The sequence below is a fragment of the Marinobacter sp. 1-3A genome, assembly GCF_016597775.1.
Classification (GTDB): Bacteria; Pseudomonadota; Gammaproteobacteria; order Pseudomonadales; family Oleiphilaceae; genus Marinobacter; species Marinobacter xiaoshiensis.
Map to the genome: position 1 here is coordinate 115,344 of NZ_VCGZ01000009.1, position 57,671 is coordinate 173,014.

The following is a 57,671-nucleotide window of genomic DNA, read 5'->3' on the forward strand; positions in this document are numbered from 1 at the left end:
TGCAGCAGATGCCATTCTTACTGATGTGGGCAGTACCAAGTCTGGCTTTGTAAAAGATGTAGAGGCGGTATTTGGTGAGTTTTCGCCTCGCGTTATTCCCGGGCACCCGATTGCGGGATCAGAGCGAAGCGGCATTCGTGCGGCCAATCCGGATCTGTTCAGCAATCACAAGGTAATACTGACGCCTCCGGATAACGTCAGCGCCCCTCATCTGGAAAGGCTCCAGGCCTTGTGGGAAGCCTGCGGTGCCACTGTGCTCACCATGTCTGTGGCGTATCACGATGAAGTGTTGGCGGCGACGAGCCACTTGCCCCATCTGATTGCCTTCTCGCTGGTGGATACACTGGCTGGAGAAGACGAGAACATGGATATTTTCCGGTATGCTGCAGGCGGGTTCCGTGATTTTACCCGCATAGCCGCGAGTGATCCGGTTATGTGGCACGATATTTTTCTTTCCAACCGCGATGCCGTTCTCCGGGTTATTGACCACTTTACCCAGGATCTGGATCAGCTGCGCACAGCAATAGCGGATCAGGACGGCGCCACATTGCTGCGAGTGTTCGGCCGCGCCAAAGCAGCACGCGAACACTTTTCAAAAATGCTTTCAGGACAGGCTTACGTGACAAATAACAGTGAAAATCAGGTGACGTTCCGTCTTCAGCCCGGCGGCTCAGTAAATGGCGACATTCGGGTGCCCGGCGATAAATCCATTTCTCATCGCTCGATTATGCTCGGAGCGCTTGCAGAGGGCATAACTGAGGTAAAAGGTTTCCTCGAAGGAGAGGACAGTCTTGCAACGCTGCAGGCTTTCCGTGACATGGGTGTTGCCATCGAAGGGCCGGATAACGGCTTTGTGCGCATTCACGGCGTCGGAATGAACGGCTTGCAGGCGCCTCGTGGGCCAATATACCTCGGCAATTCAGGCACCGGCATGCGCTTGTTTGCGGGACTGTTGGCGGCGCAGCCATTTGCGTCCGAACTGACGGGTGATACCAGTCTTTCCGGACGGCCCATGAATCGTGTTGCCGATCCGTTAAGAGCCATGGGTGCTGTTATTGATACCGCCGAGGGCGGTCGCCCGCCTCTAAAAATTCACGGTACTCAGGATAAGAAGTTGACCGGTATTCATTACGATATGCCGGTTGCCAGTGCTCAGGTTAAATCCTGCCTGTTGCTTGCCGGCTTGTATGCCGATGGCACTACGTCTGTTACTGAGCCTGCACCAACGCGGGATCACACCGAGCGTATGCTGGCGGGCTTTGGCTACAAGGTAGAGCGTGAAGGTCCCACAGCCAGCGTTAAAGGTGGTGGCAAGCTGAAAGCCGGCGTGATTGATGTCCCGGCAGATATTTCATCAGCGGCCTTCTTTATGGTTGCCGCGAGCATTGCTCCGAATTCTGATCTGTTACTGCGCCATGTGGGCATGAACCCGACACGGGTAGGGGTAATTAATATTCTGCGCCAGATGGGTGCCAATATTGAAGTTATGGCCGAGCGTGAAATTGGTGGCGAGCCAGTGGCCGATTTGCGCGTTCGCTCAGCAGAGCTCAAAGGCATTGATATACCGGTAGACCAGGTGCCCCTGGCCATCGACGAATTCCCGGTGTTGTTTATTGCGGCTGTCTGCGCAACTGGCCGTACGGTTCTGACCGGCGCTGAGGAACTTCGGGTAAAGGAAAGTGATCGCATTCAGGTGATGGCTGATGGCCTTGCAACACTTGGGGTGGAAACCACGGTTACGGAAGATGGCATTATTATCGAGGGCGGGCAAACCATTAAAGGCGGCTCTGTTTACAGCCATGACGACCATCGCATTGCTATGTCTTTTGCAGTGGCCTCGTTGCGCGCCACCGAAGAGATCGAAATTAACGGCTGCGCGGTTGTGGCAACATCCTTCCCGGGCTTTGTGGAGCTTGCGAAGGAAACGGGTATCCAGATATCCGCCGAGGGGGCCGAAGGCGGCGCTGAACAGGGAGCACATTAATGTCGAAAGGCAAGGCACCAGTCATCGCAGTGGATGGCCCGGGCGGATCGGGTAAGGGCACAGTTACTCAAATGCTGGCCAAAAAACTGGGCTGGCATCTGCTCGACAGTGGCGCGCTATATCGGCTGACCGCGCTTGCTGCCATTCGCCAGAACGTGGCCCTGGATGATGAGGCACAACTGGTGCGCGTAGCGGCTTCGCTGGACGTTGCTTTCGAGCCCACCCCTGAAGGTGAGCCTGCGAAAGTGATTCTTGCAGGAGAGGATGTTACCTCGGAAATTCGTACCGAAACCTGCGGGGATAATGCATCGCGCATTGCTGTAATGCAGCCGGTTCGGGATGCACTTTTGCAGCGTCAGCGGGATTTTCAGCAAAGCCCCGGGCTGGTTGCTGACGGTCGCGACATGGGCACAGTGGTGTTCCCGGATGCCACCGTTAAAATTTTCCTGACGGCCAGCGCAGAGGAGCGCGCACGCCGGCGTTTCGGCCAGTTGAAGGCAGCGGGTGTCGATGTTAGTATTGACGCCCTTTTAGAGGAGATACGGGTTCGTGATGAACGGGATATGAACCGTTCCGCAGCCCCTCTCAAGCCCGCAGACGATGCGCAAGTCATTGATTCTACGGGGTTGAGTATACAGGAGGTGCTAGACAGGTGTATGGCCGCAGCAGGTCAGACCTGACTACACCTTTTTGTCGTTGAAATACCGGGAGCAGCGTAATCTGCCAGCCGCTGGCTGATTCCGGAATTTATTAACAGACCGTGTTGCTGGCGACACGGAGCATACTTGCATTGAACCTATAGGACTCATAATGAGCGAGAGCTTTGCGGATCTTTTTGAAGAAAGCCTAAAAGAAATTGACATGAAACCAGGTTCCATCGTCCAGGGAACCGTAGTTGATGTTGATAGCGACTGGGTCACAGTTAACGCCGGGCTGAAGTCCGAAGGTGTTATCCCCGCCTCCCAGTTCCTGAATGAAAAAGGCGAGTTGGAAGTAGCTATTGGCGACGTAGTCGACGTAGCACTGGATGCAGTGGAAGATGGTTTCGGTGAAACCCGTCTTTCCCGTGAAAAGGCCAAGCGTGCTGAATCCTGGAAGGTACTCGAGAAGTCCTTCGAAGCGGAAGAAGTCGTCAAAGGTATTATTAACGGCAAGGTTAAGGGTGGTTTCACCGTTGATCTGGCTGGTATTCGTGCGTTCCTGCCAGGTTCCCTGGTAGATGTTCGTCCGGTTCGCGACACTGCGCACCTGGAGAACAAGGAGCTCGAATTCAAAGTTATCAAGCTGGACCAGAAGCGTAACAACGTGGTTGTTTCTCGCCGCGCCGTTCTGGAAGCTGAAAACAGCGCCGAGCGTGAAGCTCTGCTCGAAACCCTGACAGAAGGTCTGTCAATTCAGGGTATCGTCAAGAACCTGACCGACTACGGCGCGTTCGTAGATCTGGGCGGTGTTGACGGCCTGTTGCACATTACCGATATGGCTTGGAAGCGCATCAAGCACCCGAGCGAAATCGTAAACGTTGGTGACGAGATCAACGTTAAAGTACTGAAGTTCGATCGTGAGCGTAACCGTGTATCTCTGGGTCTGAAGCAGCTGGGTGAAGATCCCTGGGTTGATATCAAAGGCCGTTACCCTGAAGGTACCAAGGTTACTGCACGTGTAACCAACCTGACCGATTACGGCTGCTTTGCCGAGCTGGAAGAGGGCGTTGAAGGTCTGGTTCACGTATCTGAAATGGATTGGACCAACAAGAACATCCACCCATCCAAAGTCGTTAATGTTGGCGACGAAGTGGGCGTGATGATTCTGGACATCGATGAAGAGCGTCGTCGTATCTCCCTGGGTATCAAGCAGTGCGTATCCAACCCATGGGAAGATTTCTCCGGCAACTTCAACAAGGGCGACCGCATCTCCGGTAAGATCAAGTCAATCACTGACTTCGGTATCTTCATCGGTCTGGACGGTGGCATCGATGGTCTGGTTCACCTGTCAGACATCAGCTGGAACGAAACAGGCGAAGAAGCCGTTCGTGAATACAAGAAGGGCGACGATGTTGACACCGTTATCCTGTCTGTAGATCCCGAGCGTGAGCGTATTTCCCTGGGTATCAAGCAACTCGAAAGCGATCCGTTCGCCGAGTTTGTTCAGCTGAACGATAAAGGCTCTATCGTCAAGGGCACTGTTTCCGCCATTGATGCCAAGCAAGCTACTATCGCTCTGAACGACGAAGTTGAAGCGATTCTGAAAGCTTCCGAAATCAGCCGTGACCGCGTTGAAGATGCGCGTAACGCTCTGAAGGAAGGCGAAGAAGTCGAAGCCAAGATCATCAGCATCGACCGCAAGAACCGCATCATCAACCTGTCTGTCAAGTCCAAGGACGTTGAAGACGACAAGCAGGCTATTGATACAGTGCGCAGCAAAACTGCAGAAACTTCCTCCGGTGCGACCACCATTGGTGATCTCATCAAGGAGCAAATGCAGCAGCAGAACGCCAACAAGGACTAATTATCCGGTTGGTAAGAAAAAAACGGGCTCTAAGAGCCCGTTTTTTTTGTGTTTTTTTCTGATTTAGCTAAACTGAGGGAGTGGGAATTCGGCAATCATTGGCCGAATAAATAAGAAAAGAGGGAAGTGCCTCATGACGAAGTCAGAACTGGTCGAATTAATTGCCTCGAAACAAACGCAGCTCTCGGTTAAAGATGTTGAGTTGGCGGTAAAAACAATTATTGAGCATATGTCCCAGTCGCTTGCTAACGGACAAAGAATCGAGATCCGGGGGTTTGGTAGCTTCTCCCTTCACCATCGCGCCGCCCGTACCGGTCGGAATCCGAAAACCGGAGAGGCTGTGCAGTTGCCAGCAAAGTATGTTCCTCACTTCAAGCCCGGCAAGGAACTTCGTGAGCAGGTGAATGACAGTTTGAAGCAGGGTTTTTAGGCTTTTCATCTCTGAATTGAAACACCTATAATTCGGACACTTATCAGCGTTTGGGAGAGCTAAAGCTATGGCAGGATTACAGAAGATCCTTTTGATTCTGTTGGTACTGGTCCTGGTATTGCTGGCGCTTGTGTTCTCCCTGAATAACCAGATGGCGGTTGCTCTTAACTTTCTGGTATTTGAGACCAAGCCCCATGGTGTCGCCGTCTGGATTATCATGTCGTTTGTTATCGGTGCGCTGGTTGGAATACTGATCACCATTCTCGCCACATTCCGCACATCGATTTCCCGCAAGACTCTTCAGAAACGACTTGGTCGCGCCGAACAGGCATTGGAAAAATCCAAGGCCCAGAACGACCAGGCTATTTAATGGACATAGTGTTTCAGTGGCTACTGTTGACTGTTGCAGTTGCCGTTGGCTGGTTTGTTGGCCGGCTGGGTAATGGTCGTAGCCGGGCCCGAACAAAGATTGCCGATGAAGACTCTGTCAAAGATCGGTTGCAGTTTCTATTCACGAATTATTCAGATCAAGCCGTCGATAATTTTGTGCAATCGTTGGCTGTAAACAAGGATACCGTAAGTCTCCACCTCTCTATTGGCAGGCACTTTCGCAACAAAGGCGAAACGGATCGAGCCATTCTCGTGCACCAGAATTTGCTCGCAAGGCCTGAACTGCACCCCCGGTTCTCCCCCCAGGTAACGCTTGAGCTTGCAATGGATTTCCTGAATGCCGGCTTGTTGGACCGAGCTGAAGCGCTATTGCAGCAGTTGATGGGAGATCGGGAGTACGGCCGAAAAGCTGCACAGCAACTCATCGAGCTTTATCAGCAAGAGCGGGAGTGGGGCAAGGCTGCAGATGTAGCTCGAGCCCTGACCAAAAATGATGCAGATCCCGGGATGTTCAAGGACCTTGCTTATCTTACCTGTGAGTTGGCGGAAAAGGCCCTTGTGAAGGATGACCGCTGGGGCGCTCAGAAGCTTGCCAAAGAGGCGCTGGATTACGACCGCTCCTGTGTTCGCGCTACATTGATTTTGATGAAGATTCTGATCCGGCAGGGCAGCTATCGAGATGCGGGGAATCAGGGGTTGAAAGTCTTTGATCAAAACCCGGATTTTGGGCCAGAAGCCATTGATCGCCTTATGAAACTTGAACACGAGCATGGAGATATTGGCAGGCTGGTCAAAAAATTACGTAAATTATACGAGGCCTACCCGAGTACCAGCTTGCTATTGGCTCTGGTAGAGTCGGTAGAGCGAGTTGCAGGCCGCCCTGCCGCAATCGAGCTGCTGCGCATGGAACTGGAAATACGCCCGAGCATGAGAGGTCTGTTACGGCTTGTTGAGATGGCAGGCTATGAAAAGGGTATGACCACTGACGAAGGGCGCCTCGTTAGTCGTATCGGTCTCATGATTCTTGCCAACAGGCCGGTTTACCGTTGTGTAAGCTGCGGCTTCTCGGGGCAGCAGCTGCACTGGCTGTGCCCCAGCTGTAAACAATGGGAGACAGTTCGTCCCATACAGGGCGTTGAGGCTGAGTAGCTTTGTTCCCTGTTTTCAGTTTTTAACATCTACCTTCATTCTTTATCAAAACCCCGCAGGACATACCAACGTGCAAACTTCGAACGACCCCAATATCATCGTTGCTCTGGACTTCCCCTCTGCAAACCCGGCGCTGGAGCTGGCAGATAGGCTGGATCCGGCAAAGTGCCGGTTAAAGGTTGGCAAAGAACTTTTTACGCGCTCCGGCCCTCAGCTGGTTGAAAGCTTGCAGAAGCGCGGTTTTGATGTGTTTCTGGATCTGAAATTCCACGATATCCCTAACACGGCCTCGTCAGCTGTCGCTGCTGCTGCAGATCTTGGCGTGTGGATGGTAAATGTGCATGCGTCTGGTGGTGAGAAAATGATGTTGGCTTGCCGCGAACGTCTGGAGTCGTTTGGTAAGGATAAGCCGCTGCTGATCGCTGTAACGGTTCTTACCAGTATGGGCGCTGATGATCTTGCCGGTATCGGGATAAGCAGTTCTCCCGAAATCCAGGTTTCCCGCCTGGCAACCCTGACCCGTAACTGTGGTCTTGATGGTGTTGTCTGTTCTGCGCAGGAAGCAAGCAAGTTGAAAGCAGAGCAGGGTATCGACTTCAAGTTGATTACCCCGGGTATTCGGCCCTTAACCGCCGATAAGGGCGATCAGCAGCGCATCATGACTCCCCGGGATGCCCTGGCGGCTGGTTCTGATTATCTCGTTATAGGCCGGCCAATTACGCAGGCTGCCGAGCCATTTGCTGCACTAGAGGCGATTTACGCAGATGTGGCCGGAATCTGACCCGTCTAACCTGTTGTAACTCTGGTGGTTATTCGATCTGAGTAAAAGTCATTCATTTTAGGCCAATCATATTGGGTCAGCACTGGTCAACCCCTTAACCCCGATATTAGTCGGGGTTTTTTTTTGATTTATGACAAGTGTCACACTTCCTGCTTGGATCTGCTGATAGAGTCAATTGTAAGAATTAACAAAAAGCAAAAACTAACGGCGCCGAAGTGAATTAGTTCGGCGCAGCGCGAGCACCACTCACCCTTTGATGAGCCGTCAAAAATAACAAAGCGGCCGCAGTGGGATTCCAAAATGACCAGATTTTTTTCAATGGCTGTTCTGTCAGTGTTTCCCATGGTTGCCCATTCAGAGTTAAGTCCAATTTCTGACGAGGCGCTTTCAGAAGTCACGGGGCAGGCATTCGTATCCGTTGATCGGCAGTACCATCCGGATGCAAACGACTCCACCGCCTATACGCGCGTGAACCTTGGAATGGATATAGAGGTCCAGACCAACGTTGATGTGCTTGAGTTGGGGCGTTATGAGCGAGCTGGTGAAAAGCCGGGGTCTTCGGATGTCTATATTGAGGACTTTGCGCTTGGGTATATCAACAATCAAGCGTATTACAGTGCAAACCCTGCTATGCCCAGGCAACGAAAGGCTGATGGAAGCGCCTATGCGCAGGGTGAAATTGTTCCTTTTACTATCAGTGACCCGTTTTTCGAGCTCGCCCAGGATGAGGTTACCCGCGAAATTTTGGGTTTTAGAATTGGTTTTGGTGATGCGATGGGTGTGCTTTCAGGATCGATTAAGAGCCTGACGGGTAACGTGAACATTGAGATTCTGGATCGCGGTGAGGGGCTCAAAAATGCGGAATCCGATGGCAGTTTCGGTGACTCCCTTATCGTTGCGCTCGCCCCTTACCTGACAAGTGGTGACCCTCTGTACGCGAAAGCCCAGCTTGTTCATGGTGAAGGTCCGGATATTGGTTCGCTGGACCCGCTGCGAGCTGAGTATGCAGGTATTCCGGATGGGGAAAAGATTGTTATCAAGGATGTGGCAGGTATCACTCGCGGACTTCTGAGGCTTGTAGGTGGTACGGCGAGCTCCACTATTGATTTTGTGAACCCGGGCTGCGGCTTGTTCTGTGGAAAAGGCGATGTTGAGGTTACTGTTCAGGATTGTAAGGCGCTAGGTATCGGCGTCTGTTTCAGGCTTGATAGCTACAACAGCTTTCCTATAGGTGAGATTAGTGAGGTGGGTGGAGAACCCCGTTTAACGGGGCCGGTGGATGGTGTATTCATGTCTTTCCAGACAAAGGATCTGGAGTGGCTTAAAGATGTGAAGAAGGGAAACATTACTCCCCAGGATTTTATTCGCACAACCCAGGGTGCGTTCTTCAATATTCCTAACGGTGCAACAGTTGTAAATCTGGAACAGGCGCTGCACGGCATTCCCCGTTTGCGTACTGAGCATATTGATCGCGGTTTGGGGTTATTCTAGGTAGCGGGCTTTGCTGTGCGGCAGGGCAGCTTGGCTCGGAACGAAGCGCCAAGCGATAATAAGAAAAAACCCGCTAACTCATAGAATTAGCGGGTTTTCAAATAGTGGCTCCCCGAGCTGGGCTCGAACCAGCGACAAACGGATTAACAGTCCGTTGCTCTACCAACTGAGCTATCGGGGAACGTCGTCATGTGACGAGGCGCGTATATTAAGATTACGCCACGGCCTCGTCAACCCCTTACCGAAGTTTTTAGCCCAAAGCCTTCTGCAACCGCTCAATGGCCTTTTCCAGATTATCCATGCTCGTCGCAAAACTCAGGCGCATGTGGCCAGGGCAACCAAATGCAGAGCCCGGAACCAGCGCAACACCCGCTTCGCTCAGCAGCTTCTCTGCGAACTCCACATCGTTGCTGACACCTTCGGTGGCATCAATTGCTGCCTGGAAGCTTGGGAACACGTAGAAGGTGCCGTCGCCTTTCAGGCATTCAACACCCGGCAACTTGTTCAAAGCAGCTACCAGCCAGTCATGACGCTTTTCGAACGCCTTGACCATCTCACCCACGCATTCTTGCGGGCCATCCAGAGCGGCCTGTGCTGCGGCCTGGGAAATGGAGCAAGGGTTTGAGGTGCTTTGAGACTGAATTTTCTTCATTGCCCCAATGATTTTAGCGGGGCCTGCAGCATAACCGATACGCCAGCCCGTCATGGAATAAGCCTTGGATACACCGTTGAGAACAAAGGTGCGATCGTAAAGCTCGGGGCAAGCATTGAGAATGTTGCAAAATGGCTGACCCGTCCAGAGGATAGGCTCGTACATATCATCAGTAGCGATCATGATGTTCGGGTGCTTTTTCAGCACCTCGGCAATGGCCTTCAGCTCTTCCATGGTGTAAGCCATGCCACTGGGGTTGGAAGGGCTGTTGATCACGAATAAGCGTGTACGCTCGGTGATGGCACCTTCCAGTTGTTCCGCAGTGATCTTGAATCGGGTGTCTGCTCCGGTTTCGATGATAACCGGCTTGCCTTCAGCAACCAGAACCATATCCGGGTAGGATACCCAGTAAGGCGCGGGAATAATGGCCTCGTCGCCAGCATTCAGAGTCGCCAGGGCAAGGTTGAAAAAGCTCTGTTTGCCACCACTTGATACGAGTATCTGGTTGGCTTCGTATTCCAGGCCGTTGTCCCGTTTGAATTTCGCAATGATTGCTTTCTTTAAGGCTGGCGTACCATCAACAGCTGTGTACTTTGTCTGGCCACTTTTGATGGCCTCAATGGCTGCCTGCTTGATGTGCTCCGGGGTATCGAAATCCGGCTCGCCTGCACCAAGGCCGATGATATCCTGGCCCGCTGCGCGCAATTCGGCAGCTTTGTTGGTGACCGCGAGGGTGGGGGATGGCTTGATTGCCTGTACTCGGCTGGAAAGTTGAAGGTCCAAACTTGCGCTCCTTAAAGCTGCATCTGATAGGTCCGTGACCGGCGGGGTGTCTGAATCCTTGCCTTATGGCGGCTGATTTTCGCCCAGCCGTCGATCGCGTTGATGGTACCATGAAGCTGGCGTAACAATAAATTTCTCTCTTGGGCCAAGTCTTGCAACCGTAAGATATGGCTGGGATTCGTAGTTTGTATGAGTGGAGGTTGTGTGCCGATTATGGGCAGTAATGATTCCAGCAATTCAGGTAAAGAAGGCGTCTTCATTGTTGACTCGCCATTTGAGCCCGCAGGCGACCAGCCAAAGGCTATAGAAGGCCTGATTGACGGCATTCATTCGGGATTGGCAAGCCAGACATTGTTGGGCGTTACCGGCTCGGGCAAGACGTTTACCGTAGCCAAGGTGATTGAATCGGTACAACGTCCGACCATTGTCATGGCTCATAACAAAACCCTGGCTGCGCAGCTCTACGGCGAATTTCGCGAATTTTTCCCCGATAACGCCGTGGAATATTTCGTGTCTTACTACGATTATTACCAGCCAGAGGCCTACGTTCCGTCATCTGATACATTTATTGAGAAAGATGCCTCTATTAACGAGCACATCGAGCAGATGCGGTTGTCCGCCACAAAAGCACTGCTTGAGCGTCCGGATGCGATTATCGTGGCAACGGTATCTGCAATCTATGGTTTGGGTGATCCCAAGTCCTACCTGAAAATGATGTTGCATCTGGATAGGGGCGACAAGATAGACCAGCGGCATATTCTGCGCCGGCTGGCTGAGTTGCAGTACACCCGCAACGACATCGAATTCCATCGGGCCAATTACCGGGTGCGGGGTGATGTTATCGATGTGTTTCCGGCGGAATCGGAAAAGGAAGCTGTGCGCATCGAGTTGTTTGATGAAGAGGTGGAAAACCTCAGTTATTTCGACCCGCTTACCGGCGAAGTGCTCCGACGGGTTCCCAGGGTTACGATTTATCCCAAGTCGCACTATGTCACACCGCGGCAGACGATTCTGGATGCCGCGGAGCGAATCAAGGTGGAGCTGGACGAGCGCCTGCAGCAGCTCCGGGACAACAACCGCCTTGTGGAAGCCCAGCGGCTTGAAGAGCGAACCCGCTACGATATGGAGATGATGAACGAGCTGGGCTATTGCAACGGCATCGAGAACTACTCTCGCTACCTTTCAGGCAGGGAGCCCGGCGAAGCCCCTCCAACACTGTTTGATTACCTGCCGCCGAATGCGCTGCTGGTTGTTGATGAATCCCACGTGACCATTCCGCAAATCGGTGCCATGTACAAAGGCGACCGCTCCCGGAAAGAAACCCTGGTGGAGTATGGGTTCCGCTTGCCGTCTGCGTTAGATAACCGGCCCATGCGGTTTGACGAATGGGAGCGCATCGCGCCCCAGATGATCTTTGTGTCAGCCACACCCGGCAATTATGAAGCCGAACATGCGGGGCAGGTGGTAGAGCAGGTTGTGAGGCCTACTGGCTTGTTGGATCCGGTGATAGAAGTTCGCCCGGCATCAACACAAGTGGACGACCTGCTTTCTGAAATACACTCCCGGGTAAAGGTAGACGAGCGGGTTCTGGTCACCACGCTGACCAAACGTATGGCAGAAGATCTGACGGACTTCCTGATGGAGCACGATATTCGTGTGCGTTATCTGCACTCGGACATAGACACGGTGGAGCGCGTAGAAATTATTCGTGACCTGCGCCGGGGTGAGTTTGATGTGCTAGTGGGCATCAACCTTCTGCGTGAAGGGCTGGATATGCCGGAAGTATCGCTGGTGACCATTCTGGATGCCGATAAAGAAGGCTTTCTGCGCTCTGAGCGAGCATTGATCCAGACCATCGGCCGGGCCGCCAGAAACCTCAATGGTAAAGCCATTTTGTACGGCGACCGCATTACCGGTTCCATGCAGCGTGCTATTGATGAAACGGATCGCCGGCGTGCCAAACAGCAAGAGCATAACGAGGCCCACGGCATCACACCTCAGGGTCTTAACAAGAAGGTTGCGGACATCATGGAGGGTGCCGGCGGCGGAGGTCGTGGCCGGCGTAAATCCAGCCGGCCCGGTGATATGGCGGCTGAAGAGGCTGAACAGTATCGAACCCGTGTTGGCAGCCGTTCGCCACAGGATTTGCTCAAGGAGGTGACACGCCTTGAGGACGAGATGTACAAAGCTGCTGCCGAACTCGATTTTGAGGCTGCCGCCCGCTTGCGGGATGAAATATCCGGCCTTAAAGAGGCAGCTCTGAGAACCGGTTAAACCGGTTCTCAGATAATATCAGCGCTTGGGGCCAACAATAACGGCGGCCCGAAGTGGCTGAACGCTGCCGTAGCGTGAAATTTGGCTGAATACCCGTTTATCCACCGGTAAATACTGTTTGTCTGCCACGGTTTCGCCGTCGTCTGCGTCTATTTCCGGATCGTGTAAATACACAAACTGGTCATCTATGGCGCATACCGTAACCCAGTGGGGCACGCGGCTGCGGTTCAGTTGCCAGGTACTGATCAATATGACTGGTATCTGGCCATTTAGCAGGGCCTGTTCCATGGCTTCCAGCGTCAGCGGATCGTGGTGTAACTGTATATCAGTTTGGCCAATATCGTGCAGGAAGCCTTCATGTACCAATTCCAGAACCCGCTTTTTGTCATCGTTGCGAACGGTGTCCCGGAATAGCGGGCCTTCCGTACTGATCCAGATACTGGCTTCAAAGCCGCGTTTCCATGCCGACAGCGCAAGACCATGGGGGCCGCAGCCGCCATGGCCGGCCAGCATGAAGATTGTGGTGGCCTCACGCCAGATTCTGAGTTCTTCCAGGGTGGTGAGTGATTGCTCCTCATCTAGCGCTGCCATGGCCATAATCAATGCGGCCGGGCCACAGGAAAAGTCAGTGGTTTGCGGATAATAGGGTACGGGCAGGAATTCCTGCGTGGGCTCATAAAACAGGATGCGGCGTTCAAAGCGCAGGGCCGTGCCCTGATCTTCGTAATAGTCCCGATAGGTACCAAACTGCCGATAGCCAAGGCGCTTGTACAGGGCAATGGCGCCGCTGTTGTCTTCCCGAACTTCCAGACGCATGAGAATGCGGCCTGCTTCTGCTGCCTCTCGTTCTGCTGCCTTTACAAGCTTTTCACCAACACCACGGCCGCGCGCTGCTGGCAGCACTGCAATAGAATAGATGCGGGCCATTCGGGTAGCTGCGCTCATCAGCACCAGGCAATAGCCCAGAAGCTCGCTCACGCCCTCATTTTTTGTTTCTGCAACAATCAATCTGTCCCGGGGCATGTCCAGAAAACGCCGAAAGCTTCGGCGGGATAACCTGTCTTCCGTAAAACAGCGATGCTCAAGCTGCAAAAGTGCATTCAGGTCATCACTTGTGGCTTGCCGGAGTTGCAAATCGGACATGTATAAAGCGGCCTTGAGAATATAGGCATGGGGCATGCTGGTAGGCTTCCCGTATGCAGCTATTATGATTGAGAGTAACGAATTGGAAAATACGCTTATTATGAGTAAAAGCACTCATTATCCGTGGATTGTTCCAGCGCCACTGGCGGCGTATTGTTGCGACTTGTTTTCCAGGCAATTATCTCCGGGGAGGAGCGCCTTTAATGTCTCGTTTGCTTATCGTTGTAGACCGCACCAAGGACTGGGCTCCATATTACCCCAGTGAGGATGTACTGACGTTTGATCAGTACCTGCAGTTTTCTGCGCCGGCGAATAGCCGCGTGCGTGTAATAAACCTGTGCCAAAGCGCAAAATACCTGAGCCGTGGTTACTACTGTTCTCTGCTGGCTGAAGCCCGTGGACACCATGTGGTTCCGTCAGTGATGACGTTGAACGATCTGAGCCGAAAGGGGTTGTTCTCTCTTGAGTTGGAAGAACTTGATGCCAGTGTCGTCAATTGGCTGGAAGCTGCTGGCTCAGCCATTGACCCGGCCAGCGACGAACGTAACGCTACCCATGAGGTCCGGATTCGCACCTACTTCGGGCAAACCGAACATCCGGATCTCAAGCCGGTGGCGCGGGCCTTGTTTGAGCGGTTTCCTTGTCCAATCCTTGAGATTGTGTTCCGGCGCAGGAAAACATGGCAGATAGAATCCATGAAGCCCGCCGCCCCTGCAGATCTTAATGAGGCTGATCAGGATGTTTTTGCCACTGCATTCGATCGCTTCAGCAGCATGGTTTGGCGAAAGCCCAGAACCCGCCGCCGCTATCGCTTTGACCTGGCGATTCTGGTGAATCCGGACGAAGAAATGCCGCCCAGTGATGCGGTGGCGCTGAAACGCTTTGAAAAAGCCGGGCGCAAGCTGGGTATTAATGTGGAGCTGATTACGCGTCGGGATTATATGCGCTTGCCTGAGTACGATGGCCTGTTCATCCGTGAAACCACTGCCATAGATCACCACACCTATCGCTTTGCCCGTAAGGCAGAAGCGGAAGGCTTGGTAGTGATTGACGATCCCGCATCGATCCTGAAATGTACCAACAAAGTTTTTCTGGCTGATTTGCTGAAGAACAATAAAATACCTACACCGAAAACTCTGATTCTCTCAAAAGATCAGAAAGATGCAGTGGAGCAGGTGGTTAAGGAGTTGGGCTTTCCGGCCGTTATCAAAATACCGGATGGCGCGTTCTCCAGGGGGGTGACCAAGGCCGAAGATGAGGCATCCCTAAGGGCAGGGTTGAAAGACTTGTTCCGTCAGTCAGCGTTGGTGTTGGCGCAAGAGTACCTGTACACAGATTACGACTGGCGTATCGGCGTACTGGGCGGGCGGGCTATCTATGCATGTAAATACATGATGGTGAAAGGTCACTGGCAGATCTATCAACATGGCGAATCAGCAAGTGAGAGCGGCGGGTTTGAAACCATGCCCACCTATGAAGTGCCGAGAAATGTTATTCAGGCGGCGTTGAACTCCACCCGACTGATCGGTAACGGGCTCTACGGTGTGGATATCAAACAGTCTGGAAACCGGGTTGCCGTTATTGAAGTTAACGATAACCCGAGTATTGATGCGGGTGTTGAAGACCTGTTTCTCGGCGGCGAACTTTACACGCTGATCATGCAGGAATTCCTTTCCCGAATGGAAGAGAATCGCCGCCGTTAATGGCCTTTAAAGTGAAGGATGCCGGGTGGCCCGTTTACAGGCCGGCCACCCAGATTCTTACACTGCCAAACCAGGGATAAGCTTCCAGATGCTGCCGGACGTTTTCAGGTGTGAAGACCGCCTCCGGGTCCTGCTCATCCAGAAAAATCTCCATATGCAGCTTGTTTCTCAGGTAATGAAGTCTTAGCCGACTACGCTGTGGGATTTCCCCAAGGTGTTCCGCAATGATGCTTGCCACTTCTGCACGGGAGGGCAGTTGTTCTGTGGTTGCAAACTCATGATCTTCGTCGTTCTCGGCATCAATATGAAAGTTGATGTCGAGAATGTTATCCAGAGCGTTGCGCATTCCGGCGACCACTTGCATGCCTATCTGATGGCCTTCGGACACGCTGATTTCAGGGCGCACCACCAAGTGAATATCCAGAAGAATATCCTGCCCCATGCGTCGACTGCGAAGTTCATGTACGTTCAGAACGCCGTCAGTCTCCCGCGCTATGGTTTTCAGCATTTCGGTATCGTCGGGCGATAATCCTGTGTCTACAAGCTCCTGAACGCTGTCCCAGGTAAACTTCCAGCCAATGTGAATAATGATTACCGCAATTGCCACGGCCGCGAGCATATCTAGCCATACAAATCCAAGCATGGCACCGGCGGTTGAAGCCAGAACCACCAGGGAAGAAAGGGCGTCGGTGCGGCTGTGCCAGGCATTGGCGATAATCAAATCCGAGCGGATGGCCAGGCCGACATGCTTGGTGTAGCGGAAAATCCACTCCTTTCCCACTACAGAAATAGCTGCGGCGACCAGCACCGGCCATTCGGGAATGTGGTCAACATCGCCTTCAATCAGCCTGAGGGTGTTTTCCCAGGCAAGGGCTGCACCCACTGCAATCAGGATGCTGCCGAGTACCAGGGTGCCAAAGGTCTCTATGCGCTGATGGCCGTAAGGGTGACAGTCATCGGGTTCCTGGCGGGAGACTTTCATTACGCCCAGCACAACAACGTCGGATGCTACATCCGTAAACGAGTGAATGCCGTCAACCAGAAGAGCTTGGGAATGAAAAAGGGTACCGCCGATGACCTTGATGATTCCAAGGAAGGCATCAAGGATCATTCCTATAATCGTAACCCGGGAAGCTGCTTTCACTTCAACCGCCAGGTTGTCGCGGTTGCGTTGGGCTGGTGAAACGGGCTGTTGCATTGAAAAAAACTCCGAAAATTTCTGCATTCCTGCTTGATTTATACACATCATAGCAGTAGTGCCTTTGAATGACAGTTTGTTCAGAATCTTTTCTATTTTAAGTGAAAATTAAATAACATGTTGAAAATAAAAGAAAAATAAACTGGTTAAAAAATGATCAATCTGTAGATGGGCGCAGGTTGCAAGGGGTAGGCAAGGATGCTCCGCAATTTTCAACAGGGTTATCCACAGATTCCGTGGAAAAGCTCCCAAGAGCCTAAGTATACAGATGTTTAGCACTGTTGTTTTATGTTACCGGGCCGCTGTGGAAAACTTCCGGTATACTCGCGAGCACGTTTTATTGAGGAGCTTTCAGATGTACGGCGTTATCCGCAACCTGCTTTTCCGGTTACCACCCGAACAGGCTCATGCTGTTGCATTAAATGGCCTGGATCTGGCGCATCGCCTGCACCTGCTGGGTGCTTTTGCACCGAAAACAGAGGCGCTGCCAGTCAATGTGATGGGGCTTGATTTCCCCAACCCGGTGGGGCTTGCAGCAGGGCTGGACAAAAACGCAGATCATCTGGACTCTCTGGGCGCCCTGGGGTTTGGCTTTATTGAAGTTGGAACTGTTACGCCACTGGCACAACCGGGTAACCCGAAACCCCGTATGTTCCGCCTGCCAGAGCACCAGGCCATTATTAACCGCATGGGTTTCAATAACGAAGGTCTGGCCCACATGCTGGAGCGAATAGACAGGCGCAGCTATCGGGGCATTCTCGGGATTAATGTTGGTAAAAACAAAGATACGCCAAATGACGAATCCGAGTCGGATTATCGGAAGGGCATAGCAGCAGTTTATAACCGGGCAGACTACATCACGGTAAACGTATCATCACCGAACACGCCGGGTTTACGGGATCTTCAATTTGGTGATTCACTGAAAGGTCTGCTTCATGCTATTAAGGATGAGCAGCTAAAGTGTCAGAGCCAGCTCGGCCGTTACGTGCCAATTGCCGTTAAAATTGCTCCGGACATGGATGATGCAGGCATAAGGTTTGTGGCCTCCGCTCTGAAAGAAGCCGGGCTGGACGGTGTTATTGCTACAAATACCACCATAAGTCGCGACGCAGTGGCAGGTCATGTCTATGGGGCCGAAGCCGGTGGTCTTAGTGGTGCTCCGGTCAGAGAGGCATCTTTAAGAGTTATCAAGGGGCTGTATGCAGAGCTTGGTGATGACTTACCCATTATTGGTGTGGGTGGTATTACAGATGGTGAGAGTGCAGCTGAAAAGATCCGTGCGGGCGCTAAACTGGTTCAGTTATACACCGGCTTTATCTACCGGGGGCCTGATCTGATCGGAGAGGCTGTTGAGGCGATTCGAAAGCTCAAATAGATAGGCGGGTGTAGAAACGACAGGCGGAAAACAAGGAAGGGCCCGCAATGCGGGCCCTCACGGGGAGTTAACCCCGTTGCGCTCATCAGCGCATGAGACGGGGCGGGAGGCCCCGTATTGGTTGTGCTGAATACTGCGTCAAATTGTGTGACAAAAGATCAGATTAAGAAGTCGGGGTTTAGCAAATATCACGCGGTGGTGACGTTTGCCATTTTGTGGATACCAGAGACGCCAGTCATGCCATCCCATTGATCTGTGCGGCCTTCTCGCCACCCATTCAACCATTCCTGGCGGACTTCTGCCTGGTCGAGCGGACAGCTGTCTTTGGACTTTCCGGACACGCCAGCGAGGTAACCCCGCTTGAATGCACGAGCGTACATATCTCTTTTCTGTCTTTTCATGCCGTTCCTCACTAATGGATTAACAGAACAAGCGTGTACACTTCTGCAGTGGCTTTGGCATGTGGAATCCACTCCGGGATAACCCACTATTGCCAGCTCCAGCCAGAGCAGTCAGGATCCTGTTAACGAAAGGGAGTTACCCTTTCCGAACGACGCGTCACCTACAAGGTAAGCCGAAGTTCGAGCATAAGTACACTATCGTTTTGATCTAACGGTTCGCTTTTTTTGATCTAAATTGAATAAGCGATTATCTGAAACCTATGAACGCTGCAATTCCCGTGACTTAGCGAGAGTTGCCTAAAGAACCTGGAGTTGAACTTGTCCAAATCTGTATTTTTTGTAAGTTGCCCAAAGGGTGTTGAGTACCTTCTGGCGGACGAGCTCGGCACATTAGGTCTCGGGCTGGTGAGAAACGCACCCGCTGGCGCATGGGTAGAGGGTACGCTTGAGGCCGGATACCGGGCCTGCCTGTGGTCGCGTTTGGCGAACCGGGTGATTCTCCATATTGATGAGGTAGCAGCTACCAGCGCTGACGAACTTTACGATGGCGTTGTCCACCTTGACTGGCAGCAGCACATCCCTGTGGATGGCAGCTTTCGAGTCAACTTCATTGGCGAAAACGAGGAAATCCGTAATACCCAGTTTGGTGCTCAGCGTGTCAAAGACGGAATCGTAGACAGATTTACTATGGGCGGCGGGAAACGCCCTGGCGTTGAAGCAAAAACACCGGATGTAGCCGTGTCTGCCCGGTTGCATCGAGGTAAATTGGCATTGGGTATAGACATCAGCGGCCACAGCCTGCACCAGCGCGGCTACCGGACAGAGCAAGGCCTCGCGCCCCTCAAGGAAAACCTTGCTGCTGCTTTGCTGTTGCGTGCGGGCTGGCCTGAAATCGCTGCTGCAGGTGGCGATTTTGTTGATCCAATGTGTGGTTCCGGCACCTTGGTTATTGAAGCCGCCATGATGGCGCTGGATATTGCCCCTGGTCGCCGCCAGGAGCGTTTTGGTTTTGAAAAGTGGTTGGGTCACGAACCCGAAACCTGGCTTTCCCTTCGCCAGGAAGCTGAAAGGCGAACCTATGAAGGAAAGCAGGGCAGAATACCGAAATTTTCAGGCTTTGATCAGGATGGCAGGGTCATCACGACCGCACGCAATAATGCTCAACGGGCAGGCCTTGATGGGTTACTTGAGTTTCAGGTGCAGCCGATTGAAGAGCTCTCGCTGGGTGAAGATCGGGCAGAAACCGGCCTCTTACTTGTAAACCCTCCTTATGGTGAGCGCTTGAGCGACAGGCAGGCACTGGCCGGTTTATACGAGTCATTAGGTGATGCAGTTAAAGCGGCCGCATCAGGATGGCGTCTGGGCGTGTTTACGGGTGCTCCGGAGTTCGGCAAGTCCATCGGCCTGCGCAGTTTCAAGCAGTACAAGTTGTTTAACGGCAAACTGCCAGCACAACTGCTTCTGTTCGCCATTGACGAGGCGAGTGTACGCACGCCTCGTGAGCCCGGATTACCGGGTGAAGTTCTGCCACGCATCGCGAATGAAGAGCGTGCAGCCATGCTGAGAAACCGCCTGAAGAAAAATATGAAGACCATTGGGCAGTGGGCTCGTAAGCAAAATATTGGCTGTTACCGCCTGTACGATGCGGATATGCCAGAGTATGCGCTGGCGATCGATATGTATGAGGGCAGGGTGCATGTGCAGGAATACGTTGCACCCAAATCCATTGATGAGCGTTCTGCGCGGGAACGCCTGGCTGAAGCACTGGCAGTGATTCCGGAGGCTCTGGGTATTGAGCGGGATCAAATGGTGTGCAAGCAGCGGCAGCGTCAGGCTGGCGTTAGCCAGTACGAAAAGCAGGATGCCAGCGGCGAGTTCTTTCAGGTGCAGGAACACGGTGTCACCCTCAAGGTGAACCTCAAGGATTATCTTGATACCGGGCTATTCCTCGATCATCGCCCTGTGCGCCATTGGATCCAGCAGAATGCTCAGGGTAAGCGTTTCCTGAACCTGTTCTGTTATACCGGTGCTGCGACTGTTCATGCGGTTGCTGGCGGTGCCAGTCGCTCCCTGAGCCTGGATTTGTCTAATACGTATGTTGGCTGGGCTCAGGACAATCTGAGGTTGAACGCGGCAGACCCAAGGAAGCACAAGGTAGAACAGACTGATTGTCTGGCGTGGTTGGCTGCAAAACCCAGACCCGATCAGGTTTACGATTTGATCTTTATGGACCCGCCAACCTTTTCCAACTCCGCCCGTATGGCGGGTGTATTGGATGTTCAGAAGGATCACGGAAAATTGATCCGGCAGGCCATGGCAAGGTTGAGTTCAGACGGCTTACTGATTTTTTCCAATAACTTCCGACGCTTCAAGCTTGATGAAAATCTGGCCAAAGAATTTGAGGTTGAAGAGGTGAGTGCCAGCACTCTGGATAAGGATTTCCAGAGAAATGCACGGATTCACCGGTGCTGGCATATTCGCCAAAGTGCTTAGTGTTTGCGGCCGGTCACGCTCTTACGCTTTAGAACTCGTATTTGAGGCCGGTAGAGAACTGGAAGATATTGGCATCGGTGCCAGTATCTTTTGACAGCTTTCCGCCTTCAAAAACAAGATAGGTATCGCTGAGTACTTCGACATCCAGGCCTACTACCCAGCCTATGCCAAAACTGCTGTCCGGGAAATCGCCCTCCAGTTCACGGAATTGGGCGTTGCGGGGATCGCCCGGATTGCGAAGCTCTGCGGTTCCTTGAATATACGAGAATCCCGCCTGGCCATAGATATTGGCGTAGCTGGTAACGGGGTAGTGCAGGCCAATATACCAACTGGCAAAGTAATCGATTGAAAGGCTCAGGTCACTGCCTGGCACCTCAGCATCCCGAAAGCCGCTCCCTGCCCGAACCTCTGCGTGAAACAAATCGCTGAGGTGGCCCCCGACTACCAGCGTTCCGCCGCTACCTGTGGCTTCCTCTTTGGATGTCGTGCCAATGGAACGATGATTGAACGCAGTTACCAGAAGGCCAACGTAATGTTTGTCCTCACGGGGCGTTTCCTGCGCCAGGGTAGCCTGGGTGTAGAGCATGCAAGCAGGCACCAGTGAGAGGATCAGGTGCGATCGAACAACATTATTCATTAGTAACGGATTTCCTGACGTGAGCGGTTAGGGGCTGAGTTTGCCTTGTGTAACCGATTGTTACGTCGACCCGTGTCACAGTTTAGTCTTCCTCAAACAGGCCATGTTCCTGAGCCATCAATAACAGGGCGTACACGCCGTTTTCCGGCAGTTGTGGCTCCAGACTTTCTTCAAACAGCAACTGGCGCCGGCGATCTTCCAGAGCGTCGCTGTCCATGCCAGTAATCAGGTCTGTAATCGGTGCGATCTCGAACGGGGCTTCTTGCTCCATCGCGGTAAAAATAAGATCAATCAGGATTTCGTCCGGATCCAGGCCGTCTACGTATACGGTCTGATCGGGTAAGTCTTGGTGCAGTTCATGAACAAGCTCGATTAATGGCACGCCCTGTTCTGCCAGGTAGTCCAGATCGATGTCGCCCAGGTCGCCGTCTTCCGGTAGCCATTCATCCACAGGAGCTATTACCACGGTCTTCATCTGGCCATCTTCCAGCGACCAGGCCATTGCAATTGGAAACAGGGCATCTTCGGTCTGGCAGTACTCGATATCGAGAAATCTTGGTGTCGACATGGCAGGCTCCTTTTAGTGGCTGGCAATCAGTGGGTTCAAGGTTCTAGCGCAGGCGATTAATGTCTGTTGGTCAGGTATGAGGTATCAAGGCTTCATGCCATACTATTGCAATCCATATCATTCTATCAGGGACACCATGGAACAAGCTGAATTCAACAAAGATTTACTGAAATTTCTGAACGCCTCGCCCACGCCTTGGCATGCTGTGGCAACCATGAAATCAAGGCTGGATGCCGCCGGCTTCAAAGAGCTGGATGAAAAAGAAGACTGGTCTCTTGGCAGGAATTGCAGTTATTACGTTATCCGCAACGGGTCTTCTATTGTCGCTTTCCGCACCGGGGCAAACGATGCGGTAACATCGGGTATCCGCATGGTTGGAGCTCATACCGACAGCCCGTGCCTGAAAGTTAAACCCAACCCCGAGCTGCGCCGAAAAGGCTATTATCAGCTGGGTGTAGAGGTTTACGGAGGCGTTCTGATGAATCCCTGGTTTGACCGCGATTTGTCGTTGGCCGGCAGGGTGACGTTTCTCGATGGCCAGGGCAAGGTCGTGGATACGCTGGTAGATTTCCGCAAACCGGTGGCCTTTATTCCCAGTCTCGCAATTCACCTGGATAGAGAAGCCAACACCAAGCGCACGGTGAATGCTCAGACGGATCTTCCGCCGGTACTGATGCAGGTGGCTGAAGACGATGCTACCAGCTTTAACGAGCTGTTGGGGCAGCAGATAGCCAGTGAGTCCGGACTCAAGGTACGCAAGGTTCTTGGCTATGAGTTGGGCTTTTATGATGCCCAGGAAGCAGGTTTTGTGGGCCTCCGTGAGGATTTTATTGCATCCGCCCGGCTGGATAACCTGCTGAGTTGTTACATTGGCTTGCAATCGTTGTTGAGCACCTCGGGTGATGAGGCTGCACTGCTAGTGTGTAACGATCACGAAGAGGTGGGCAGCGTATCCTCCGAAGGTGCTCAAGGGCCATTTTTGACTGCGGTTCTTGATCGCTGGTGTGGCGCCGGCAAGGCAAAGGCCATTGCACACTCCATGATGATTTCAGCCGACAATGCCCATGGTGTTCACCCCAACTTCATCGACAAGCACGACGAAAACCATGGCCCCATTCTGAACCAGGGCCCGGTCATCAAGGTGAACCACAACCAGCGCTACGCAACCAACAGTCGTTCAGCCGCCGTTTACCGGCATATCAGTGATGAGCTGGGTTTGCCGCACCAGAGCTTTGTGGTGCGCAGTGATATGGGCTGTGGCAGCACTATTGGCCCGCTGACGGCTGCAAACCTGGGCGTAACCACGCTGGATATTGGCGTGCCGCAGTTTGGCATGCACTCGATTCGTGAGCTGATTGGTACTGAGGATGGCTTTACGCTATTTCGGGTATTGACCGAGTTCATGCAGCGCAAGCAGGTTTTCTAAGGCTCTTTTTGCCAGCCCAAAACGAAAAATGCCGCTGCTTCATACGAAGCAGCGGCATTTCGGAATAAGTGGCTCCCCGAGCTGGGCTCGAACCAGCGACAAACGGATTAACAGTCCGTTGCTCTACCAACTGAGCTATCGGGGAACAGCATCAAGTCGGGCGGCATAGTAGTCGCTTTGAATTACCGGGTCAACCCCCTGATATAAAAGGTCAAAATTTGTACCGCAGTATGGCTCACCAATACCGCCCTCCAGCCTGGCTTCGCAGTGGCCATGTTCAATCCGTGTGGCCGGCGTTGTTTCGCAAGGTACACCTGCAGGATCCGGTAGCGGAAGTGCTCGCAACGGATGACAAAGATGAGTTGCATCTGGACTGGTACCGACAGGGCAGCGGGCGCTTGGCTGTCATTTCACATGGCCTGGAAGGGCACAGCCGAAGGCCATATGTGAGAGGGCTGGCCAGGGCGCTTTTGGCCGAAGGCTGGGATGTTTTAGCCTGGAACTTCCGCTCCTGTGGCGGCGTGATGAATCATCAGCCAAGGTTTTATCACAGTGGTGCCACCGAAGACCTGCGACGGGTTGTCGATCATGGTCTGGCACAAGGTTATCAAACAGTGTTTCTTTCCGGTTTCAGTATGGGAGGTAACCTTACGCTGTTGTATCTGGGTGATCAGAGTGAGCGCGTTGACAGCAGAATCTGTGGCGCAGTGGCGTACTCAGTTCCCTGTGATTTGGCGGGCAGTGCAGACAAACTGGCATTGCCCAGTCGGAAGATCTATATGCAGCGGTTTTTGAAGGATCTTCGCGTAAAAATGGCTGAAAAAGCGCAAAAGTTCCCCGATCTTATTGATGTGTCCGGTTTTGAATCAATCCGGAGTTTTCATGACTTTGATGAGCGCTATACCGCACCACTGCACGGATTCAAGAGCGCTGAGGATTATTGGGAGCAGTGCTCTGCATTGGGCAAGCTGAGGCATATCCGGGTGCCGGCGCTGATGATTAATGCCGCTGACGATCCGTTTTTATCACCCGCGTGTTTCCCGGAGTCGCCATCCGTACTTGGTGCCCACGTGAGCATGGACGCACCCAAGTGGGGCGGTCATGTGGGGTTCGTGGAGCATGGACATGGCGGCTTCTATTGGTCTGAGCGCCGGGCACTGGCATTTTTGCAAGGTGTGGTGTGAGCTGCGTTACTGAAGCAAAGGTTTGAGCACCGGCCATACGTTGTCAAGGAGTATGGGTTGGGCTTCGGCGGTGGGGTGAATGCCATCGCGCTGCATCAGGTTCTTTTGATCGTAGATATTGTCGAGAAAAAAGGGAACCAGAGCGGTGTTGTAGCTGTCTGACAGCGCTGGAAAGATGTCAGCAAACATTTGTGTGTAGCGCTGGCCGTAGTTGGGAGGTATTTGTATTCCTATCAGAATGGCGCGGGCGCCAGCGTTCTGAACATGCCCAACCATGGTTGCGAGGTTGGATTTGATTACATTGGGTGGAAAACCCCGCAGGCCATCGTTACCACCCAGCTCGATAATCACCACGGAGGGGCTATTCTTTTCCAGCAGCTCAGGCAGGCGGCGAACACCGCCATCGGTTGTTTCGCCGCTGATGCTGGCATTTATTACGCGCCAGTTGCCAAGGCCGTTGTTTTGTAAGCGCTCACGCAAGAGTTGTACCCAGGCGGTTTCTGTTGGCACGCCGTAGGCAGCGCTGAGGCTGTCACCCACAATCAGAAGCGTTTGCTGGCTGGCCATCACAGGCACGGCAATGAATGCCAGCAGAATGAATACGATCGATCTTGAATACAGCAGCACTTTATACATAAACAATCCGTATACCTTGATAAATTAACGTGCTTTTTCCGGGAGCCCCGTAAACAAAATGCAGACTACAAACTCCGATAGCCAGCGCCCGATGTTGCGTGTTGAAAACCTGACTCACCGCGTAAGCCTGGAAACAGATACGCTGACGATATTGAAGGCGGTCAGCTTTGAAATCAATCGGGGAGAATCCGTAGCCATTGTCGGCCGCTCCGGTTCCGGAAAAACAACCCTCCTTGGACTACTTGCCGGCCTTGATACACCTACCGAAGGTACTGTGGAGCTCGATGGCGCCATTATAAGCCGGTTAAGTGAAGATGAGCGGGCCCAATTGCGTGCTCATCGGGTGGGATTCGTATTTCAGTCATTCCAGTTGCTGCCGGCGTTGACCGCTTTGGAAAACGTGATGCTGCCACTGGAGTTGGCAGGTATGGACGCGCCGGAAAAGCGTGCTCGTGAATTGCTTGAGCGGGTTGGGCTTGGTGAGCGGCTTACCCATACCCCTCGGCAGCTATCTGGCGGTGAACAGCAACGGGTGGCCATTGCCAGGGCCTTTGCCTCTGACCCGGCCATCCTGTTTGCCGATGAGCCGACTGGCAACCTGGATAACCGCACGGGGCAGGAAATCTCTGATTTGCTGATGGCGTTGAATCAGGAGCAGGGCACCACACTGGTGATGGTTACCCACGATGAACAGCTGGCGGCGCGCTGCTCCCGGCAATTTCATATTGAGGCGGGCGAGTTGACTGAGCCAGTTGCTCAGGTGGAGCTTGCACACTGATGGCTGCTGCAAAAAAACTCATGTCGGTGCGCCGCGACTGGCGAGAAAGAGATGTGCGAGTGGTGCTTGCGGCGCTTATTATCGCCGTCGCTACGGTAGCCACCATTGCCCTGTTTGCCAGCCAGTTGCAACGCACCCTGGTGTCTTCTGCCAGCTCATTCCTGGCAGCAGACAGGCAGCTGGAGGCCGAAAATGGCCGGCCGGTTCCAGAGCCATGGATAAACGAAGCAATCGAGCGAGGGCTGGAAACCGGTCGCATGGTGGAGTTCTCCACCATGGTGTTTGGCAGCGATGCCTTTCAGCTTGTTTCGGTAAAGGCGGTCAGCAACGAGTACCCGTTGCGTGGCGAGCTCGAGATCCAGGGGCCGTCAGAAGGTTCGCGGGTTCAAGTGCAAAATGGCCCGGCGCCGGGCGAAGTGTGGATCAACCCCAGGCTTTTGAGGCTGTTGGATATTCAGGTTGGCGATACCCTCGAAGTCGGTAGCCGCAAGCTGACAGTGTCGGGCCTGGTGCTGCGGGAGCCGGACGGCGGGTTTAGCCTCTCTGCACTGGCACCCCGAGTGATGATGCACGTGGACGACGTGGCGTCGACCGGCGTTCTGCAGGAAGGTAGCCGGGTAAAATACGTTTACCTCTTTGCCGGCGAAGAAGCCTCTCTCGAACGCTATTATCAATGGCTGCAACCTCAACTGGAGCCCAGTCATGAGTGGGAAGGCGTGCGCGACGGTGAAACCTTTTCACGCTCGCTTGATCGCGCTGAGAGCTTCCTGCTGTTAGGCGGTAGCCTTGCGGTCTTATTGGCCGCTGTGGCGGTGGCTGTTGCCAGCCGACAGTACGCACTTTCCCAACGCGACACCGTGGCACTACTCAAAACCCTGGGCCTTGGCAGTTCCGGAATCGGCCGGCTTTACCTCAAGCGGCTTGGGCTCTGGGGTGTGACTGGTATGGTCGGCGGCCTTCTGGTGGCCTTGCCGCTGTTCTGGATACTCACCCGATTACTCAGTGAAGCATTGGAAAGGCCGGTGCCGTTTCAGCTGGATTCAGCGGCACTCACGCCAGCGCTTTTAACGGCGGTCGTTTCATTGTTTGCCTTTGCATACCCACCTATCAGGCGGCTCAGAAACGTGCCGGCCATGCGCGTATTGCGCAGCCAGCCGGGCGAAACAGGGCGCGAAGCACTGCCCGACATGCTGATTGCTATTGTGGCCGTGTTTGGCTTGGTGTGGCTGTATGCGGGTGAAGTGTCTTTGGTGATTTCCCTTCTGGGAGGCCTTGCCTTGCTGTTGGGCGCTTTGGGCGTACTGGGTTGGGTGCTTGTGGCAACCCTTAGAAAGGTTCGAGGTGGCGGGCATGCCTGGCGCCTGGCGTTGGTTGGATTGTACCGGCATCGCCGTGCCAGCTTGTCGCAAATTGCCGTATTTGCCATGACGCTCATGCTGGCAACAACACTGATTCTGGTGCGCACCTCCTTGCTGGACGACTGGCAAGCTCAGCTTCCAGACGATGCGCCAAATCACTTTCTGATCAACATTGCTCCAGAGGCAGTGGATGAGGTTGCCGCCTACTGGGAAGAGCGTGGTCAGCCTCTGGACCAGCTATACCCCATGGTGCGTGGGCGGTTTACCGAACTGAACGGTCAGCCGGTAAAAGAAGTTGTGAGCAAGGACCAGCGGGTAGGGGCCCTTAACAGGGAACTGAACCTTACCTGGATGCCCTCGCTACCGGCTGACAACGTTATTGTGGAAGGCAGTTGGTTCGAGGAAGGCCAAACCGACGGTGTCTCTGTGGAGGCAGATCTGGCGGCCGCGCTTGATTTGGCGCTGGGTGATGAACTCACGTTCACCATTGGCTCCGACAAGGTCAACGCAGCGGTCACCAGCATTCGCACGGTTCAGTGGGACAGCATGAAGCCCAACTTCTATATGGCGTTTCCTCCGGGCGGGGCTCTCACCAATATGCCCGCCACCTGGATAACCAGCTTTCATCTGCCAAGAGACCGTAAAAGCGAGCTGAATGAGTTTTCCCGGCGTTTCCCGACAGTGTCGCTGCTGGAAATCGACAATATTATTGAACGCATACAGGAAATTGTGCGGCAGGTTACCCAGGCCATAGAGGCGATTCTGGTGTTGATACTGGCAGCAGCCCTGGTGGTGATGGCTGCGGTAGTCAGCGCTACGCTTCAGGATCGGCAACGGGAAGGCGCACTTTTGCGCACCCTTGGCGGTCGTCAGAGCCTGTTGGTGCGCAGCACTATGCTGGAGTTTGCCTTGCTTGGTGGCTTTGCAGGCATTCTTGGGGTGGCAGCGGCAGAAGCGGCGGTATGGGCGTTACAGTTCCGGATGTTTGAGGGCGCCTTCAGCTGGCACTGGCAAGTTGTTCTACCTATACCGATAATCAGTGCAGTGGTGCTTTCACTGTTTGGGCGCTGGCAACTTCGGCCAGTGTTGAGTGTTTCGCCTATGCTACTGCTAAGGCGCCTCGAGTGAGGTGATGCCTCCTGTACATGGATCTTTTGTTTCAGGGGGCGCACACAGGGAAAATAAATGCCTAAAAGACAAGGTTGGTATCGGCAGCCACCGCGGCTAAAAATAGCGGGGATGGTTGCAGGACTTTTTTCCCTGGTATTGATCGCTATGATCTGTGCCGTTTCCATTGTTCAGATTCAGGCTGCGATCACGGCCTATGCGGGTGGCGAAAGTATCTGGTCCAGATCCCAGCTTGCTGCAGTGATCTATTTTGATCGCTACGCCCTTTCTGGTGACCCTCAGGAATTGGAACAGGCCAGAAACAGGCTTTCTGTCCCGCTTGCCGATCGCGAGGCACGTTTGGCCATGGAGGCCGAATCGTTTGATAGAGGTGCGGCCAGAGCCGGACTTATTGCCGGCAATAATCACCCGGCTGATGTTGATGGCATGATCTGGCTCGTGCGCAACCTGTCTGATTTCGATGACTTCAAGAAAGCGATATTTGCATGGCAAGAGACAGATCCCGGATTACTTGAACTTCGCGAAATTGGTAATGAACTGGAATTGGAATGGTCCCGAGCGCAGCCTGACCGGGAGAAACTGGCATTGCTGCGGCAACAGCTGGCGGAGGCAAACGACAAGCTGCAGATACATGCGGTGCGATTTCGCGAAGCTATGGCCAGTGCAACCAGAAGGTCAGCAAGCGTACTGTCTATTGTAAGCACAGTCTTTTTGTTGATCCTTGCGCTTGTGGCCTGGCAACTTAGTTCCCGCCTGACACGCTCGGTTCGGCACTCGGCACAGAATTTCCGCGCTATTTTTGAACAGGCAGCAGTTGGTATAGCTCAGCTCAGGAGCGACGGCCGTGTGCTTGATGTCAATGAAGCGCTCAGCGGAATTACCGGGTATTCCAAACCCGAGTTACTTGCCATGCGGTACGAAGACCTGTTGTTTCCCGAAGACTGGGAGTCCGGTCGCTTACAGCAGCAGGCAGTGATGCTTGGGGAATCTGCCAGCTATTCCTTTCAGCAACGCCTGAAGAATTCCAGCGGAGACGCACTCTGGGGAAGGCTCACTGTGTCTATGAGCGACTTCCCCAAAGATCGCACAAGCAATTATATCGTTGTACTGGAAGATATTTCCGACTCCTACCGCATGTCAGAGGAGTTGAGCTACCAGGCGAATCACGATGCCCTAACCGGGCTGATAAACCGTCGGGCATTCGAGCGTCATCTGGAGACAGTACTGAGAGAGGCGCGCTCAGAACACAGTAATCATGCCTTGTGCTTCCTTGATCTGGACCAGTTCAAAGTTGTTAACGATACATCCGGCCATTTGGCGGGTGATGAGTTGCTTCGGCAAGTTGCTGCCATTGCCCGCCACTCACTGCGGGAGAGTGACATTCTTGCACGACTGGGTGGCGATGAGTTTGGCATTATTCTGCGCAACCTCTCGGCAGATGCAGCGTCCGACATAGCGGAAAAACTCCGTGCGGCAATTGAGGATATGACGTTCACATGGGAAGGCCGAAGCCACAGTGTGGGTGGCAGTATTGGTGTTGTGCCAATAACCCCCGGGGTTACCGATGCCAGTTCGCTGATGCGTGCAGTGGATATTGCTTGCTACGTGGCCAAAAGCCGTGGACGTAACCGGACTTACCTTTCCGTTAAAGATGACCTTCAGATCACCGAGCAACGTACGGAAATGGAGTGGGTGAATCGTATTCATGAAGCTTTGCAGGAAAACCGCTTCTTTCTCGACGCCCAGTTTATCCTGCCTCCGGCGAATACAGACGGTCGGATAAGGTACGAGGTTCTGGTCCGGATGAAAGGCGAAGACGGGAAAACTGTTCCCCCGGGCGCCTTTCTTCCTGCTGCTGAGAGGTTTGGAATCGCCCCCAAGATCGATCGCTGGGTGATCGACGAAGCTTTCCGCCAGTTAGTGGCTCATCCAACGCACCTGAATGAACTTGATGCCTGTCATATTAACCTGTCTGGTCGCTCATTTGACCAGCCTGATTTTGCTGACTTCGTGATCGAACGGTTACAGCATTACGGGCTATCGGGCAGCAAAATCTGCTTTGAACTTACTGAAACAGCGGCCATGCATAACCTTGCAGATGCTCAGAGTTTCATGGAACGCCTGAAAGGCTCGGAGTGCAGGTTTGCACTGGATGATTTTGGAACCGGATTGTCGTCGTTCAGCTACCTTCGACGGCTGCCGGTCGACTATCTGAAAATTGATGGTGTATTCGTGCGGGACATAGTCACTGACCAAACGGATTTGGCGATGGTTCGGGCAATAAACGATATTGGTAAAACCCTGAGGAAAAAAACCATCGCCGAGTTTGTCGAGAATGACGACACACTGGAACTGCTCAAAGAAATGGGCGTGGACTATGTGCAGGGATACGGGCTACATCGCCCGTGTTTGTTCCAGGATATCCTTACCGGTAGTTTGCGAGGATAGCGGCCAGTTCGCCGCTCTTGCGGATACGTGCCAACTCAGCGTTGAATTGATCGGCAAAAGGCCGGGCTTCCTTGCGCAGCATTATCCGGAATCCGTAGGAACTGATATCCCCTGAAGAAACTGCAAATTGATCCTGCAAACCTTCGTTTTTCAGTATCCACTTGCCCACAAGCAAATCCACTACCGCAGCGTCAAAACGGTCCCCGTGAAGTAAAAAGTTAAACATGTCCCTGTCCTGGGACACATCAAAACGCTTGATAGCACCAGACTCAAAATGCGGTTCCAGTACAGGGTAGATGTAGCCTAGATGGGCAACGACCGTTTTTGAGAAAAGGTCTTCGGGGGAATGATAGGTCTCGCCAGTGCTTTTGGGTGTAAAGAAAACCTCTTGCACATCCACTACAGGCTCTGTGAACAGAAAGTCGTCGGGGTTTTGTGTCCATTCAATTGCTCGGGAGGTGCCATCGATATAGCCATCCAGCAGCATCTGGTCCACGCGTTTGCGAGGGATCTTTTTAGCGACTATTTCATAGCCCAGGCGCTCGGTAATCAGCGAAACCACGTCCCACATGATGCCGGAGGGCGCGTCCTGATCAACGATCATATAGGGCGGGTAGCCGTTTGGTGAAATATTGAAGCGAAACACCTTTGCATCGTTCGCAGAAGCGGTGTTTATGGCCAAGGCAAACATAAGCAGGAAGGGCAGGCAGACAAAGCGTCTTGTAAAAACTGTAATCCAGCCGAGTGTCGGGTGCTTCATCAAAAGGGGCTCTCTGGGGGTGGTGCTGTCCGTGAAAGAACTGACCCGGCTAAATCCCTGCCAGAAAGGAAGCAATTGTTACTCGTCTGTCTCCTTATTTCAATGCTGTTGGGTAATCTTGTGTTAACCGGAAACGGGGCCAGTATGCAGGCCCCGTTTCTGTGTGGCTGTTGTATCAGGCCCAAGCGCGTTGCAGCACGGCTCGCGCGTCCTTCAGAGTAACCTCTTTAGGATTGAACATGATAGAACCGTCGTCGAGCGCCATTTCTGCAATCTGGTCGAGCTGATCTTCAGTAACCTTGCCTGTTTCTTTAAGAGTGCGTGGCAACTTGCAGCGCTTGTAAAGCGCATCTCTGAGCTTGCGCAGCGCTGAAATACTGGCTTCTGCACGGCGGCTGGCAGGAGTGGCAGCGTAGACCTCCGGGCCTTCCAGGTGCAGTAGCAGTTCACTCAGTGGCTCGCGAATGGTTTCAAGGTTGTATTCAAGCACATAAGGCAGGTACAGGCTCATGCACAGGCCGTGGGGCAGGTGGCAGATAGCACCAGTAGCGTGGCCAAGAGAATGTACAAGCCCGACCATGGAGTTGGAAAACGCTATGCCAGCCATTGTGGACGCCTGCGCCAGCTCAAGCCTGCCATCGCTGTCTTTAGGGTTGTCCATTACCTGCAGCAGAGAGCGGCTGACCTTTTTGATGGCCGCTGTAGCATAGGCATCACTCAGCGGGTTTTTCGCCATACAAGTGAAGGACTCAACCGCATGGGTCATAGCGTCCATAGCCGTGGCGGCCGTAATGTGCGGCGGCAGCGTCAGGGTCATACGTGGGTCAATCACCGCTGCGTTGGGCAGCAGGTAAGAAGAGGTGAACGGCAGTTTTACGCCTTTTTTCTCGTCGGTGATTACAGCAATGGAGGTCACTTCGGAGCCGGTTCCCGCAGTGGTAGGCACCACCAGGAAGGGTTTGAGCGGGCGTTTCAGCACGCCGGCACCGGAGTACTTGGCAATGTCATCACCGCCTTCTGACACCAGAATGTTTACAGCTTTGCCAGTGTCGATGGCCGAGCCGCCACCAATGGCAATAATGGAGTCGCATTTCTCCTTCCGGTAAACCGCGGCAATATCACGAACGACGGTGGTGGATGAATCTGGTGGCACATCGTCGTAAATGTTAACGATTTCTAGACCGCTTTCTTCGCAAGCTGCAATCACAGGGTCCAGTAATCCTGCGGCACGAACGCCCTTGTCTGTCACAACCATAGGGCGCTTGGCACCCAAGGCGCTTAGCTCGTAAGGGATATGCTCAAGGGCGGCTTTGCCGGCAATGACTTTTACCGGGCAGAAGAACTCATAGTAAGTGTTAGACATTTAGGCTCTCACTGTCTGGACAAAATGGGTGGCGACTTTCAGGTAAATCTGTGCGGCACTGATCAGCTTTTCCGGGAGGTGCAAGTTTGCCGGGTATTCTTTTACAGCACGCTCGGCAATGATCTTGGGCAGAATGAATGCCTCCAACCGGTTCAGTACCCGTGTCATGCGCACGGCGTAGCTCACATCGCCATCCACCAGCATGCGGTCATTGGCGAACGCGACCGAGGTTTTTTCCTGGAATGACAGCACCAGAAAGGCATGGGTAAGGTGCTTGAACTTGATGGACACGTCCACCGGGCGGGGGGCGGAGTCACCATGGTAATGGAAACGGCCGTTACCAATGTGCTCCACGATAAGCCTGGAACCCTCGGGCATTACCATCATTTCAAACAAGAACCCTTCAGGCAGTACTCGCGCCTCTCCCTGAACCTCGCTATCAACCTCACTGACCGCCTGTAGAGCCCGTCCCATAACCTGGAACATCAGCTCTACATAAAGGCGTTTAGCCTGCGAAGCCATCGGCTGGATACGTTTCGCTAACATGTCCGTCACCTGAATCTGGTTATTGATGACTAATTTTTAGAGTTATTGCTCTAGAAGTCAATGATCATGATGACAGTAAAATTGCGCATCCCCGGCAAACCCGGATTCAGAAACAAAAAAAGGCCGACATTCCAGGGAAGTCGACCTTTAGAAGCGTGATTTGCAGAGATGTTACTGGGTAAGCGCGGCCAGCTTTCGCCTGGCTTCTTCTGCAATTTCACCGCTGGACTCCGCCGCTTTGCTGTAATAAGCGATAGCTTCCTTGCGGTTGTTTTCTTTCACGGCGATATCTCCAAGTCGCAGAAAGGCTATAGACGTTGGCACTACCTCGTTAGCGCGGGTCAGGTTCTCCCGCGCTTTGCTCAGATTATTAAGCTGCAGTGCGGTCAGACCATTGTGGATTCGATACATGAACATTTCGGGGTACATGGACACCGCTTTATCAAAATCAGCCTGGGCTTTTTCGGGCTGCTTTTGCTCCTGATAGATACGGCCACGCAAAGAATAGAACATGGCTTCGCGGGGTAGCAGGTTAATGGCCTCATTGACCTTTTTAAGCGCTGCATCCATATCGCCATTGGAGGCAAGTTTCATGGCTTCGTCGTGGGCGTCGTAAGCCGGTTGAGCCTTGCGCAGGAAAGCTGTTTTCTTCCTGTAAACATCTTCCCCACGGTAGCCACCGCCACCTATCCTGGCGACCAGTTTACTGTTCTCCTGCACGCGCTTGGCGGAAGGTGGGTGGGTCGCAAAAAGGCCGTCTACAAATCCTGCCTGCTGCCCCTTCGAAAGCTGAAGAAAAATCTCTTGCAGCTCAACAGCAGCCTGCGGGTCGTAGCCAGCTTTTTTCATATAAACGATGCCGTAGTAATCCGATTCCAGCTCATCCCCCTGGCCGTATTGCGCCAGAGCAAGCTGCGCGCCGACAGCCGCACCACCCATAAGCAGACCAGCCCACTCATTATCAGACAGCGCAAACCCCAAACCGGCCACGCCCGCGCTGATCAGCATCCCCTTTTGCATACGTTGAACACTGTGGCGCGCCGCCGCATGCACAATCTCATGGCCCAGCACAGACGCAAGCTGGGCTTCATCACTAAGCTGAGTCAACAGGCCGCGGTTAATAGCAATCTTTCCACCAGGCAACGCCCAGGCATTTGGCACGCCGCTGTTAAGAACCACGAACTCGTAGGGCAGGTCAGGGCGGTCACTCACTCGCGCCATCTTCTCACCAACCTCCCTCACGTAGAGCGTAAGCTCGGGATCAACGTAAAACTGCCCGCCTTGAGTCTGCTGGGTGGGCGTATATTGCTCAGCACCCATGGCGAATTCCCGGCTCTCACCAATCAGCGAAAGCTGGTTCTCCCCGGTAACCGGGTTTACAGAGCACCCGGAAAGCACCAGCACAAGTGCCATAATTGGCGCACAACGTTGCAAGACGGCGTTTTTCACTCTCGACTCCTGTAATTGAATTCCTGAAACATATGATTACACGGCGGCTGCCTGCTTTACATACTTGAAAATTAAAACCGCTCCACTCCGGGGCTTGAAAACCCTCTGAACGACCCCATTTTCCTGCTAGACGAACTCACAAGCTGGATAACACGGGAGCAAGGGGCTTCTCCAAAACCGTGCGGAGCCATGGATGGCGGAGCCGAGCGTACAGGGATGTATCCACAGCGTGTTTTGGAGAAGCCCCTTGCTCCCGTGTTCACCTCAAATGTCGATTGCAGGAGAGATCAAAGAATGACAGTTGAATCGCAAAAAGAAACTCTAGGTTTTCAGACGGAAGTAAAACAACTACTTCACCTGATGATCCATTCCCTGTACTCAAACAAGGAAATTTTCCTCCGCGAACTGATTTCCAACGCCTCCGATGCCGCAGACAAAATGCGCTTCGCCGCCGTTAAAGATGACGGCCTTTACGAAGGCGACTCAGAGCTGCAGATCCGCCTGGATTTCGACAAAGAAGCCAACACCATCACCCTGAGTGACAACGGCATCGGCATGAGCCGTGAAGACGTTATCCAGAACCTTGGCACCATTGCCCGTTCAGGCACCGCAGAATTCCTCAAACAGCTCTCCGGTGATGAAAAGAAAGACAGCAAGCTCATCGGCCAGTTTGGTGTGGGCTTCTATTCTGCCTTCATCGTTGCCGACAAAGTTGATGTATTCACCCGCCGTGCAGGCACGCCAGCAGAAGAGGGCGTACATTGGCAATCAGCAGGTGACGGTGAATTTACCATCGAGCAAGTTACCCGCGAAAAGCGCGGAACCGAAATTGTTATACACCTGAAGCCAGACGCCACCGAATTTGCCGATGGCTTCCGCCTGCGCAACCTGGTGAAGAAGTATTCCGATCACATCTCCTTCCCGGTGGTTATGAAATCTGAGCCGACCGAAGAAGGCGAAGAGCCAAAAGACGAGACGATTAACGACGCAACCGCGCTGTGGACCCTGCCTCGTACCGAAATCAAAGACGAGGAATACAAAGAGTTCTACAAGCACATTGCCCACGACTTTGAAGACCCGCTCACCTGGTCCCACAACAAGGTTGAGGGCAAGCTCGACTACACAAGCCTGCTGTACATTCCGGCCCGTGCGCCATTTGACATGTACAACCGCGAAGCGCCTCGTGGTCTGAAACTGTATGTTCAGCGCGTATTCATCATGGACGACGCAGAACAGTTCCTGCCGTTGTACCTGCGCTTTGCCAAGGGGGTAGTGGACTCCAACGACCTGTCCCTGAACGTGTCCCGTGAAATTCTGCAGAACGACTCCACGGTAGACAGCATCCGCACAGCGCTTACCAAACGTGTGCTGGACATGCTAGGTAAGTTGTCCAAGAAAGATGCCGGTGAATACCAGAAGTTCTGGGATGAGTTTGGCACCGTTCTTAAAGAAGGCCCGGCGGAAGACTTCAGCAACCGCGAGAAAATCGCCGGCCTGCTGCGCTTTGCCTCCACCCACACAGGTGAGAGCACCCAGAATGTATCTCTGGACCAGTACATTGAGCGCATGAAAGACGGTCAGAACAAGATCTACTACATCACCGCTGACAACTTCATGGCCGCCAAGAGCAGCCCCCACCTGGAGGTCTTCCGCAAGAAAGGCATCGAAGTGCTTATCCTCTCCGACCGTATCGACGAGTGGATGATGGGTTACCTGAACGAGTATGACGGCAAATCCTTCCAGGACGTTGCCCGTGGTGATCTTGACCTTGGTGATGTGGAAACCGAAGAAGACAAGAAACACAAAGAAGAAGCTGCTGAAGAACACAAAGAGCTTCTGGAGCGTATCAAAACAGCACTTACCGACCGGGTTCAGGAAGTGCGTGTCACCAACCGCCTGACAGATTCACCGGCGTGTTTGGTAACGGGCGATTTTGATATGGGAGCCCAGATGAAGAAGATCATGGAAGCGGCGGGCCAGAAGGTTCCCGACAGCAAGCCAATCTTTGAAATCAATGTAGATCACCCACTGGTTCAGCGCCTGGAAAGCGAGAAAGGTGATGAGCGCTTCAATGAGCTCTCAGCCGTTCTGCTGGATCAGGCTACACTGGCCAGCGGCGAGCAGTTGCAAGACCCGGGTGCTTACGTATCCCGCCTGAACCGTCTGTTGCTGGAACTGGCTAACTAAGCCCATGCACCAGATTATTGTGGACATAAGCATTAGCCCTGATGAGTGGATTAAATTTTATCAGGGCATTGCTACTGATGTTCACACCACGGCCCGGGACGGACGCTCCGTCCGTTTCCCGGCCCGTATCCTCTCCCGTTTCTATCTACGCGACGGCGTTCGTGGGTCCTTCCGAATTGTGTTCAATGAACAAGGTAAGTTTGAGTTCATTGAGCGTATTTAATGCCTCCTATTTATTGATAGTTAAAAGCTTTCGCAGTCTTTTCCGGAATTGATTATCCAGAAGGGCGTTGTAGTGCTTGAATGGTGGTTGAGGCTTACACCGAAACAAGGGATTGAGGAAAAGTTGCGAGGCACGAGTTTTGGCTCATCTATCCTCCAAAGCTTTAGTATCTCCAAGCCCGGGTATAAGCTGCTTAATTGTGTTTGGAACTTCAGAGGAATTGACCATGGCCGATGAAAAATCGAATAAGAGCAAATGTCCGGTATCACACCTTACAACTGCCTTTGGTGCCCCGGTAGTCGACAATCAGAACTCGATGACCGCTGGCAAGCGTGGGCCTGTGTTGGTCCAGGATGTGTGGCTGAACGAAAAACTCGCCAATTTCGTGCGTGAGGTCATCCCTGAGCGTCGCATGCATGCCAAAGGCTCTGGAGCGTTCGGAACATTCACCGTAACCAACGATATCACCCGGTATACACGCGCCAAAATCTTCAGTGAAGTGGGTAAAAAGACTGAAATGTTTGCCCGCTTCAGCACCGTGGCAGGGGAGCGGGGCGCGGCTGATGCTGAGCGTGATATTCGCGGCTTCGCGCTCAAGTTCTATACCGAAGAAGGCAACTGGGACATGGTGGGCAACAACACACCTGTGTTCTTTTTGCGGGATGCCAAAAAATTCCCAGACCTGAATAAAGCAGTAAAACGCGATCCAAAAACCAACATGCGTTCGCCGACGAACAACTGGGATTTCTGGACGCTTCTGCCAGAAGCCCTGCATCAGGTGACTGTAGTCATGTCGGATCGTGGCATTCCCAAGAGTTACCGGCACATGCATGGTTTTGGCAGCCACACCTATAGCTTCTGGAACGAAGCAGGTGAGCGTTACTGGGTGAAGTTCCACTTCAGAACGCAGCAGGGCATTGAGAATCTGACCGACGCCGAGGCTGCAGCGATTGTTGCTGATGACCGCGAAAGCCACCAGCGGGATCTCTTTGACGCTATCGAACGTAGCGATTTCCCACGCTGGAAAATGTATGTGCAGGTGATGCCGGAAGCCGATGCGGAAACCTACCACGTTCATCCGTTTGACCTGACCAAGGTTTGGCCAAAAGGGGACTACCCGCTTATCGAGGTCGGCGAATTTGAGCTGAACCGAAATCCTGAAAACTATCACATGGATGTTGAGCAGGCGGCCTTCTCGCCATCAAATCTCGTTCCTGGTATAAGCGTGTCCCCGGACAAGATGCTTCAGACACGACTAATCAATTACCCGGATTCGCAAAGGTACCGCTTGGGCGTAAACTATCAGCAGGTGCCGGTGAATGCTGCCAAATGTCCGGTTATGAGCAACCACCGCGATGGTCTTGGCCGGATGGACGGCAATTACGGTAGTTTGCCCCATTACCAACCAAACAGTTTCGGCCAGTGGAAAGATCAGCCCGAGTACGCAGAGCCGCCGCTCAAGATTGACGGCAATGCGGCCATGTTCGATTTCCGCGAAGATGATGACGATTATTACAGTCAGCCGCGCGCACTGTTTCAACTGATGACACCTGCCCAGCAGCAGGTACTGTTTGAAAACACCGGGCGGAATATGGGGGATGCTCCAGACTTCATCAAACAGCGCCACATCGACAACTGCACCCGTTGTGACCGCGCCTATGGCGAAGGGGTTGCCAAGGCTCTGGGTATGTCGGTCAAGTCGCCGGATGAATTATCTGCAGACCCTGAACTGGCAGAGTAATATCGGCTTGAATAAAAGCCCTCACGAGAAGTGAGGCAGTTGCCGAACTGCGCGGTTGCTTTTAGGGCTTCCGCGCATTTTTAATTTTGAATATATGGAGACCCTATGCGGATCATTCTTGCCCCGATGGAAGGGCTGGTTGACGCACCTATTCGAGAAACGCTCACAAAAGTTGGCGGGATAGACCGGTGCGTGACGGAGTTTATCCGTGTGACCCACAGCATGTTGCCGCCAAGGGTCTTCTACAAGTTTGCACCGGAGCTGCACAACCAGTCACTCACGCAAGTGGGTACCCCCGTGGCCATTCAGCTTCTGGGTTCAGACCCCGAACAAATGGGCTGGCATGGCCGTAAGGCGGCGGAACTGGGCGCGACTCAGGTTGATATTAACTTTGGTTGCCCAGCGAAAACGGTGAACAAGCACAAGGGTGGCTGTGTGCTGATGCGTGAACCGGAATTGATGTATGAGATTGCAGCGGCGGTTCGCAAGGCCGTGCCCGCAGGTGTTCCGGTAACCGCTAAAATGCGCCTGGGGTATGACGATCGCTCAATGGGCGTAGCCTGTGCTCAGGCATTAGACGCTGCGGGCGCTCAAGAGATTGTTATTCATGCTCGCAGCAAAGTGGATGGCTACAAACCGCCTGCTTACTGGGAGGAAATTGCCAAGGCACGGGAGGCGGTGAAGGCCAAAGTCATTGCTAACGGCGAGATCTGGAGCGTGGCGGATTACTGGCGTTGCCGTGAGGTGTCCGGTTGTGAGGATGTAATGATTGGTCGGGGCCTGATTGCAAGGCCAGATCTGGCTCTCAAGATCAAAGCCAGCCAGCAGGGTGTTCAGGTTGACGATATGACCTGGCCAGAAGCAGTGGTATTAGTGAAAGAATACGCCAGCGTGCTTCAGGGGTGGCTGGAAGACAAGTACGTAACCGGTCGCATCAAACAGTGGCTGAACTTTCTTCGCCAGGGGTTTGCTGAGGCTGAAGCACTGTGGCCTCACGCCCGCAAGATCCGCGAGGTTGCGCCTATGCTGGCGTGCCTTGAGCAGGTTGACCCTGCCAAATCCAAGGCTGCCGTGCAGGCAGCCTGATCTACCTTCAACTTTCCATATCGGGTGTGTACGAGCCTTGGGTCGCGGCTCCGTTCAGCCGTGCGCGTTTAAGCATGGCAGCCTGGGTGCGCGACCCGTTGTTCAAGTCTCCGGCCCAGGCTTTCTGTGCAGGCTCTTGTAGCGCACGACCGTAGGAAAAGCTCAGGTACCAAGGCTGTCGGCCAAGGCTGTTCATCGCGCTCAGGTTGAGAGTGGCTTCTTCCGGGGTTTGCCCTCCGGAGAGGAAGTTAATACCCGGAACGGCCGCCGGAACTACTCTGCGGAATACCCGCAAGGTGGCTTCTGCCACATCTTCCGGGAGCGCCTTCGCGCACTCTTTGCCCGGCGTTACCATGCTTGGTTTAAGAATGATGGTTTCCAGTTGCACACGGTGGCGGCGAAGTGCATTGAAAACCTCTGCAATCACGATTTCGTTTACTTCCGCAGACCGCCCGATGGTGTGATCACCATCAATCAGAACCTCGGGTTCCACAATGGGCACAACGCCTATGGCCTGGCAGAGCGCGGCATAGCGTGCCAGCATTTCGGCGTTGGCCTCCACCGCCTGTCGTGAAGGCAGGGTGTCGGAAATGTTGTACACGGCGCGCCATTTGGCAAAGCGGGCCCCCTGATTTTTGTAGATTTCCAACCGGTCGTCCAAGCCGTCCAGGCCGTAGGTTATTTCATCTCCCAAGGCATTAACCAGTGGCTTCTTACCCTTGTCTACCTTAATGCCCGGCACAATTCCCTGGCTTTTCAGCAGGTCTGGAATGGTTACTCTCTCAAGGCTGTTTTGGCCAAGGGTTTCCTCAAAAAGAATCACGCCACTTATGAACTCACCAAGCCCGGGTGTGGAGAAAATAAGGCTGCGATATTCCTGGCGTTTGTCCTCAGTGGATTCAACACCAACGGCCTTGAACCGTTTGGCAATCGTGGGGTGGCTTTCATCGGCAGCGAGAATGCCTTTGCCAGGCTGAACAAGCGCCTGAACGGTTGCGTGCAATTCGGCTTGAATGCTCATGTTGGCTCCTGTTGAAGGGGAAGGTATGTCGGGGCAGATATCCGTTGTGATATATCTTCAGTGTAGCCTGTTCATTTGGGGGCGGTTGGTATGACGCAGGATAAACTTGACCTGTGCTAAAACAATAATGGGTACATAGTCCTACTCTGTACATAACAAGGTTTCGGCAAGAACAAGGATTGGGTATGAAAACTGTTATCAGCGTAAGCCAAGGTTCATCCGAATACGATTACGATCTGGAAACCGAGTTTCTGGGACAAGCCTTCCGGGTGATCCGTGCCGGGACCGACGGAGATCTTTCTCGCGCGGTCGCGCTTCTGAAAACCTATCATGAGCGGGCCGACGCTTTTGGCCTCAGTATGGTATCCGATCATTATCAGGTTGGCTCTGTGAAGCTGGAACACCCGGACACCGCAAAGCTTGAAGCCTGTATTCCAGACAAACCGATAACCAGTGGCGCAGGGCTTCGGGGTATTCTTCAGGAGTGGGCTGTGCGCCTAACCCAAACCGAGTTGGGGCACTTCTTCGATAACGCCCGGGTACTCTTCCTGAATGGACAAGCCGGCTACCGGGTGGCAAAAGCCCTTTCCGAGCATACGGATAACCTTTTTTTTGCTGATCCGTATATGGACTTCGGCGTGCCACGGTTGCTCACCTCCCTCAAACAGCTGGAAACCTACAGCTCGTTGACCGCGCCGATCATGTTTCGCCCGTCAGCCTTGAAAACGCTTGAAACCGTGCTCCGCACGCCGCTGTATCGTCTTGGGGAGGGGCTGATCAAAGGCTCCCTGCATCAGGCTGCGAAAGACTCCCATGTTATCGTTGGCCACATGGGTGATCTGGCAAATTTCACCCACAAAGAGCTGGATGGCAAAACCATCATCACTTCCCGCGTAACGGAAGAGGCTCTGGACTGGATGCGGTCACGCAAGGTGGCCATGGTGGTGGATTACAGTCCCTGGCTGGAAGGTAGACCAGTGGGCGTGAATGTGATGGAAGCCATGATCAGCGCGGCGCTCTCACGTACCCCCGGCCAATTGGGTGCTGATGATTATCTTGGGGTGATTCAGAGCCTGGGTATTGAGCCGCGGATTCTCTACCCAAACGGTTATCGGCGGATAAACCGGTTTGCCTTTGTGATCCACCCTCTATCTCAGCAATACCTGACTAAAACGCGGCCACTGGATTGGGTTGCCAGTGTGTCACCGCCGATGGTGATGAACCTGGTGGAAAAAGCAGTGGCTTACGCGCCACCGTTCATCTATTCCAAAGTTAGCGGCATCAAATCGCCCACCGGGGATGAGGTGGAAGGGTGGCTGATTACCGTAGGCGGTACGCCAAAAGAAATCATGGCTCATGACCCCGAGTTTACCTATAGCCGACTGCTGGCTGCTGCCAATCTCGCGAAAAAGCTGGGGGCACAGATCATGGGCCTGGGTGCCTTCACAAAAGTGGTGGGAGACGCAGGCATTACCGTTGCAAAACGGGCACCGCTCCCGATTACCACAGGCAACAGTTACAGCGCTTCCGGTGCACTCTGGGCTGCCAAGGATGCGGTGAAAATGATAGGCCGCGCCAAGATAGGTAAAAACGGCAAGATGACAGGCAAAGCCATGGTGGTGGGCGCAACGGGTGCTATTGGGTCGGTATGCGCACGGCTGCTGGCCAAAGCGGTGGATGAGATTTATCTGGCCGCACCGGAACCGGCCAAACTTCTGGCTCTAAAGGAAAGCATTGAACAGGAGACGCCGGGAGCCATAGTACACGTGGCGGGCTCTGCTGACCGTGATCTGGCAGATATGGACATGATCGTGACAGCCACCTCCGGTGCCGGCAAACGCATTCTGGATATCATGAAAGTAAAGCCCGGTTGCGTGATCACTGATGTGGCTCGGCCGCTGGATATATCAGCAGAAGATGTGGCCAAACGTCCCGATGTGCTGGTAATTGAATCCGGAGAGGTTCAGTTGCCGGGCAATGATGTATCTATGAAAAACATCGGCCTACCTGAAGGTGTAGCCTACGCCTGCCTGGCAGAAACTATTGTGCTGGCGCTGGAAGGCCGTTTTGAGAACTTTACACTGGGCCGCAACATTGAGTGGGAAAAGGTTCGGGATATTTACAAACTGGGCCTGAAGCATGGCATGACGCTGGCGGCCATATCCGGTGTGAACGGGGTATTCAATGAAGAGGACTTCGAGCGGGTGAGGGTGCTAGCGGCAAAAAGTGATGCCGGCGACTTGGCAGCAGCTACTCCGGACGCCTGACGCCCGGCTATCTCAGCTGGCTGTCTTTGCTGCCTCGGCGGTTGATGCCGCCTGATGTGGTTTCCTGCTTTTCCAGGGCCGCCTGGCAATTCACACACAGGCGTACACCGGAAATCGCTTTGCGCCGAGCTTCAGGAATAGGGCAGTCGCACTCTTCGCAGAATTCTGCACTTTCACCCCTGCCGAGCCGGCTGCGTGCCTCAGCCACGGCATCCTCTACGCTCGCATCAATCTGATCTTGTACAGCCCCATCACGGGTCCAGCCACCAGCCATAACCTTACCCTCGGCAAAGCCTTTACCTGTTGTGATCCTTGAGCATACCAAAGCCAGGGTGATCGGGCTAAGGTATGGCATCGTAATAGTTTGTCCCATCCACAATGAAGGAATCAAAATGCTGTCAGCAAACAACTCACCACGACGCAGCGGAAAGTGGCCTCTTGTTACAGCGTGGCTTGCCATAGCCCTGTTGATCGTTGCAGGTGTGTTGATGGCCATCGCCGGGCCAGCTTACAAGGCAGAGTGGATCGGATTGGGTACTTCCTTCACGTGGTTGCGTCAGGGTGCACAACTGGCAATGGGCGCGGCTTTGCTTGGGCTGATAACTCTGGTACTTGCGGGCGTGTTGCGCCGGTGGCGGCCGGCTCTGGTGGGTGTGTTGGTAACCTTGGCGGTTGTGGCAATGGTTGCCATACCCATGCAGATGAAGGAGCGTGCCCAAAGCGTGCCCCCCATCCACGACATCACAACGGATATGGAAAACCCTCCTGCCTTCACATTGTTGGCGGCGGCCCGTGAAGAAGCCCCCAATGCCGTGGACTATCCCGGAGCGGAAACAGCGAAGCAGCAACAGTTAGCGTACCCCCAGTTAAAACCGATTCTGGTGGACGCGCCCCTGGCCAGTGTTATGGAAACGGTAAAAAGGAAGATTCAGGCCCGTGGCTGGAAGATTGCCGGAACCACCGACAACACCATCGAAGCCACTGCGACCACTCGCTGGTTCGGGTTTAAAGACGATGTGGCTATCCGTATGACGGAAACAGAGCAGGGCGTGCAAGTGGATATGCGTTCTGCCTCCCGATTGGGTAAGAGCGATCTTGGTACCAACGCCGAGCGGATTCAGATTTTCTTTGAGGATCTGGAAAAACGATAAAATAGTTTCTCAAGTCAGCCAGGGGGTATACTCTGAAGGAATAGGATTTGCCGCTTCATTTAACAGGTTGGCGGGCCTAACTCCTTCAGTGTGACCCTCAATGAAATCACCACTACGTCTTCGCTACCAAACTATTGAGTTCGGCAACGTGGACATTCACGTGTGCACTTTGCGTGATAATCAGCAGTTCGACGATCCAAACGATATCGCCCTCAAACTGGGCATTTCCTCTGCTACCTGGCCCCTGTTCGGGATTATCTGGCCATCAAGCCTGGTGCTTGCCCATTACATTGTGAACCATCCAACCGAGGGCAAGAGAATTCTGGAAATTGGCTGTGGAATGGCGCTTTCCAGCCTGCTTTTGAATGAACGTAATGATGATATTACAGCGACGGATTATCATCCTGAGGTGGGCGTATTTCTGGAGCGGAACACACAGCTCAATCACGGTAAAGCGATAGGTTATCAACGAGTTGACTGGGCGGACAAAGCCAGCGATCTGGGTTTGTTTGATATTATTATTGGTAGTGATGTGTTGTACGAAGACGAGCACATAAACCTGTTAGCGGATTTTATTGACCGGCACGCCAACACGGCCTGTGAAGTCATTCTGGTGGATCCGGGAAGGGGCAGAAAAAACAAGTTCAGTCGTCGCATGGAAACTCACGGGTTCAGCTTTTCTGAGGAAAAGCCGGAGTGTACAGACTATCTGGACAAGCCTTTCAAAGGGCATGTGCTCAAATTCCGGAGAGGAGATGCGCCGAGCCCGCCAGGCTCTGATTCAAGCAGCAATGCCTGAATCGCTTGGTGTCCAGCGTGCACCGTGCGCCAGTTATTCAGCTCTTTTTCTCAAGCGCTTCCTTTAGCCCTGCAAACGGGTTGTGCGTTGCGGCTTCCCGGCGTTTTTCGGAACTGCCTCCGTAGCGCACAAAATCCTCAAACTTGCTGTGCTCTTCATCGTGACAGTACACGCACAACAATTCCCAGTTACTGCCATCGGCGGGATTGTTGTCGTGGTCATGGTCAACATGATGCACAGTAAGCTCACGCAAATTGATGCGCGTAAACTCACGGGCACAGCGGCCGCATACCCAGGGGTACATTTTCAGAGCGCGCTCTCGGTACCCACTTTCGCGTTTCGCAATATAATCACGCTGTTCAGCCAGCAGTCTGTCTACCTTGCTTGTGTTGCCTGTATTTTGGCTCATGCAGGATATTCCTTTAATAAACCGGAAGCGCCCCTCGGGTAAAGGGCTATTCCACTGTCGGGGCGTGATTGGGGCCCATGCTGTTTTGAAGATCAATCATCGACTGCTGGCTCACCTTTATCAAACCGCTTTGAGGGCGGTTCAGATCAACAACCAGTGTCATCAGCACTGCAAACGCCAGTATCAAGGGGATAGTGGCGACAAGTCGTCGTTTCCCTGTAAACCCGGCCTGAGTGCCCAGGGTGATCATCGTAAGCGCAATGATGGCGGATAGCGCTATCCATACAATGCCTGGAATACGGTTGCGCAACGCATCGGTCAGGCGTTTCTCATGCATATCAATCACATCGTTGACAGACTGGACCACCAGCGAAGTGTTTGTATTGGGGCGCGCAATGGCTGCTGCTGACACCTGCGCCCACAAGAGGCTATGGAGTTCAACAGATTCGGCTATCAGGGCGTTCAGGTTGCGGGTATTCGCAGCTTCTAACCGAACATCAACGTAGTCCTGCAAAAGCCGTTTAACTTCGGTTTTATATTGCTGATCAAGCAGATCAGCTCGCAAGTAGGCCGTGCCGATGCTGTTTGCTTCCTGAAGCACATCCTGTTTTCTTTGGTCATTCTGAGACGAGGCCATGGAAAAAGTGAATGCCAGCACAAACGCTGCCATAGCTAACAAACCACCAACCATTGAACCTAAAGACGCCATTGCGTCTTCATCCCGGCGAGTTCGGGTGCGTACGCCAAATTGGTAGCCTATTTCGCCGAAAGCCATCATCAGAAATGCAACTGCTACGTAAAACCAGTTATAGGCAATGATTCAAACAACGCACTATTCATAGGTGCTCCAGCGCCGCGCAATGCTGCTCGTCTGCTATCGTTTTGGCAGAAAACGCGCGGCTAGAGAACAATATGAGGCTGGCAACAACTCCCAAATATTGCATAGCTATACCTCTTGAAGCAGGGCTTCGGGAAGCGGGAATCCAGCCTCTATATTAGTTCAAATGCGACAGAGCAAGCGTGATTATCATCTCTTTCGATGCTCAGGATTCAGCACAGTTCTCTATTATTTTGCCGGAAGTGCCATCAGGCTTGTGGTGGAGCAGGGCAGCCTCAGCACCGGGCCCGGAGCCCTTTGTCCACCATTCCAGTTCGTTGCCAACGTAGCGTGAACCACTGGCAGACACTGCGATTTGCATGGTGTGCTTGGCACCCTTGTGCTGAATTACAGCAGATGTGTTGGAAGGGTAGGTTGCCGTAATCGTTTCGCCACTCTCGCATTGATAGGTGTGCGTGGCGGCTGTCTGGCTTCCGGCTTTTGCATCATCCTGTGGCGAACTTGCGCAGGCAGTGAGGAAAAGGGCAGACGCCAACGTAAGGGGAGCATAGATCTTCATACATACCTCAAAAGTCAGATGAGTGATGGAAAAGTTGATCAGGGTTCAATAAACCCTGAAAACTTTACTCCTGATAACAGAGCCATCTCCCGATGCCAAGTTGCCAAATCGTCACTGTTGAATGAATTCAACGAATCGTGGCCACAAGCTCTGGCCATCACTTGCATCAACTCTACAGAGGCTTCAAAGAAATTCCTGAGCTGCCCGGCGGATTTTTCGACGTTCAAACGCTGCCGAAGATCTGCTTTTTGTGTGGCTATACCGGCAGGGCAGTTGTTTGTATTACACATGCGTGCAGCGACACAGCCTATTGATTGCATGGCGCTGTTTGCTATGGCTACGCCATCGGCGCCCAAAGCCAGGGCCTTCACGAAATCCATGGGTGTGCGCAGGCCACCGGTAATAATCAGGGTAACGTCGCCACCCACGCCTTGCTCATCCAGATAGCGCCGTGCCCTTGCAAGGGCTGGTATGGTTGGCACACTGATGTGATCGCGGAACATTTCCGGCGCCGCACCTGTGCCGCCGCCACGACCGTCCAATATGATGTAGTCAGCACTGGCATCCAGAGCAAACTGAATGTCCTTTTCAATATGGTTGGCGCTGAGTTTGAAACCAATGGGAATGCCGCCCGTTACCTCACGCACGCGATCGGCAAATTTCTTGAAATCTGCAGCCGTGTGCAAGTGTGCAAATGTTGGGGGAGATACAGCAGGCTCGCCTTCGGGAATACCGCGAACCTGTGAAATTTTACCGACGTTTTTATTGCCTGGCAGATGGCCGCCAGTACCGGTTTTTGCGCCTTGCCCACCTTTGAAGTGGAAAGCCTGAACATCTTTCAGTTTTGCTTCGTCATACCCGAATTGCGCACTCGCCAATTCGTAAAAATAGCGGGAGTTAGCGGCCTGTTCCTCTGGCAGCATTCCGCCTTCTCCAGAGCAAATGCCTGTCTCTGCCATTTCGGCGCCTTTCGCCAAAGCCAGCTTGGCTTCCTCAGACAGGGCTCCGAAACTCATGTCGGAAACAAGCAGGGGAATCTTGAGCTTCAGCGGCTTTCTGGCTCTGGGCCCGATAACCAGCTCGGTACTAACTGGCACATCTTCAAGCAGAGGCTGTGTAGCCATTTGCGCCGTCATCACCTGAATATCATCCCAGTGCGGCAGCAAATGACGGGGCACCCCCATGGAGGTCATAGGACCATGGTGCCCCATCTTTGATAAGCCATCTCTGGCCAGTTGATGTATGAACTCGACCGTAGGTTCCTCAACAGTGGCACTTGCCACGGGAATCTCACTTGCTCCCGCTTTGATGCCAGGCCCTTCCTTGCCAACTGCACTGGCATCAAACTGCTTATGAGTACCATCGCAAAACGGCAGATTTGCCGAATGTTTGCACTGGCACAAATAGGCATCACCAGATTTTTCAGCCGTGAAGGGTTTTGGATTGAACTCAGTTCCCACGTGGGAACCGTCGCAAAACGGCTGTTTGCTGGAACGGCCACAGGTGCAAAAGTAGTATTCCTCGCCGTCTGCAAGATCCACTTTTACAGGCCTGTTATTCGCTACGATCGGGTTCATTAATTAACTCCAGGGTTCAGCGTCAGCTTATATGCCCATGCAGTTGGCGTAGTAGGTTGTAGTGGCCGGCCAGTCTGAAAAAATGCCGATTACACCCACTTCCTGAGCCAACACATCAATCACTGTGAACATGTCACCGTCATTGTTGATGGCATCGGTTACGCTCTGATAGTACCACCCGCCGCCAGAGTTTAGTGGCCCGCTGCGCTCAAGCGACCAGCCAATCAGGTCAAGGCCTGCGGCTTTGGCGTTGAGAGCGTACTCGGAAGGTACAATTTCGTTGTTGCTGTTCAGGGTCAGCATTTTCCAGATTGCAGGTGCCAGAACAGGAACCCCTTGCTGAACGAGCTTCTCCATGTGTTCCAGGGATACGTTTTCAGGGGAGTGGTCGTCTTCATCAAGGAATACTGCCTGTTTTCCGAATTCAGGCGTTTCGTTTACCCAGAAAATCACGTCTTCCAGCAGGAACGATTGAGGCCAAACATCGGAGGGGCTAACGCCCGCCTGACGGTATTCATTGATCATCTGGCGCGCATAATCCTGCTGTGTGTACTCGCCTTCAAAAGGCATATCAACCACCGGGGTTTTCAGTTCCGGTGTAAATTGAACGCCCAACTCTTTGAGTAGTTCAATGCTTTCGCGATGGCTTAGCAAGGTACCGTTTGTTGAATATAAATCGGTTCGCCAGGCTGCAGTGCCGCCCAGATATTCCTCCGGGGTCGTTGCATCCGGGTTAAATGCGTCCATCTTTCCCCTGAGCGATTTAAACTCAGCCAGTGTAATGTCGCTTGTGCGGCATTCAGCTTCTGCTTTTGTGCCTGTGGCCGGATCTGCAGGGGTGAAAGGCTTTGTGCACTTGGCGTTCAATTCCGGTACAGCCACTATGTTGGTGGTGGTGTGCAGATCATTCTGGGCGTGGCGGCACACAAGTTGCCTGTCCTTGGTAAAGGCCACGTCGCACTCTACAATCCCGGCCCCCATTCTGGCGGCAGCTATGTAGGATTCGCGGGTATGCTCGGGAAACTGCATGGGGGCACCCCGGTGGCCGATAGAGAAGGTCGACGACGTTACCGGCTTGGATTCACACGCTTGCAAGGACTGCTTCAGCTTGCCCTCATCCATGTTGTTAACCAGGAAGTAAGGCCGTGGCCCAAGCTGAACCAGCGCCTGGCCATCTGTAGGGGTGGCTTCAGGTGCGTTGGTATCGTGGTGCATGCTGCTGCAACCAGACATAACCGCAAGAGAGCCAACTAGCAAAGGAAGGTACAAAGTGCGTTTCATGACAGAATCCTTCTGTATTTTTTGTTTAGGTTTGTAGTTCCGAGCTGAACATTAGTAGCCACCTCTTTAATGGTCAACTAATCACAGGTTGTGATTCGTCGCACTCAATAATGGCTATAGAAACGGGCAGATTGGCCCGTTGTTTCCGGGGTACGGAATCGGTATAAAAACGGTCAACATACTTGAACGTTGCGACCTTGCAGTGTGAATTCAGAGTCCATTTTCTGTGGTCTGCCACAAGCATACGGGTTCTGGTATTTGCAATGATTGCACGGCTAACTTCAGCCTCGCGGATTTCGTGATCCATCAAGCCTTGTTCCAGGTCCATACTTCCGGCACTGAAAATACCAAAGTCGGTTGTGAAAGAACTGAAGAAGCTGGTGACCTCGGGGCCAACCACATCGTGATGGTTGTGCCGGTACATGCCACCCGACACGATAACCTCAATACCCGGGTTGCTCGATAGGGCTGCTGCTACGCTGAGGTTGTTAGTCAGTATTCGAAGGGATTGATGATGAATCAACGCTTTCGCGACCTGCTCAACCGTACTGCCAACACCCAGACTAACGGTAGCGCCTTCCGGAATATCTGCCGCAACGCGTTTAGCCATCAGTTGTTTGACTAGCTGATGGGTGGGTTGTTCATCATGCAGGTAGGCCAGGTTAGAAGCGGGTTTTGCTGGCGGCAGGCTGACACCGCCATAACGGCGCCGTAACAAACCCAATTCGCACATCTTGTTGATGTCGCGACGAATGGTTTGCGTGGTGACGCCAAAGCGCTGAGCTATGTCTTCAACTTCGACATGCTCCTGTTCATGCACCCATTCCAGGATGCAGCGCTGGCGTTCTTTGGCACTCATCAGATTAGGTGCTCGGTCAGGTGCGATGTTGCAGCCAGGCCTCTGCCATTTCAGCAAAGCCCAAACCCGAGGGCTGGCTGACAATTGCCGCGGGCTGATGGGTCATAACGGGTAAATGCTTACGAATATTGGCTACACCAACACTCATCGGAAAACTGCGGAACATGCTCTCGTCGTTGGGTGCATCACCAATGAAAACAGAGCGCTTCTGCAAGGACTCGATATCCAGCCCCAGTAACTCCTGGCCCACTCGAAGCGACATAGTGGATTTGTCGAAATCGCCGAGCCAGATATTGATGTGGATAGAGCTTTGGCGAACGCTGAAGCCCTGAGCCACCAGAGGATCGTGAATCGCAGCTACCTGTTCAGGTGTCAGCGATTCCTGCTGGTTGTAGTCCACGGCAACGTCTACAAAACGGAAGGGTTGGTCTGTGGCCAGCTTGGCCTCGAAGTCCAGATCCAACGCGGCAACCGCATTCAAGATGGCCTGCTGGTCGCGGCGGTGTTTGGCCTCGTTTTCCCAGAAGTGCCAGCTAACTGTTTGTGGGGCAGTGCGTTCGGCATAGAAGGCTCCGCCTTCACCAATAACCGCTTTTACTGGCCAGGTACGAATGATCTGATCACACCAGCCAGCGCAGCCTCCGGTTACCGGGATGATACTGATGCCGGCCTCTGCCAAACGGCAGATAGCCTGATAGGTCTCTGGCAGAAGCCGGCCACCGGTGGTGAGCGTATCGTCCACATCGGTGAAGAGAATGTCGGCCTTGCCAAAATCGATACTGTCTTTCATAGAATCGGTTTACCAGGTCAAATTACTTTTTTGCGCAGGACGCTGGTCAGCGCCTCGCCCAGAATGACCAACACAACGATTGCGAGCAGGATAGTTGCAACAGTTTGCCAAGCAAACATGTCGATGGAACCCTGTAACAGCACCCCGATACCACCAGCACCCACCAAGCCCAACACAGTGGATTCACGGATGTTGATATCCCAACGCAGAATAATGATGGCAAAAAAGGCCGGCATTACCTGAGGCACAATCGCATACAGAACCACCTTCATTTTGCTGGCACCGGTTGCTTCCATGGCTTCCACAGGGCGGCGGTCAATCTCTTCAATAGCCTCGCCCATAAGCTTGCCGATGAAGCCGACGGAGCGGAACATAACTGCCAAAATACCGGCCAGCACACCCGGGCCAAAAATCGCCACGAACAGCAAAGCCCAGATAATGGTGTTAACAGAACGGCTGGAGACAAGAATGAACCGGCCAATCCACAGCGTGACCTTGTTCGGAGTGGTGTTCTGCGCCGCAATGTAAGACACCGGCAAAGCGATGAAAATCGTCAGCATGGTGGACAGAGTGGCTATGTGCACTGTTTCCAGCATGGCGGAGAATATTGCATCCCACCTGCTGAACTCCGGCGGCCACATACGAGCGCCCAAACTTTGGATCTGGTTGGGCGCATCCCACACCCAGGGCCAAAAAATATCAATGTCGCGCACGGCCCATACAACAGCCATCAGGGTGACCAGATAGACCGCATAGCGCGTTAGCTGTTCTTTTCGGTCGTAGCGTGACCAGACTCGATCGGCCAGTTTTGCAGCGTGATCTACCATACTTTTTTCCTCACCCATCCGCTCAAGCCTTCACTGACTAGAATGATCGCAATAATCATCAGCAAAATGGCAAAGGCGAAATCGTAATCGTAACGTCCGAATGCGTTCATCAGCGTGCCACCAATACCGCCGGCGCCCACAATACCTACCACGGCTGAAGCACGGAGGTTGCTATCGAGCTGATACATAGACAAACCGATCTGGCGCGGCATGATCTGCGGGAAAACCCCATAAACCAGAATCTTCATGTAGCCGGCACCAACAGAACGCATGGCCTCAACCTGACCCCAATCGATTTCCTCAATTTCCTCAGCCAGCAACTTCGCAACGAAGCCGATGGAGTAAAGGGTCAGGGTAAGAATGCCCGCCATTGGGCCAAAGCCAACCGCCGCAACAAACAGGATAGCGACGATAACCGGGTGAAAACTGCGGGAGACGATAATAAGAGTCCGCCCCAGGATGTATACGGGAAGGGGCGCTACGTTACGAGCCGCCATAACCGCAATGGGTACAGACAGCAGAACGCCCAGCATGGTTGCCAAAAAGGCAATCTGGAAGCTTTCCTTGAATCCCGTCCATAACAGCCCTGCGCGTTCAAAGCTGGGAGGGAAAGCGCCGCCAAAAATTTTGCCTGCACGAGGCAAGCCTTCAGCGATACGCTGCCAGTCAAAGGGCAGTGTTGAGAATGCCCAGTACAAGTAGGCCAGGGTAATAGCGACCAATCCATAACGAATCCAGGGATTTGTTATGAAAGGGGGCTTTTTCCAGACCCTGCCCGATTGTACATCGGATGCAGTTCTGCCGGGTGTCATGCTGAAGCCTCCTCGGTTGAGGATGCTTGCCCACCTTGATCACCGGCATCTTCTTCCGGCGATTCGATGCCACCGTAAATGGCATCCAGAGCATCCTGGTTGAAGTCTTTGGGTTCACCGTCAAAAATCATCTGGCCATGACGCATGCCGACAATGCGGTCGGTATACATACGAGCCTGAGTAACGTTATGAATGTTGATCAGTACAGGCAGGGACATTTCACTGGCAAGGCTTTGCAGCAGGCTCATGATTTGCTGCGAGGTTTTCGGGTCCAACGAAGCGGTGGGCTCGTCAGCCAAAAGAATCTCGGGCTCTTGCATTAGAGCGCGTACTACGGCAACACGCTGGCGTTCACCACCAGACAGTTGGTCGGCACGTTTATCGGCGTAGTGGGCGATACCCACCCGCTCCATGAGGCTGAATGCGCGGTCTATATCCGATTGCGGAAAGCGGCGAGTCAGAGCCTGGAAGAAGGACACATAGCCCAGTCGACCAGAGAGCACGTTTTCCATAACAGTTAACCGGTCAATCAGGTTGAAGCCCTGAAAAACCATACCGATGCGGCGGCGAGAATGGCGCAGGTCGCTTCCGCGAAGATTGACCAACTCGTGGCCGTTCAGCTTGATCGAACCCGAAGTTGGCTCGACCAACCGGTTAATGCAGCGTAACAGAGTGCTTTTACCGGCACCGGATGCGCCGACGATGGAAACAACACTGCTACCATCAACCGTCAGATTCAGGCCTTTGAGCACAGGTTCGTTTTGCCCGTAACGTTTTACGAGGTTGGTAATCTCTAACATGTGATTAACTCCGGGTAGAGCCCCTGGCGGTTAGCCAGAGGCTCTTGGTCTACTTATTTAAGGTTGTCGCGGGTGTACTGGACGCCGTTGGAGGCCTGGATGGTGCGGATGACCTTCCAGTTATCTTTGTAGTTGATCGGAACGAAGGTCTCTACGCCTTCAAACTCGTCGCCCAGCTCAGTGCCGGCGAACTGGAAGGTATAAAACGCTTCGCGGATCTTCTCGACCAGATCCGGGTGCAGATTGTGAGCATGGTTGTAAGACGTTGTCGGGAAGCGATCAGATTCCCAAACCAGACGCACGTCGTCTGTGTCATACAGCCCGCGAGCCGCCATACGCTCAACGACTTCCGATGCTACCGGAGCTGCATCGTAGTCTTTTGCGACCACACCCAGCATGGACTGGTCATGGCTACCTGAGAAGGAAATCTCATAGTCTTCTCCAGGTACGATGCCCATCTCAGGGAACAGGGCCCGTGGAGCCTGGTTACCAGAGTTAGACGTTGGGGAAGTGTGAGCTACGCGCTTGCCCTTCAGATCTTTCATCTCATGAATATCTGAATCAACGTGGGTGAACACCTGCAACGTATAACCAAACTGACCTGTTTCTGAACCCATCAGCGCAAAAGGAACCGCACCAGCCAGGTTTACCGCGAAAGGCGTTGGGCCAGTGGAGAAGCCAGCAATATGCAGACGGCCACTGCGCATAGCTTCTACTTGAGCTGAGTTGGACTGAACAGCAAAGAAGCGAACATCACGGCCGGTCACTTCCGAAAGATGATCGATAAACGGCTGCCAAATATCGGAATAAATGGCGGGGTCTTCAACCGGGGTGTAGGCAAAAATCAGGGTGTTGGGATCGTTCCACTTGGACTTGTCCGCAGGCAAGTCTGCAACCATGTCGCCATTTTCATCGCAATACAGAGTATCCAGTGCGCCTCTCTCGCAGTCGGCAAACGCCTGACCGCTGAAACTTGCCATCAAAACGGAAGCCGCTAAGGCAGCAGAGGGCAGTACCCCGGGAAGCTTTTTTTTATGGAAATTCATTGTGATTCTCCGTCGGGAGCGGTCCAAGCATGGGGTTCCATGCGGTTTAATTGAACATCTGGGGAGGGCCGACTCCAATTGGTTTTTTATTGCTAGATGTTCAATTGAACATTCATAGTAGCAGCAACTTGCCATGAGGCAAGACCGGGAGTGCATGAAATGAAGACACAACCTGAGAGCAAACGCGGGAAGAGAGGAACAAATGGATGCAGCGGTGGATGTGACAGCGCCATTCCACCGCTATTTGGGAGGGACTTACTGGTAAATAACTTCTCTTTTTGAAACCAGGCAAATGTTGTCGTTTGTGCCTTGAGCAGAGAGGTAAATGTTTACGGTATCATTTTCATTTTTCAGAATTAGGGTCTTGCCGTTCATGGTGCCTACATAGGCCCAGTCACCGAACACCTCTTCTCTGGTGAGCATGCAGGACTTTGGTAACGCAAAGGTTTCAACATAGGTGGTGTCGCATTTGCCTGATGACGTAGGCGCGGCAATCACAGTTACATGGGAATCGCCATCAGAGTAGCCCTTGCTCGACAAGGAAGCATAGAGGCGGTTATCCGGGTCGCCTGAGTTCCAGGTTGAATGGGTTGCATGGTTTTTATCACCAATAATGAAATCACCCATCTCTGCCAGAGGTGCCACACACTTTACAACACCATTCTTGACGGCCTGGGATTCAATAACCGTGGTATCGGCATTGGCATTCAAAGCAAACAAAACAGAAGCGGCCAAAAGGATTTTCTTCATTGTGTCTCCAAAATAAAACCAGTCTTCGCATAGTCTCAGCCGCCAGAGTGGCCGGCAGTTAAAGGTTGCGCTAACCCTAGCCCAAAGCAATTGTAACGGGAACACGGAACCCCTGAATTTTGCAGTGTTTTACGGAACCTTATCAACCTGCCTGGTTAACTAGCCTGGGGTGCCAGTTTTATGCGATGTAAAACTTCATAAGGGCCTTGCACCTCCCTGGTTTTGTATTGTGCGAATACAATTTCATTAACCATAAACTCGATATCCGGCGAGAGTATTCCGGACATTTCTTTCACTATGCATGAAGTGGAATGTGCCTGGTTGTAAAAGCCCAGTGTGACGTGCGGCGTGTAGGGTTTCGGGTTTTGCTGGTGCTCAACAGTGTTGAGGCAGTTTCGGATAGAGCTCAAATAACCGCGTGGGTCAGCAATTTCCAGATAAGGGCAGGTGGCAAAGCTGTTGCACCTTGCTAACTGCAATGGGAAAGGCCGCAGATTGGCAGCCTCCAGTTGCTCAATGGTTCTGATTATTGACGGTGCAAGCGAAGGGGTGTCTTTCAGCAAGCCTTCCAGGGCTAACGTAATATGAGGCTGGCGTTGGTAGCCAGGATGCAAACGGTGGGAAAGATATTCCTGGTGAGTGTGTATTTTCTCGAGACAATCAGAACCTGTTGTTTCAATCGCCCAGAAACCAAAGTGCTCAATGCCTTTGTGCCATTCTTGGAAATCTCGCAACTCAGTAGCGTAGGTCGTTTTACGGTTCAAAAAGTCGGAAAACATAATCGAACGACTGGGTTCTGAGTTTTGGGTTGCATAATGGCGCCCCAACAAGACTCGGAGCGCCATTATGAGGTGGCGTTTTACTGCACGTTTTCCGTATCGCCAAACTGCTCGGCAAACAGGGCGCTGGAGAGGTAGCGCTCGGCAGAATCCGGCAGAATGACCACAATGTTCTTACCTTTGTGTTCAGGCTGCTGGCCAACCCGGACAGCGGCAACCACTGCCGCACCACAGGAAATGCCGCACAGAATGCCTTCTTCCTGCATCAAGCGGTGGGCCATGGCCATGGCGTCTTCATTGGTGACTGTTTCCACCTGATCAACCATCTCCAGATCCAGATTCCCTGGCACAAAGCCAGCGCCAAGGCCCTGGATTTTGTGCGGTGCCGGCTTGAGGGCCTCGCCATTACGCACTTGGGTGATGATAGGGGAGTCGGCAGGCTCAACAGCAACCGTCGTAATGGCCTTGCCTTGGGTATTCTTGATATAGCGAGATACGCCCGTAAGCGTGCCGCCGGTGCCTACGCCCGCAACAAAAATATCCACGGCACCATCAGTGTCGTTCCAGATTTCAGGGCCGGTGGTGTCTTCGTGAATTTGCGGGTTAGCCGGGTTATTGAATTGCTGTGGCAGAAAGTACTTTTCAGGCTCGGCCGTTGCCAGTTCTTCTGCTTTGGCAATCGCGCCAGGCATGCCCTTTGCAGGCTCGGTCAGCAGCAGGTCCGCACCCAGCGCTTTCAATACCTTGCGGCGCTCCAGGCTCATGGAAGAGGGCATTGTAAGAACAATCTTGTAGCCTCTGGCTGCAGCAACAAACGCCAGAGCTATGCCAGTATT

Annotated in this window: 51 protein-coding genes and 2 tRNA genes (2 of these 53 cut by a window edge); 24 read left to right on the forward strand and 29 right to left on the reverse strand. The window is 53.2% G+C overall.

Annotation, left to right across the window (positions count from 1 at the left end; all coding sequences use genetic code 11):
• The 8 genes from FE848_RS14315 to FE848_RS14350 all read left to right on the forward strand — a co-directional run.
• On the forward strand, positions 1–1,984 hold the 3' portion of the coding sequence (locus FE848_RS14315) for a bifunctional prephenate dehydrogenase/3-phosphoshikimate 1-carboxyvinyltransferase (RefSeq protein WP_200204360.1). Its footprint begins 275 nt before the window's first position; 1,984 of the gene's 2,259 nt are visible here — the last part of the coding sequence; its start codon lies off the left edge, out of view; its stop codon occupies positions 1,982–1,984.
• Positions 1,984–2,664 (forward strand): (d)CMP kinase, encoded by a 681-nt coding sequence (gene cmk, locus FE848_RS14320; protein WP_200204362.1) that lies wholly within the window; start codon positions 1,984–1,986, stop codon positions 2,662–2,664. Before FE848_RS14315 ends, cmk begins: the two co-directional genes overlap by 1 nt.
• Before the next feature lie 130 nt (positions 2,665–2,794).
• Entirely contained in the window at positions 2,795–4,489 is a 1,695-nt protein-coding gene (gene rpsA, locus FE848_RS14325) for a 30S ribosomal protein S1 (protein WP_200204364.1), read from the forward strand.
• Between the two features lie 133 nt (positions 4,490–4,622).
• The gene (locus tag FE848_RS14330; protein ID WP_100640373.1) at positions 4,623–4,919 is read left to right on the forward strand and encodes an integration host factor subunit beta; all 297 of its coding nucleotides are present in this window, start codon (positions 4,623–4,625) and stop codon (positions 4,917–4,919) included.
• Between the two features lie 67 nt (positions 4,920–4,986).
• Positions 4,987–5,289 (forward strand): LapA family protein, encoded by a 303-nt coding sequence (locus FE848_RS14335; protein ID WP_200204366.1) that lies wholly within the window; start codon positions 4,987–4,989, stop codon positions 5,287–5,289.
• Positions 5,289–6,458, forward strand: coding sequence for a lipopolysaccharide assembly protein LapB (gene lapB, locus FE848_RS14340; protein ID WP_200204368.1), 1,170 nt, complete (start codon positions 5,289–5,291; stop codon positions 6,456–6,458). The genes FE848_RS14335 and lapB overlap by 1 nt, the downstream gene beginning before the upstream one ends.
• Before the next feature lie 70 nt (positions 6,459–6,528).
• A complete protein-coding gene (pyrF, locus tag FE848_RS14345) occupies positions 6,529–7,239 on the forward strand; it encodes an orotidine-5'-phosphate decarboxylase (RefSeq protein ID WP_200204370.1) in 711 nt (236 codons plus the stop codon).
• 300 nt (positions 7,240–7,539) lie between these two features.
• On the forward strand, positions 7,540–8,730 hold the full coding sequence (locus FE848_RS14350) for a hypothetical protein (RefSeq protein WP_200204373.1): 1,191 nt from the start codon (positions 7,540–7,542) through the stop codon (positions 8,728–8,730).
• Positions 8,731–8,835: 105 nt separating this feature from the next.
• Here the strand turns inward: FE848_RS14350 and FE848_RS14355 are convergent.
• Together FE848_RS14355 and FE848_RS14360 are read right to left on the reverse strand one after the other, a co-directional pair.
• Positions 8,836–8,911: transfer RNA gene (locus FE848_RS14355), tRNA-Asn, on the reverse strand.
• A gap of 69 nt (positions 8,912–8,980) precedes the next feature.
• Positions 8,981–10,165, reverse strand: a complete 1,185-nt coding sequence (locus FE848_RS14360; RefSeq protein WP_200204375.1) for a pyridoxal phosphate-dependent aminotransferase — start codon at positions 10,163–10,165, stop codon at positions 8,981–8,983.
• Between the two features lie 213 nt (positions 10,166–10,378).
• Between FE848_RS14360 and uvrB the strand changes: the two genes are divergently transcribed.
• On the forward strand, positions 10,379–12,439 hold the full coding sequence (gene uvrB, locus FE848_RS14365) for an excinuclease ABC subunit UvrB (RefSeq protein ID WP_200204550.1): 2,061 nt from the start codon (positions 10,379–10,381) through the stop codon (positions 12,437–12,439).
• Between the two features lie 18 nt (positions 12,440–12,457).
• On the opposite strand, the gene FE848_RS14370 is transcribed toward uvrB, so the two are convergent.
• A complete protein-coding gene (locus tag FE848_RS14370) occupies positions 12,458–13,582 on the reverse strand; it encodes a GNAT family N-acetyltransferase/peptidase C39 family protein (protein WP_200204554.1) in 1,125 nt (374 codons plus the stop codon).
• A gap of 203 nt (positions 13,583–13,785) precedes the next feature.
• On the opposite strand from FE848_RS14370, the gene FE848_RS14375 reads away from it, so the two are divergent.
• Positions 13,786–15,285, forward strand: coding sequence for a RimK family protein (locus FE848_RS14375; RefSeq protein ID WP_200204378.1), 1,500 nt, complete (start codon positions 13,786–13,788; stop codon positions 15,283–15,285).
• Positions 15,286–15,319: 34 nt separating this feature from the next.
• On the opposite strand, the gene FE848_RS14380 is transcribed toward FE848_RS14375, so the two are convergent.
• Positions 15,320–16,483, reverse strand: a complete 1,164-nt coding sequence (locus tag FE848_RS14380; protein ID WP_200204381.1) for a cation diffusion facilitator family transporter — start codon at positions 16,481–16,483, stop codon at positions 15,320–15,322.
• Positions 16,484–16,838: 355 nt separating this feature from the next.
• Here FE848_RS14380 and FE848_RS14385 point away from each other — a divergent pair, with 355 nt between their 5' ends.
• Positions 16,839–17,858: a quinone-dependent dihydroorotate dehydrogenase gene (locus tag FE848_RS14385; RefSeq protein WP_200204383.1), complete on the forward strand. Its 1,020-nt coding sequence runs from the start codon at positions 16,839–16,841 to the stop codon at positions 17,856–17,858.
• Positions 17,859–18,046: 188 nt separating this feature from the next.
• Here the strand turns inward: FE848_RS14385 and rmf are convergent, their stop codons facing one another.
• On the reverse strand, positions 18,047–18,259 hold the full coding sequence (gene rmf, locus FE848_RS14390) for a ribosome modulation factor (protein ID WP_200204386.1): 213 nt from the start codon (positions 18,257–18,259) through the stop codon (positions 18,047–18,049).
• Between the two features lie 318 nt (positions 18,260–18,577).
• Between rmf and rlmKL the strand changes: the two genes are divergently transcribed.
• Positions 18,578–20,752 carry a bifunctional 23S rRNA (guanine(2069)-N(7))-methyltransferase RlmK/23S rRNA (guanine(2445)-N(2))-methyltransferase RlmL gene (gene rlmKL, locus FE848_RS14395; protein WP_200204396.1) on the forward strand — a complete coding sequence of 725 codons (2,175 nt, stop codon included), beginning with the start codon at positions 18,578–18,580 and terminating at the stop codon, positions 20,750–20,752.
• A 28-nt stretch (positions 20,753–20,780) separates the two neighbouring features.
• Here the strand turns inward: rlmKL and FE848_RS14400 are convergent, their stop codons facing one another.
• Positions 20,781–21,389, reverse strand: a complete 609-nt coding sequence (locus tag FE848_RS14400) for an outer membrane beta-barrel protein (RefSeq protein WP_200204399.1) — start codon at positions 21,387–21,389, stop codon at positions 20,781–20,783.
• 82 nt (positions 21,390–21,471) lie between these two features.
• Positions 21,472–21,957, reverse strand: coding sequence for a hypothetical protein (locus tag FE848_RS14405; protein ID WP_200204402.1), 486 nt, complete (start codon positions 21,955–21,957; stop codon positions 21,472–21,474).
• A gap of 136 nt (positions 21,958–22,093) precedes the next feature.
• On the opposite strand from FE848_RS14405, the gene FE848_RS14410 reads away from it, so the two are divergent.
• Positions 22,094–23,383, forward strand: a complete 1,290-nt coding sequence (locus FE848_RS14410; protein ID WP_200204406.1) for a M18 family aminopeptidase — start codon at positions 22,094–22,096, stop codon at positions 23,381–23,383.
• A 69-nt stretch (positions 23,384–23,452) separates the two neighbouring features.
• Here FE848_RS14410 and FE848_RS14415 read toward each other — a convergent pair.
• Positions 23,453–23,528: transfer RNA gene (locus tag FE848_RS14415), tRNA-Asn, on the reverse strand.
• Between the two features lie 73 nt (positions 23,529–23,601).
• Between FE848_RS14415 and FE848_RS14420 the strand changes: the two genes are divergently transcribed.
• Positions 23,602–24,567, forward strand: a complete 966-nt coding sequence (locus FE848_RS14420) for a YheT family hydrolase (protein ID WP_227715364.1) — start codon at positions 23,602–23,604, stop codon at positions 24,565–24,567.
• Positions 24,568–24,573: 6 nt separating this feature from the next.
• On the opposite strand, the gene FE848_RS14425 is transcribed toward FE848_RS14420, so the two are convergent.
• Complete coding sequence (locus FE848_RS14425) at positions 24,574–25,203, reverse strand: arylesterase (protein ID WP_200204410.1); 630 nt, start codon at positions 25,201–25,203, stop codon at positions 24,574–24,576.
• 58 nt (positions 25,204–25,261) lie between these two features.
• Here FE848_RS14425 and FE848_RS14430 point away from each other — a divergent pair, with 58 nt between their 5' ends.
• Genes FE848_RS14430 through FE848_RS14440 form a run of 3 tightly spaced genes read left to right on the forward strand, consistent with a single transcriptional unit; the run spans position 25,262 to position 30,915 of the window.
• Positions 25,262–25,981: an ABC transporter ATP-binding protein gene (locus tag FE848_RS14430; RefSeq protein WP_265091942.1), complete on the forward strand. Its 720-nt coding sequence runs from the start codon at positions 25,262–25,264 to the stop codon at positions 25,979–25,981.
• Positions 25,981–28,467 carry an ABC transporter permease gene (locus tag FE848_RS14435; RefSeq protein WP_200204418.1) on the forward strand — a complete coding sequence of 829 codons (2,487 nt, stop codon included), beginning with the start codon at positions 25,981–25,983 and terminating at the stop codon, positions 28,465–28,467. Before FE848_RS14430 ends, FE848_RS14435 begins: the two co-directional genes overlap by 1 nt.
• A 57-nt stretch (positions 28,468–28,524) precedes the next feature.
• Positions 28,525–30,915 carry a putative bifunctional diguanylate cyclase/phosphodiesterase gene (locus FE848_RS14440; RefSeq protein ID WP_200204427.1) on the forward strand — a complete coding sequence of 797 codons (2,391 nt, stop codon included), beginning with the start codon at positions 28,525–28,527 and terminating at the stop codon, positions 30,913–30,915.
• Here the strand turns inward: FE848_RS14440 and FE848_RS14445 are convergent.
• The 4 genes from FE848_RS14445 to FE848_RS14460 form a co-directional block, all read right to left on the reverse strand.
• The gene (locus FE848_RS14445; RefSeq protein ID WP_200204430.1) at positions 30,893–31,675 is read right to left on the reverse strand and encodes a substrate-binding periplasmic protein; all 783 of its coding nucleotides are present in this window, start codon (positions 31,673–31,675) and stop codon (positions 30,893–30,895) included. The genes FE848_RS14440 and FE848_RS14445 overlap by 23 nt on opposite strands.
• Positions 31,676–31,850: 175 nt before the next feature.
• Entirely contained in the window at positions 31,851–33,038 is a 1,188-nt protein-coding gene (locus tag FE848_RS14450) for an iron-containing alcohol dehydrogenase (protein WP_200204433.1), read from the reverse strand.
• Positions 33,039–33,584: a hypothetical protein gene (locus FE848_RS14455; RefSeq protein ID WP_200204436.1), complete on the reverse strand. Its 546-nt coding sequence runs from the start codon at positions 33,582–33,584 to the stop codon at positions 33,039–33,041.
• 171 nt (positions 33,585–33,755) lie between these two features.
• Positions 33,756–34,997 carry a M48 family metalloprotease gene (locus FE848_RS14460; RefSeq protein ID WP_200204575.1) on the reverse strand — a complete coding sequence of 414 codons (1,242 nt, stop codon included), beginning with the start codon at positions 34,995–34,997 and terminating at the stop codon, positions 33,756–33,758.
• Positions 34,998–35,327: 330 nt separating this feature from the next.
• Between FE848_RS14460 and htpG the strand changes: the two genes are divergently transcribed.
• The 4 genes from htpG (at position 35,328) to FE848_RS14480 (ending at position 40,270) form a co-directional block, all read left to right on the forward strand.
• On the forward strand, positions 35,328–37,220 hold the full coding sequence (gene htpG, locus FE848_RS14465) for a molecular chaperone HtpG (protein WP_200204444.1): 1,893 nt from the start codon (positions 35,328–35,330) through the stop codon (positions 37,218–37,220).
• Between the two features lie 4 nt (positions 37,221–37,224).
• The gene (locus tag FE848_RS14470) at positions 37,225–37,443 is read left to right on the forward strand and encodes a DUF2835 domain-containing protein (RefSeq protein ID WP_200204447.1); all 219 of its coding nucleotides are present in this window, start codon (positions 37,225–37,227) and stop codon (positions 37,441–37,443) included.
• A gap of 226 nt (positions 37,444–37,669) precedes the next feature.
• Positions 37,670–39,184, forward strand: a complete 1,515-nt coding sequence (locus FE848_RS14475; protein ID WP_200204449.1) for a catalase — start codon at positions 37,670–37,672, stop codon at positions 39,182–39,184.
• 105 nt (positions 39,185–39,289) lie between these two features.
• On the forward strand, positions 39,290–40,270 hold the full coding sequence (locus FE848_RS14480; protein WP_200204451.1) for a tRNA dihydrouridine synthase: 981 nt from the start codon (positions 39,290–39,292) through the stop codon (positions 40,268–40,270).
• Positions 40,271–40,277: 7 nt separating this feature from the next.
• Here the strand turns inward: FE848_RS14480 and FE848_RS14485 are convergent, their stop codons facing one another.
• On the reverse strand, positions 40,278–41,291 hold the full coding sequence (locus FE848_RS14485; RefSeq protein WP_200204453.1) for a class I fructose-bisphosphate aldolase: 1,014 nt from the start codon (positions 41,289–41,291) through the stop codon (positions 40,278–40,280).
• A gap of 185 nt (positions 41,292–41,476) precedes the next feature.
• Between FE848_RS14485 and FE848_RS14490 the strand changes: the two genes are divergently transcribed.
• On the forward strand, positions 41,477–43,558 hold the full coding sequence (locus tag FE848_RS14490) for a dehydrogenase (RefSeq protein WP_200204455.1): 2,082 nt from the start codon (positions 41,477–41,479) through the stop codon (positions 43,556–43,558).
• A 7-nt stretch (positions 43,559–43,565) separates the two neighbouring features.
• On the opposite strand, the gene FE848_RS14495 is transcribed toward FE848_RS14490, so the two are convergent.
• Positions 43,566–43,832 carry a DksA/TraR family C4-type zinc finger protein gene (locus FE848_RS14495; RefSeq protein ID WP_200204580.1) on the reverse strand — a complete coding sequence of 89 codons (267 nt, stop codon included), beginning with the start codon at positions 43,830–43,832 and terminating at the stop codon, positions 43,566–43,568.
• 118 nt (positions 43,833–43,950) lie between these two features.
• Here FE848_RS14495 and FE848_RS14500 point away from each other — a divergent pair, with 118 nt between their 5' ends.
• Complete coding sequence (locus FE848_RS14500) at positions 43,951–44,709, forward strand: DUF1499 domain-containing protein (RefSeq protein ID WP_200204457.1); 759 nt, start codon at positions 43,951–43,953, stop codon at positions 44,707–44,709.
• Between the two features lie 100 nt (positions 44,710–44,809).
• Positions 44,810–45,508 carry a class I SAM-dependent methyltransferase gene (locus FE848_RS14505; protein WP_200204460.1) on the forward strand — a complete coding sequence of 233 codons (699 nt, stop codon included), beginning with the start codon at positions 44,810–44,812 and terminating at the stop codon, positions 45,506–45,508.
• Positions 45,509–45,545: 37 nt separating this feature from the next.
• Here the strand turns inward: FE848_RS14505 and FE848_RS14510 are convergent, their stop codons facing one another.
• From FE848_RS14510 to cysK, 14 genes are all read right to left on the reverse strand, one after another.
• Positions 45,546–45,917: a YajD family HNH nuclease gene (locus FE848_RS14510; RefSeq protein ID WP_200204462.1), complete on the reverse strand. Its 372-nt coding sequence runs from the start codon at positions 45,915–45,917 to the stop codon at positions 45,546–45,548.
• Between the two features lie 46 nt (positions 45,918–45,963).
• Positions 45,964–46,695 carry a hypothetical protein gene (locus tag FE848_RS14515; RefSeq protein ID WP_200204464.1) on the reverse strand — a complete coding sequence of 244 codons (732 nt, stop codon included), beginning with the start codon at positions 46,693–46,695 and terminating at the stop codon, positions 45,964–45,966.
• Positions 46,696–46,960: 265 nt separating this feature from the next.
• Entirely contained in the window at positions 46,961–47,314 is a 354-nt protein-coding gene (locus FE848_RS14520; protein ID WP_200204466.1) for an MliC family protein, read from the reverse strand.
• 38 nt (positions 47,315–47,352) lie between these two features.
• A complete protein-coding gene (locus FE848_RS14525; protein WP_200204474.1) occupies positions 47,353–48,891 on the reverse strand; it encodes a glutamate synthase-related protein in 1,539 nt (512 codons plus the stop codon).
• Between the two features lie 27 nt (positions 48,892–48,918).
• Entirely contained in the window at positions 48,919–50,172 is a 1,254-nt protein-coding gene (locus FE848_RS14530) for a glycerophosphodiester phosphodiesterase family protein (RefSeq protein ID WP_200204476.1), read from the reverse strand.
• Positions 50,173–50,245: 73 nt separating this feature from the next.
• Positions 50,246–51,031, reverse strand: a complete 786-nt coding sequence (locus FE848_RS14535) for a DeoR/GlpR family DNA-binding transcription regulator (protein WP_200204478.1) — start codon at positions 51,029–51,031, stop codon at positions 50,246–50,248.
• A 16-nt stretch (positions 51,032–51,047) separates the two neighbouring features.
• The gene (locus tag FE848_RS14540; protein WP_200204480.1) at positions 51,048–51,821 is read right to left on the reverse strand and encodes an HAD-IIB family hydrolase; all 774 of its coding nucleotides are present in this window, start codon (positions 51,819–51,821) and stop codon (positions 51,048–51,050) included.
• Between the two features lie 17 nt (positions 51,822–51,838).
• Positions 51,839–52,648: a phosphonate ABC transporter, permease protein PhnE gene (gene phnE / locus FE848_RS14545; protein WP_200204482.1), complete on the reverse strand. Its 810-nt coding sequence runs from the start codon at positions 52,646–52,648 to the stop codon at positions 51,839–51,841.
• Positions 52,642–53,460 carry a phosphonate ABC transporter, permease protein PhnE gene (phnE, locus tag FE848_RS14550; RefSeq protein WP_200204485.1) on the reverse strand — a complete coding sequence of 273 codons (819 nt, stop codon included), beginning with the start codon at positions 53,458–53,460 and terminating at the stop codon, positions 52,642–52,644. The genes phnE (FE848_RS14545) and phnE (FE848_RS14550) overlap by 7 nt, the downstream gene beginning before the upstream one ends.
• Positions 53,457–54,260 carry a phosphonate ABC transporter ATP-binding protein gene (phnC, locus tag FE848_RS14555; RefSeq protein ID WP_200204487.1) on the reverse strand — a complete coding sequence of 268 codons (804 nt, stop codon included), beginning with the start codon at positions 54,258–54,260 and terminating at the stop codon, positions 53,457–53,459. The genes phnE (FE848_RS14550) and phnC overlap by 4 nt, the downstream gene beginning before the upstream one ends.
• Positions 54,261–54,313: 53 nt before the next feature.
• Entirely contained in the window at positions 54,314–55,306 is a 993-nt protein-coding gene (gene phnD / locus FE848_RS14560; protein ID WP_200204490.1) for a phosphate/phosphite/phosphonate ABC transporter substrate-binding protein, read from the reverse strand.
• Positions 55,307–55,561: 255 nt separating this feature from the next.
• Complete coding sequence (locus tag FE848_RS14565) at positions 55,562–56,056, reverse strand: hypothetical protein (protein WP_200204492.1); 495 nt, start codon at positions 56,054–56,056, stop codon at positions 55,562–55,564.
• A 155-nt stretch (positions 56,057–56,211) separates the two neighbouring features.
• Complete coding sequence (locus tag FE848_RS14570; protein WP_200204494.1) at positions 56,212–56,835, reverse strand: 2'-5' RNA ligase family protein; 624 nt, start codon at positions 56,833–56,835, stop codon at positions 56,212–56,214.
• 80 nt (positions 56,836–56,915) lie between these two features.
• Positions 56,916–57,671 carry the 3' portion of a cysteine synthase A gene (gene cysK / locus FE848_RS14575; protein WP_200204497.1) on the reverse strand. 216 nt of this gene lie beyond the right edge of the window, so the window shows 756 of its 972 coding nt (coding positions 217–972); its start codon lies off the right edge, out of view; the stop codon is at positions 56,916–56,918.

What these genes read in the sequence shown, in the direction of transcription:
- cmk (WP_200204362.1), top strand. Translation starts at nt 1,984, where the DNA reads ATGTCGAAAGGCAAGGCACCAGTCATCGCAGTGGATGGCCCGGGCGGA.
- rpsA (WP_200204364.1), top strand. Translation starts at nt 2,795, where the DNA reads ATGAGCGAGAGCTTTGCGGATCTTTTTGAAGAAAGCCTAAAAGAAATT.
- FE848_RS14330 (WP_100640373.1), top strand. Translation starts at nt 4,623, where the DNA reads ATGACGAAGTCAGAACTGGTCGAATTAATTGCCTCGAAACAAACGCAG.
- FE848_RS14335 (WP_200204366.1), top strand. Translation starts at nt 4,987, where the DNA reads ATGGCAGGATTACAGAAGATCCTTTTGATTCTGTTGGTACTGGTCCTG.
- lapB (WP_200204368.1), top strand. Translation starts at nt 5,289, where the DNA reads ATGGACATAGTGTTTCAGTGGCTACTGTTGACTGTTGCAGTTGCCGTT.
- FE848_RS14350 (WP_200204373.1), top strand. Translation starts at nt 7,540, where the DNA reads ATGACCAGATTTTTTTCAATGGCTGTTCTGTCAGTGTTTCCCATGGTT.
- uvrB (WP_200204550.1), top strand. Translation starts at nt 10,379, where the DNA reads ATGGGCAGTAATGATTCCAGCAATTCAGGTAAAGAAGGCGTCTTCATT.
- FE848_RS14370 (WP_200204554.1), bottom strand. Translation starts at nt 13,582, where the DNA reads ATGTCCGATTTGCAACTCCGGCAAGCCACAAGTGATGACCTGAATGCA.
- FE848_RS14375 (WP_200204378.1), top strand. Translation starts at nt 13,786, where the DNA reads ATGTCTCGTTTGCTTATCGTTGTAGACCGCACCAAGGACTGGGCTCCA.
- FE848_RS14380 (WP_200204381.1), bottom strand. Translation starts at nt 16,483, where the DNA reads ATGCAACAGCCCGTTTCACCAGCCCAACGCAACCGCGACAACCTGGCG.
- FE848_RS14385 (WP_200204383.1), top strand. Translation starts at nt 16,839, where the DNA reads ATGTACGGCGTTATCCGCAACCTGCTTTTCCGGTTACCACCCGAACAG.
- rmf (WP_200204386.1), bottom strand. Translation starts at nt 18,259, where the DNA reads ATGAAAAGACAGAAAAGAGATATGTACGCTCGTGCATTCAAGCGGGGT.
- FE848_RS14400 (WP_200204399.1), bottom strand. Translation starts at nt 21,389, where the DNA reads ATGAATAATGTTGTTCGATCGCACCTGATCCTCTCACTGGTGCCTGCT.
- FE848_RS14405 (WP_200204402.1), bottom strand. Translation starts at nt 21,957, where the DNA reads ATGTCGACACCAAGATTTCTCGATATCGAGTACTGCCAGACCGAAGAT.
- FE848_RS14410 (WP_200204406.1), top strand. Translation starts at nt 22,094, where the DNA reads ATGGAACAAGCTGAATTCAACAAAGATTTACTGAAATTTCTGAACGCC.
- FE848_RS14425 (WP_200204410.1), bottom strand. Translation starts at nt 25,203, where the DNA reads ATGTATAAAGTGCTGCTGTATTCAAGATCGATCGTATTCATTCTGCTG.
- FE848_RS14430 (WP_265091942.1), top strand. Translation starts at nt 25,262, where the DNA reads ATGCAGACTACAAACTCCGATAGCCAGCGCCCGATGTTGCGTGTTGAA.
- FE848_RS14435 (WP_200204418.1), top strand. Translation starts at nt 25,981, where the DNA reads ATGGCTGCTGCAAAAAAACTCATGTCGGTGCGCCGCGACTGGCGAGAA.
- FE848_RS14440 (WP_200204427.1), top strand. Translation starts at nt 28,525, where the DNA reads ATGCCTAAAAGACAAGGTTGGTATCGGCAGCCACCGCGGCTAAAAATA.
- FE848_RS14445 (WP_200204430.1), bottom strand. Translation starts at nt 31,675, where the DNA reads ATGAAGCACCCGACACTCGGCTGGATTACAGTTTTTACAAGACGCTTT.
- FE848_RS14450 (WP_200204433.1), bottom strand. Translation starts at nt 33,038, where the DNA reads ATGTCTAACACTTACTATGAGTTCTTCTGCCCGGTAAAAGTCATTGCC.
- FE848_RS14455 (WP_200204436.1), bottom strand. Translation starts at nt 33,584, where the DNA reads ATGTTAGCGAAACGTATCCAGCCGATGGCTTCGCAGGCTAAACGCCTT.
- FE848_RS14460 (WP_200204575.1), bottom strand. Translation starts at nt 34,997, where the DNA reads ATGGCACTTGTGCTGGTGCTTTCCGGGTGCTCTGTAAACCCGGTTACC.
- htpG (WP_200204444.1), top strand. Translation starts at nt 35,328, where the DNA reads ATGACAGTTGAATCGCAAAAAGAAACTCTAGGTTTTCAGACGGAAGTA.
- FE848_RS14470 (WP_200204447.1), top strand. Translation starts at nt 37,225, where the DNA reads ATGCACCAGATTATTGTGGACATAAGCATTAGCCCTGATGAGTGGATT.
- FE848_RS14475 (WP_200204449.1), top strand. Translation starts at nt 37,670, where the DNA reads ATGGCCGATGAAAAATCGAATAAGAGCAAATGTCCGGTATCACACCTT.
- FE848_RS14480 (WP_200204451.1), top strand. Translation starts at nt 39,290, where the DNA reads ATGCGGATCATTCTTGCCCCGATGGAAGGGCTGGTTGACGCACCTATT.
- FE848_RS14485 (WP_200204453.1), bottom strand. Translation starts at nt 41,291, where the DNA reads ATGAGCATTCAAGCCGAATTGCACGCAACCGTTCAGGCGCTTGTTCAG.
- FE848_RS14490 (WP_200204455.1), top strand. Translation starts at nt 41,477, where the DNA reads ATGAAAACTGTTATCAGCGTAAGCCAAGGTTCATCCGAATACGATTAC.
- FE848_RS14495 (WP_200204580.1), bottom strand. Translation starts at nt 43,832, where the DNA reads ATGGCTGGTGGCTGGACCCGTGATGGGGCTGTACAAGATCAGATTGAT.
- FE848_RS14500 (WP_200204457.1), top strand. Translation starts at nt 43,951, where the DNA reads ATGCTGTCAGCAAACAACTCACCACGACGCAGCGGAAAGTGGCCTCTT.
- FE848_RS14505 (WP_200204460.1), top strand. Translation starts at nt 44,810, where the DNA reads ATGAAATCACCACTACGTCTTCGCTACCAAACTATTGAGTTCGGCAAC.
- FE848_RS14510 (WP_200204462.1), bottom strand. Translation starts at nt 45,917, where the DNA reads ATGAGCCAAAATACAGGCAACACAAGCAAGGTAGACAGACTGCTGGCT.
- FE848_RS14515 (WP_200204464.1), bottom strand. Translation starts at nt 46,695, where the DNA reads ATGATGGCTTTCGGCGAAATAGGCTACCAATTTGGCGTACGCACCCGA.
- FE848_RS14520 (WP_200204466.1), bottom strand. Translation starts at nt 47,314, where the DNA reads ATGAAGATCTATGCTCCCCTTACGTTGGCGTCTGCCCTTTTCCTCACT.
- FE848_RS14525 (WP_200204474.1), bottom strand. Translation starts at nt 48,891, where the DNA reads ATGAACCCGATCGTAGCGAATAACAGGCCTGTAAAAGTGGATCTTGCA.
- FE848_RS14530 (WP_200204476.1), bottom strand. Translation starts at nt 50,172, where the DNA reads ATGAAACGCACTTTGTACCTTCCTTTGCTAGTTGGCTCTCTTGCGGTT.
- FE848_RS14535 (WP_200204478.1), bottom strand. Translation starts at nt 51,031, where the DNA reads ATGAGTGCCAAAGAACGCCAGCGCTGCATCCTGGAATGGGTGCATGAA.
- FE848_RS14540 (WP_200204480.1), bottom strand. Translation starts at nt 51,821, where the DNA reads ATGAAAGACAGTATCGATTTTGGCAAGGCCGACATTCTCTTCACCGAT.
- phnE (WP_200204482.1), bottom strand. Translation starts at nt 52,648, where the DNA reads ATGGTAGATCACGCTGCAAAACTGGCCGATCGAGTCTGGTCACGCTAC.
- phnE (WP_200204485.1), bottom strand. Translation starts at nt 53,460, where the DNA reads ATGACACCCGGCAGAACTGCATCCGATGTACAATCGGGCAGGGTCTGG.
- phnC (WP_200204487.1), bottom strand. Translation starts at nt 54,260, where the DNA reads ATGTTAGAGATTACCAACCTCGTAAAACGTTACGGGCAAAACGAACCT.
- phnD (WP_200204490.1), bottom strand. Translation starts at nt 55,306, where the DNA reads ATGAATTTCCATAAAAAAAAGCTTCCCGGGGTACTGCCCTCTGCTGCC.
- FE848_RS14565 (WP_200204492.1), bottom strand. Translation starts at nt 56,056, where the DNA reads ATGAAGAAAATCCTTTTGGCCGCTTCTGTTTTGTTTGCTTTGAATGCC.
- FE848_RS14570 (WP_200204494.1), bottom strand. Translation starts at nt 56,835, where the DNA reads ATGTTTTCCGACTTTTTGAACCGTAAAACGACCTACGCTACTGAGTTG.